At 31.4% G+C, this 57,671-nt stretch carries 46 protein-coding genes and 7 tRNA genes (2 of these 53 only partly in view); 31 read left to right on the top strand and 22 right to left on the bottom strand.

The genetic code is table 11. The features are described from left to right. The 7 genes from ACE193_RS12550 to ACE193_RS12520 all read right to left on the bottom strand — a co-directional run. Window positions 1–65, bottom strand: partial view of a hypothetical protein gene (locus tag ACE193_RS12550; protein ID WP_375558584.1) — the 5' portion only. The gene continues 346 nt to the left of window position 1, outside the view; the window shows 65 of its 411 coding nt (coding positions 1–65); the start codon lies at window positions 63–65; the stop codon falls past the left edge of the window. Window positions 66–107: 42 nt separating this feature from the next. Beyond that, window positions 108–1,196, bottom strand: coding sequence for an ISAs1 family transposase (locus tag ACE193_RS12545; protein ID WP_375558711.1), 1,089 nt, complete (start codon window positions 1,194–1,196; stop codon window positions 108–110). 63 nt (window positions 1,197–1,259) lie between these two features. Further along, entirely contained in the window at window positions 1,260–2,330 is a 1,071-nt protein-coding gene (locus ACE193_RS12540; RefSeq protein WP_375563331.1) for a hypothetical protein, read from the bottom strand. Window positions 2,331–2,435: 105 nt separating this feature from the next. After that, window positions 2,436–4,202: a von Willebrand factor type A domain-containing protein gene (locus ACE193_RS12535; protein WP_375563330.1), complete on the bottom strand. Its 1,767-nt coding sequence runs from the start codon at window positions 4,200–4,202 to the stop codon at window positions 2,436–2,438. Window positions 4,203–4,398: 196 nt separating this feature from the next. Further along, window positions 4,399–5,790, bottom strand: a complete 1,392-nt coding sequence (gene lpdA / locus ACE193_RS12530; protein WP_375563329.1) for a dihydrolipoyl dehydrogenase — start codon at window positions 5,788–5,790, stop codon at window positions 4,399–4,401. A 307-nt stretch (window positions 5,791–6,097) separates the two neighbouring features. Continuing rightward, window positions 6,098–6,742: a dethiobiotin synthase gene (gene bioD / locus ACE193_RS12525; RefSeq protein WP_375563328.1), complete on the bottom strand. Its 645-nt coding sequence runs from the start codon at window positions 6,740–6,742 to the stop codon at window positions 6,098–6,100. Window positions 6,743–6,864: 122 nt separating this feature from the next. After that, window positions 6,865–9,906, bottom strand: a complete 3,042-nt coding sequence (locus tag ACE193_RS12520) for a bifunctional acetate--CoA ligase family protein/GNAT family N-acetyltransferase (RefSeq protein ID WP_375563327.1) — start codon at window positions 9,904–9,906, stop codon at window positions 6,865–6,867. 431 nt (window positions 9,907–10,337) lie between these two features. On the opposite strand from ACE193_RS12520, the gene ACE193_RS12515 reads away from it, so the two are divergent. The 6 genes from ACE193_RS12515 to ACE193_RS12490 all read left to right on the top strand — a co-directional run bounded on the left by ACE193_RS12515 (window position 10,338) and on the right by ACE193_RS12490 (window position 14,334). Further along, window positions 10,338–10,817: a MarR family winged helix-turn-helix transcriptional regulator gene (locus tag ACE193_RS12515; protein ID WP_375563326.1), complete on the top strand. Its 480-nt coding sequence runs from the start codon at window positions 10,338–10,340 to the stop codon at window positions 10,815–10,817. 143 nt (window positions 10,818–10,960) lie between these two features. Further along, on the top strand, window positions 10,961–11,599 hold the full coding sequence (locus tag ACE193_RS12510; protein ID WP_375563325.1) for a hypothetical protein: 639 nt from the start codon (window positions 10,961–10,963) through the stop codon (window positions 11,597–11,599). Between the two features lie 75 nt (window positions 11,600–11,674). Further along, entirely contained in the window at window positions 11,675–12,109 is a 435-nt protein-coding gene (locus tag ACE193_RS12505) for a hypothetical protein (protein WP_375558687.1), read from the top strand. Window positions 12,110–12,129: 20 nt separating this feature from the next. After that, complete coding sequence (locus ACE193_RS12500) at window positions 12,130–12,714, top strand: IS630 family transposase (protein ID WP_375558686.1); 585 nt, start codon at window positions 12,130–12,132, stop codon at window positions 12,712–12,714. A 222-nt stretch (window positions 12,715–12,936) separates the two neighbouring features. Beyond that, a complete protein-coding gene (locus ACE193_RS12495; protein WP_375563324.1) occupies window positions 12,937–13,629 on the top strand; it encodes a GldM family protein in 693 nt (230 codons plus the stop codon). A 6-nt stretch (window positions 13,630–13,635) separates the two neighbouring features. After that, a complete protein-coding gene (locus ACE193_RS12490) occupies window positions 13,636–14,334 on the top strand; it encodes a hypothetical protein (RefSeq protein WP_375563323.1) in 699 nt (232 codons plus the stop codon). Window positions 14,335–14,537: 203 nt separating this feature from the next. On the opposite strand, the gene lysA is transcribed toward ACE193_RS12490, so the two are convergent. The 3 genes from lysA to ACE193_RS12475 form a co-directional block, all read right to left on the bottom strand. Further along, window positions 14,538–15,821, bottom strand: coding sequence for a diaminopimelate decarboxylase (gene lysA, locus ACE193_RS12485; RefSeq protein WP_375563322.1), 1,284 nt, complete (start codon window positions 15,819–15,821; stop codon window positions 14,538–14,540). Between the two features lie 247 nt (window positions 15,822–16,068). Continuing rightward, the gene (locus ACE193_RS12480; RefSeq protein WP_375563321.1) at window positions 16,069–17,823 is read right to left on the bottom strand and encodes a phospho-sugar mutase; all 1,755 of its coding nucleotides are present in this window, start codon (window positions 17,821–17,823) and stop codon (window positions 16,069–16,071) included. A 320-nt stretch (window positions 17,824–18,143) separates the two neighbouring features. After that, on the bottom strand, window positions 18,144–18,314 hold the full coding sequence (locus ACE193_RS12475) for a hypothetical protein (RefSeq protein WP_375563320.1): 171 nt from the start codon (window positions 18,312–18,314) through the stop codon (window positions 18,144–18,146). 262 nt (window positions 18,315–18,576) lie between these two features. On the opposite strand from ACE193_RS12475, the gene ACE193_RS12470 reads away from it, so the two are divergent. From ACE193_RS12470 to ACE193_RS12455, 4 genes are all read left to right on the top strand, one after another. Further along, window positions 18,577–19,113 carry a hypothetical protein gene (locus ACE193_RS12470; RefSeq protein ID WP_375563319.1) on the top strand — a complete coding sequence of 179 codons (537 nt, stop codon included), beginning with the start codon at window positions 18,577–18,579 and terminating at the stop codon, window positions 19,111–19,113. 90 nt (window positions 19,114–19,203) lie between these two features. Then, on the top strand, window positions 19,204–20,835 hold the full coding sequence (locus ACE193_RS12465; protein ID WP_375563318.1) for a NuoM family protein: 1,632 nt from the start codon (window positions 19,204–19,206) through the stop codon (window positions 20,833–20,835). A gap of 270 nt (window positions 20,836–21,105) precedes the next feature. Beyond that, the gene (locus ACE193_RS12460) at window positions 21,106–22,041 is read left to right on the top strand and encodes a type III pantothenate kinase (protein ID WP_375563317.1); all 936 of its coding nucleotides are present in this window, start codon (window positions 21,106–21,108) and stop codon (window positions 22,039–22,041) included. A 91-nt stretch (window positions 22,042–22,132) separates the two neighbouring features. Further along, entirely contained in the window at window positions 22,133–23,359 is a 1,227-nt protein-coding gene (locus ACE193_RS12455; protein ID WP_375563316.1) for a hypothetical protein, read from the top strand. Window positions 23,360–23,773: 414 nt separating this feature from the next. Here the strand turns inward: ACE193_RS12455 and htpG are convergent, their stop codons facing one another. Continuing rightward, on the bottom strand, window positions 23,774–25,606 hold the full coding sequence (htpG, locus tag ACE193_RS12450; protein ID WP_375563315.1) for a molecular chaperone HtpG: 1,833 nt from the start codon (window positions 25,604–25,606) through the stop codon (window positions 23,774–23,776). A gap of 534 nt (window positions 25,607–26,140) precedes the next feature. Between htpG and ACE193_RS12445 the strand changes: the two genes are divergently transcribed. Next, on the top strand, window positions 26,141–27,661 hold the full coding sequence (locus tag ACE193_RS12445; RefSeq protein WP_375563314.1) for a TIGR00341 family protein: 1,521 nt from the start codon (window positions 26,141–26,143) through the stop codon (window positions 27,659–27,661). 263 nt (window positions 27,662–27,924) lie between these two features. On the opposite strand, the gene phaC is transcribed toward ACE193_RS12445, so the two are convergent. Both phaC and ACE193_RS12435 read right to left on the bottom strand, forming a co-directional pair. Further along, window positions 27,925–29,016: a class III poly(R)-hydroxyalkanoic acid synthase subunit PhaC gene (gene phaC / locus ACE193_RS12440; RefSeq protein ID WP_375563313.1), complete on the bottom strand. Its 1,092-nt coding sequence runs from the start codon at window positions 29,014–29,016 to the stop codon at window positions 27,925–27,927. 231 nt (window positions 29,017–29,247) lie between these two features. Beyond that, the gene (locus ACE193_RS12435; protein ID WP_375563311.1) at window positions 29,248–30,735 is read right to left on the bottom strand and encodes a poly(R)-hydroxyalkanoic acid synthase subunit PhaE; all 1,488 of its coding nucleotides are present in this window, start codon (window positions 30,733–30,735) and stop codon (window positions 29,248–29,250) included. A 712-nt stretch (window positions 30,736–31,447) separates the two neighbouring features. Here ACE193_RS12435 and ACE193_RS12430 point away from each other — a divergent pair. From ACE193_RS12430 to ACE193_RS12415, 4 genes are all read left to right on the top strand, one after another. Next, window positions 31,448–33,499 (top strand): 7TM diverse intracellular signaling domain-containing protein, encoded by a 2,052-nt coding sequence (locus tag ACE193_RS12430; protein ID WP_375563310.1) that lies wholly within the window; start codon window positions 31,448–31,450, stop codon window positions 33,497–33,499. A 197-nt stretch (window positions 33,500–33,696) separates the two neighbouring features. After that, complete coding sequence (locus ACE193_RS12425; protein ID WP_375563309.1) at window positions 33,697–35,787, top strand: 7TM diverse intracellular signaling domain-containing protein; 2,091 nt, start codon at window positions 33,697–33,699, stop codon at window positions 35,785–35,787. 14 nt (window positions 35,788–35,801) lie between these two features. Further along, a complete protein-coding gene (locus ACE193_RS12420; RefSeq protein WP_375563308.1) occupies window positions 35,802–36,596 on the top strand; it encodes an SDR family oxidoreductase in 795 nt (264 codons plus the stop codon). Window positions 36,597–36,940: 344 nt separating this feature from the next. Next, window positions 36,941–37,336, top strand: coding sequence for an MmcQ/YjbR family DNA-binding protein (locus tag ACE193_RS12415; RefSeq protein WP_375563307.1), 396 nt, complete (start codon window positions 36,941–36,943; stop codon window positions 37,334–37,336). A gap of 15 nt (window positions 37,337–37,351) precedes the next feature. Here the strand turns inward: ACE193_RS12415 and ACE193_RS12410 are convergent, their stop codons facing one another. From ACE193_RS12410 to ACE193_RS12390, 5 genes are all read right to left on the bottom strand, one after another. Continuing rightward, window positions 37,352–38,449 carry a glycosyltransferase family 4 protein gene (locus tag ACE193_RS12410; protein WP_375563306.1) on the bottom strand — a complete coding sequence of 366 codons (1,098 nt, stop codon included), beginning with the start codon at window positions 38,447–38,449 and terminating at the stop codon, window positions 37,352–37,354. 98 nt (window positions 38,450–38,547) lie between these two features. Continuing rightward, window positions 38,548–39,051, bottom strand: coding sequence for a histidine phosphatase family protein (locus tag ACE193_RS12405; RefSeq protein WP_375563305.1), 504 nt, complete (start codon window positions 39,049–39,051; stop codon window positions 38,548–38,550). Window positions 39,052–39,370: 319 nt separating this feature from the next. Next, entirely contained in the window at window positions 39,371–40,081 is a 711-nt protein-coding gene (locus ACE193_RS12400; RefSeq protein WP_375563304.1) for an energy transducer TonB, read from the bottom strand. 30 nt (window positions 40,082–40,111) lie between these two features. Beyond that, window positions 40,112–40,654: an energy transducer TonB gene (locus ACE193_RS12395; RefSeq protein ID WP_375563303.1), complete on the bottom strand. Its 543-nt coding sequence runs from the start codon at window positions 40,652–40,654 to the stop codon at window positions 40,112–40,114. A 30-nt stretch (window positions 40,655–40,684) separates the two neighbouring features. Next, window positions 40,685–41,119: an energy transducer TonB gene (locus ACE193_RS12390; protein ID WP_375563302.1), complete on the bottom strand. Its 435-nt coding sequence runs from the start codon at window positions 41,117–41,119 to the stop codon at window positions 40,685–40,687. Window positions 41,120–41,434: 315 nt separating this feature from the next. Between ACE193_RS12390 and ACE193_RS12385 the strand changes: the two genes are divergently transcribed. The 8 genes from ACE193_RS12385 to ACE193_RS12350 all read left to right on the top strand — a co-directional run bounded on the left by ACE193_RS12385 (window position 41,435) and on the right by ACE193_RS12350 (window position 43,831). After that, window positions 41,435–41,508: transfer RNA gene (locus ACE193_RS12385), tRNA-Ile, on the top strand. Window positions 41,509–41,725: 217 nt separating this feature from the next. Next, window positions 41,726–41,797: transfer RNA gene (locus ACE193_RS12380), tRNA-Asn, on the top strand. Window positions 41,798–41,811: 14 nt separating this feature from the next. After that, window positions 41,812–41,883 (top strand) — tRNA-Gln (locus tag ACE193_RS12375). A gap of 5 nt (window positions 41,884–41,888) precedes the next feature. Then, window positions 41,889–41,959 (top strand) — tRNA-Trp (locus tag ACE193_RS12370). An 8-nt stretch (window positions 41,960–41,967) separates the two neighbouring features. Next, a tRNA-Phe gene (locus ACE193_RS12365) sits at window positions 41,968–42,041 on the top strand. A 6-nt stretch (window positions 42,042–42,047) separates the two neighbouring features. Further along, window positions 42,048–42,120, top strand: a tRNA-Pro gene (locus tag ACE193_RS12360). 5 nt (window positions 42,121–42,125) lie between these two features. Continuing rightward, window positions 42,126–42,199 (top strand) — tRNA-Leu (locus ACE193_RS12355). 510 nt (window positions 42,200–42,709) lie between these two features. Further along, window positions 42,710–43,831 carry a transposase gene (locus ACE193_RS12350; protein WP_375559008.1) on the top strand — a complete coding sequence of 374 codons (1,122 nt, stop codon included), beginning with the start codon at window positions 42,710–42,712 and terminating at the stop codon, window positions 43,829–43,831. An 84-nt stretch (window positions 43,832–43,915) separates the two neighbouring features. On the opposite strand, the gene ACE193_RS12345 is transcribed toward ACE193_RS12350, so the two are convergent. Continuing rightward, the gene (locus ACE193_RS12345) at window positions 43,916–44,134 is read right to left on the bottom strand and encodes a hypothetical protein (protein WP_375563300.1); all 219 of its coding nucleotides are present in this window, start codon (window positions 44,132–44,134) and stop codon (window positions 43,916–43,918) included. A gap of 110 nt (window positions 44,135–44,244) precedes the next feature. Continuing rightward, on the bottom strand, window positions 44,245–45,429 hold the full coding sequence (locus ACE193_RS12340) for a hypothetical protein (RefSeq protein ID WP_375563298.1): 1,185 nt from the start codon (window positions 45,427–45,429) through the stop codon (window positions 44,245–44,247). 179 nt (window positions 45,430–45,608) lie between these two features. On the opposite strand from ACE193_RS12340, the gene ACE193_RS12335 reads away from it, so the two are divergent. From ACE193_RS12335 to ACE193_RS12300, 8 genes are all read left to right on the top strand, one after another. Beyond that, entirely contained in the window at window positions 45,609–46,979 is a 1,371-nt protein-coding gene (locus tag ACE193_RS12335) for a hypothetical protein (RefSeq protein ID WP_375563296.1), read from the top strand. Between the two features lie 123 nt (window positions 46,980–47,102). After that, a complete protein-coding gene (locus tag ACE193_RS12330; RefSeq protein ID WP_014797654.1) occupies window positions 47,103–47,510 on the top strand; it encodes a hypothetical protein in 408 nt (135 codons plus the stop codon). Between the two features lie 81 nt (window positions 47,511–47,591). Further along, window positions 47,592–49,061 (top strand): hypothetical protein, encoded by a 1,470-nt coding sequence (locus ACE193_RS12325; protein ID WP_375563294.1) that lies wholly within the window; start codon window positions 47,592–47,594, stop codon window positions 49,059–49,061. A 63-nt stretch (window positions 49,062–49,124) separates the two neighbouring features. After that, the gene (locus ACE193_RS12320; protein ID WP_375563292.1) at window positions 49,125–52,952 is read left to right on the top strand and encodes a hypothetical protein; all 3,828 of its coding nucleotides are present in this window, start codon (window positions 49,125–49,127) and stop codon (window positions 52,950–52,952) included. A 119-nt stretch (window positions 52,953–53,071) separates the two neighbouring features. Next, window positions 53,072–54,796 (top strand): hypothetical protein, encoded by a 1,725-nt coding sequence (locus ACE193_RS12315; RefSeq protein ID WP_375563291.1) that lies wholly within the window; start codon window positions 53,072–53,074, stop codon window positions 54,794–54,796. A 116-nt stretch (window positions 54,797–54,912) separates the two neighbouring features. After that, entirely contained in the window at window positions 54,913–55,656 is a 744-nt protein-coding gene (locus tag ACE193_RS12310) for a hypothetical protein (protein ID WP_375563290.1), read from the top strand. Continuing rightward, window positions 55,656–56,177 carry a hypothetical protein gene (locus ACE193_RS12305; protein ID WP_375563289.1) on the top strand — a complete coding sequence of 174 codons (522 nt, stop codon included), beginning with the start codon at window positions 55,656–55,658 and terminating at the stop codon, window positions 56,175–56,177. The genes ACE193_RS12310 and ACE193_RS12305 overlap by 1 nt, the downstream gene beginning before the upstream one ends. Before the next feature lie 5 nt (window positions 56,178–56,182). Beyond that, window positions 56,183–56,620: a hypothetical protein gene (locus ACE193_RS12300; protein WP_375563288.1), complete on the top strand. Its 438-nt coding sequence runs from the start codon at window positions 56,183–56,185 to the stop codon at window positions 56,618–56,620. Here the strand turns inward: ACE193_RS12300 and coaE are convergent. Then, window positions 56,605–57,240 (bottom strand): dephospho-CoA kinase, encoded by a 636-nt coding sequence (gene coaE, locus ACE193_RS12295; protein ID WP_375563287.1) that lies wholly within the window; start codon window positions 57,238–57,240, stop codon window positions 56,605–56,607. The genes ACE193_RS12300 and coaE overlap by 16 nt on opposite strands. 190 nt (window positions 57,241–57,430) lie before the next feature. Further along, window positions 57,431–57,671, bottom strand: the 3' portion of a protein-coding gene (locus ACE193_RS12290; RefSeq protein ID WP_375563286.1) for a DUF3124 domain-containing protein. 419 nt of this gene lie beyond the right edge of the window; only the last 241 of its 660 coding nucleotides appear in the window; its start codon lies beyond the right edge, outside the window; its stop codon occupies window positions 57,431–57,433.

The raw sequence follows: 57,671 nt of genomic DNA, 5'->3' as shown, positions 1-57,671 counted from the left end.
ATATACGTTTGTCGCCTTTCCCACGCATAACTTCCATCTGATGCTCTCTCAAATCTATCATTCATAATATCCAAATGCGCTCGTAAGAAAACAGACTAAACGCACTATTAAATGAACATTTTGGTAAAAAGTTGTTCAGCATAGCTTGTATTCCAATTAATTTTATTCATCATTTTTTTAGTGCTAAGTTTAGTTTCATACATTTTAGCAGCATTTAGTATTATTTTTCTGACTAGTGCTAAATTATGAACTGAATTGTCTTTTCGGTTTCTTTTTTCGTCTTCTTTTAAAATAACGTCTAGTTGCCAATGTAATTTATTTTCTATTGCCCAATGCCCTCTAGCTAATTTATAGGCTTGTTTTGCACTCAAATTTTTAATACTTGAGATATAATAGCGTATATGTTCTCCTCGTAATGAGCTATTTGTAGTTAATTTTATTAAAGTTACTAAACCTAACCAATTAGCTAGATTTTCTATCCATTTACAGTTTGAACTTACCTCTACTTTATATTCTACTACTTGATTAGCACTTGCTGACCAATCTTGTGTCTCAAATATATCATCAGCCTTTTCTACTTTAAAAGTAAGCTCTGTTTGCTCTAAAAGATGTTTTTGGTTTCCTTTTAGGGCTAAAAAATAATCTCCTTCTTTCTCTATAATCTGTTGAGCAATCGCTTGTTGTGTTCCCATAGCATCTAAAGAAACAACATATCCTTTCAAATAAAGCATTCCTAAAAGAGCTGGAATAGCCGTAATTTCATTACTTTTTTCTTCTACTTGAACCTGTCCTAAACTCAAACCTAGTTCACTAGCAACAGCACTAACTAAATAAATCCCCGTTTTACTACCCCGAAGAGCTTTTCCATCCACACTAATTTGCTGATAAGGTAAACCTAAATCTTTAATGCAAGCTGAAATCCAATCCATAAAACAACTATTAAAAAAAGCACTATCTAAGTGTAAAAAAACTCTACGTATAGTATCATGGGAAGGAATTCCGTTAGGCAAACGTAGAAAATTTTGTAAAAATTCCTTTTTCTCAATACCAAAATCGGCTATTTCTTCATAACCATCTGCACCATGAAAAATAGCACATACACTTAAAAGCAAAATATCCTGCAAATTGTGCAAGTAATTTTTATTTTGCCTACGAAAATCAGGAACTTCTGATAAATAAGAGCTTAAACTGACCATAAAAGAGAAAAAATTAAAAGTGAGAACGAAAATTAACTCTTTTTTATTAATTTTATAGTGCGTTTAGTCTGGTAAGAAAATATCCCACTTGACAGTTTCGGCAGAAAGTTTGGCAATACTCAAAGCGTGATAACGAGGCGATAAATCTTGACTACAACCACCAATTACTCTACGACCTCGTTTCAATTCTAGTTCGGCTGCTTTAGAATGATATTTTCCTACATAATATTCAAAATCCTCATTCGAACCTCCCTCTTTTTTGGCTTCCTCAACAGCTTCTGTCAATAAATTATCAAATTTTGAATCTTTACTTCTTAGTTTTTTAATATTTTCTACTAATAAAGAAGACCAAATACTATCCATTTTATAAAAATCTTTATAATCTTCGTAGTCTTCATACTTTGGTTCGTTTGTTTCTTTAGCTATATATTCTAAAAACTCTTCTACCTTCGAATTGCCTGTATTATTATAACGAACGCCACTTTCATACGCTTTGTCATAAAAAATCTGCTCTGTTGTATCAACCATACAATCGGCATACTGAATCATTTTGGCATATTTTTCTTTGAGCGGAACTGCTCCATTAGTATTTACGATATAAAATGCAGAAATACTTTCTTTGTCATAATCCGTTTTTGAATAGTGTTTATAAATCCATTTTCTATTTTTTAGATTTTCGCCTTCATAATTCTCTAGTTCTTCTTCAAAAACAATACTATTGGTTCGTTCTTCTCCTAAGCCCATTGTAGCAAATTTGATTCTATCATTATCTTGATAATCTTTGTAGCTATATTTTACCAATAAACCCTCTTTTGCAGCATATTTTTTGATAAAATCGGAATACGAAATATTTGAATCCATATCTTGTTTCATTTTTTCAAAGTTTCCTCTCTCTACAGTTACAAAGTTTGCTTTTGCTTGATAATTACTCAAATATGTTTTATTCAAATCACAAATAGCATATTTCAAATTCAAAGAATCTACAATATATTTGAGTTGTGAAATGGTTTGGTCTGAATAAATGAGTTCTTCTTTTGAGTTTCCAAACTCAGAGTTTGGTTCGTCTTCAAAGCCTTGTGAAAAGCTAGAAGTAGTATAAAAGAACAGTAGGAAAACAAAAAGTAGCTTTTTCATAATCATTTTTTTTAAATTGAAATAAGTTATTTTGAACTCTAAAACGAGAGTTGTATAAAATTAGTACGTAAAAAAACAGAATGTATAACAGCAAAGGCTAAAAAATCACTTACTCATCAACATACAACTTTCTACCAAATTCAAAAATTCAGTTCTATAACCTTCTGTATCTTTTCCTTTTGCATTTTTTCCTAGTTCTATTATTTGCTGATACGAAGAATTTGATTTATATTCAGAATTTCTCAAAATCATTCCAAAACTTGCCACAGCAGCCGAAAAACGAAAATTATCCGAAGTTTTGGATAAAGCTATATTTTCATCTTTTAATGGACTTACAATCAATTTACTTTTGGTTTCATCAGGCTTTTTGTAGCGTAATTTTAAGTTCAAAAGCTCATCAGAAGAAGCCACAGCTGTATAATTTGTACTTATTTTAGAGTTATTTTGATAACGCAAATCATCTACCGAAGTCAAAAATTCACTTTTTACACCAACAGGAATAATTTCGTACAATGCTGTTACTGTATGTCCTGCGCCAAGTTCTCCAGCATCTTTTTTGTCATCATCAAAATCTTCTTTTTTGAGCATTCTGTTTTCATAACCGATAAGACGGTAAGCAGCTACTTTTGTAGGATTAAATTCAATTTGAATCTTGACATCTTTTGCAATCGTAAATAAAGTCGCTCTCATTTGCGTAACAAATACTTTTTTTGCCTCTTGAATATTATCGATGTAAAAATAATTTCCATTTCCTGCATTACTCAACTCTTCCATTTGATGGTCTTGATAATTTCCCATTCCAAAACCACAAACAGTCAAGAAAATATCATCATCTCGTTTTGTTTCGATAAGTTTTACAAGGTCGCCAGCCGAATTAACACCTACATTAAAATCTCCATCAGTACACAAAATCACTCTATTATTTCCATTTTTGATAAAATTTTCTTGTGCAATTTTGTAAGCTAACGTTATTCCTGCTCCTCCTGCCGTACTTCCACCTGCCGAAACATTTTCTAAAGCATTCAAGATTTTAGCTTTTTCTTTTACCGAAGTAGAAGGCAAAACCAAACCAGCAGCACCAGCATAAGCAACAATCGAAATACGGTCTTTTTCATTCATTTCTCCCAAAAGCATTTTCAAAGAAGAACGTAAAAGAGGAAGTTTGTTTGGGTCTTCCATCGAACCCGAAGCATCAATCAAAAAGACAAGATTAGAAGCCGATAAATTTTTGTAATCCAATTCTTTTCCTTGAATTCCGATATGAACTAATTTGTGTTTTGTATTCCAAGGCGCAACCGAAATTTCTGTATTTATAGAAAAAGGAAGATCGTTTTTTGGTTGTGGATAATCGTAATCAAAGTAATTTATAAACTCTTCAATACGAACTGAATTAGGGTTTGGGAGCTGTCCGGACTGAATAAAACGACGAGCAGTAGTATAAGAAGCATTATCAACATCAATCGAAAAAGTAGAAAGAGCTTGATTTTTGGGTTGAATAAATTTATTTTCTGCTAATTTTTGGTAGTTTTCGGTGTTGGTATTTTTTAATTCGTCTTTTCTAGGAGCTTCTATCGCTGTTACATCAGTTACAATATTGTCGATTTCTATTTCGACATCTTCTATTTTTAGTTCAATATTCTCATCTAATTCCATGTCATTTTCTACCTCTATTATTTCCTCTGGTGAGATAGGCGTGGGAATATTTGTAAGTGGAACATCAATCACTTCTTCATCTTTATCAGAAATAGCCAAAACAGTAGAATCAGTCATTAGATTACTGTTTGAAGCTGTTTTTTGATTAGAACAAGATGAAAAAAGACCTAAAAAGGCAGCTAGAAAAGCGAGAAGTAGAATTTGTTTTTGAGTTTTCATAATCAGTAGTTTTTGAGTGGTAGAAATAGAATTTTTAGAACTTCATTTTTCTAGTAGATGAAATTTCTAACGAGTTTCCATATTTCTACAATCTCATTTTTTTGAAAAAGACACAAAAAATATCAAAAGCATGAAAAAACCCTAAGGGTCTTCAGAGACTCTTAGGGTTTACTATATAGCACAGAAATTCAAATTTCTATATATGAATCACTTCTCCATACGCTGCTGCTGCTGCTTCCATCACAGCTTCTGACATGGTTGGGTGAGGATGGACAGATTTTACGATTTCCATTCCTGTTGTTTCTAATTTTCTTGCTACTACGGCTTCTGCAATCATTTCGGTTACATTTGCACCTATCATGTGTGCGCCTAACCATTCGCCATATTTTGCGTCAAAGATTACTTTTACAAAACCTTCTTTTGCACCTGCTGCACTTGCTTTTCCAGATGCAGAGAATGGAAATTTACCAACTTTGACTTCATAACCTGCTTCTTTTGCTTGTTCTTCTGTCATTCCAACTGATGCAATTTCAGGAATACAATATGTACATCCTGGTATATTTCCGTAGTTTAATGGCTCTGGATGATGTCCTGCCATTTTCTCTACACAAATAATTCCTTCTGCACTTGCTACGTGTGCAAGAGCAGGACCATGTACAATATCGCCAATCGCATAAACTCCATCAACCGAAGTTTTGTAGAAATCATCAACGATTACTTTTCCTTTTTCAGTCTTTACGCCTGTGCTTTCAAGACCAATTCCTTCTAAATTTGTAGCTACACCAACAGCCGAAAGAACTACATCACATTCGATGATTTCTTCGCCTTTTTTGGTTTTGACAGTTACTTTGCAACCTGTTCCAGATGTATCTACTTTTGTTACTTCTGAAGAAGTCATTACTTTTATTCCTTTTTTCTTGTATTGCCTTTCTAGTTCTTTTGAAACATCTTTATCTTCAACAGGAACAATTCTGTCCATAAATTCTACAACAGTTACTTCTGTTCCGATAGAATTATAAAGATAGGCAAACTCTACTCCGATAGCTCCAGAACCTACAACCACCATTTTTTTAGGTTGTTTTTCTAAAGACATGGCTTTACGATATTCGATTATTTTTTTGCCATCAATAGGAAGGTTTGGGAGTTCTCTTGCACGTCCACCTGTTGCAAGAATTATGTTTTTGGCTTCGTAAGTTTCTTTTTTGCCGTCTTCTTTGGTTACTTCTACTTTGCCTTTTCCAGCTAGTTTTCCGAAACCCATTATTTTTTCAATTTTATTCTTTTTGAATAAAAATTCAATTCCTTTGCTCATTCCACCAGCTACATTTCGGCTACGACCAATCATATCGCCAAAATTTACTTTCGAATCACCTACTTCAATGCCATATTCTTTTGCATGTTGAACATATTCGAATACTTGTGCTGACTTCAAAAGTGCTTTCGTAGGAATACAGCCCCAATTTAGACAGATTCCACCAAGAGATTCTTTTTCGATAACACCTACTTTCATTCCGAGTTGAGAAGCACGAATTGCAGCTACATAACCTCCAGGTCCTGAACCGATTACTAATAAATCATAAGTTGCCATAAATGTATTGATTGGATTAAGGTTTTTTAATGTTGAATATACTTCAAAGATAAGACTTGAAAAGCAATAAAAAAAAGCAATAAAAAAAAATTGCTAATCTTAACTAATTACTGGAAAGCAATTTATAAAGTCAGCAAAATATAATTGTATTTGGAGACGTAAAGTTTTGTCTTTGATTATATTACTTTTTTCTAAAAAGTAAAGATACCATAGGAACAATTACAAATTAAACATCACGAATGTAACACGCTGAATATCAACAATTTGTTGTTTTTAAATGAGTATGTTATTTAATTTCAATTCCCCATCATAAATTAAAAACAATTTGAGCAGCATATTTTTTTACAATCTCTTTTGTAATTTCATTTTCTTGTCTTATTCTCAACAGAACTTTAGAGTTTAGATTATGAATTATATAATCTTCAATAATTTGTTCTGATTCGGAATTTGATTCTCCATTAAAAATAATTCCTTTCAGATTTATATTTCGGTTTTTAATAGCTTCTAGGCTCAAAATAGAGTGATTTATGCTTCCCAAATACAGATTACAAACCAAAATAAGAGGCAAATTTAGTTTTTCAATTAAATCAATTACATAATCTGCTTTGCCATTTTGTCCGTAATTAATAGGAACAAACAAACCTCCTGCTCCTTCTACAATGAGATTTTTATCCTTACTTTCTTTTGGTAATTCAAAATCTGAAAGGTTTATTTCTACTTTATCAATCTTTGCAGCAGCATGTGGCGACATAGGTGCAGTTAGACAAAAACGTTCTTCTAAAAAAATACTTTTTTTATTTGAAATTAATTCTTTTACTTGGTCAGTATCTTTTGGCAAACCTGCTTGAATAGGTTTCCAATAATGAGCTTTTAGAGCTTCTACCAAAATAGCACTAATAAATGTTTTTCCACTATTAGTTCCGATAGCAGAAATGAAATATTGATGTTGCATAAATTTATTATGAAGTCGCTCATGGAACACAAGCAACGATAAAGATATTTAAAATTAGATTAATGATTACCAAAAAAACACCATGGATTATATCCTCGTAACAGATATAATGAGAACAAAAACTATTCTTCCTCGTCATCATACTTATCTTCCTCATTATCAAAAACATTCTGAATATAAAGAGAAGCCTTTACAGTTCCTTCATCAGCATTATAGTCCATTACAAAACCTAATTTTTTACATATTTTTCTCATAGCTTGATTTTCTGACAAAATATCGGCTGTCAATAATTCAATTCCTTCACTACGACAAACTTCTACGGCTCTTTTCAAAAGCTCAAATCCTAGTCCCTCACCTTGATAACCATCGACGATAGTCATTCCAAATTCGGCTTCTTTTGTTCCATGAACTTTTATTATTCGAATCGCTCCTATGATTTCGTTTCTTGTACCTGCTTCTTTTTCTTTTTCTATGATAAGGGTAATTTGTCTATCATAATCAGCAAAACAAATTCTTGAAAGGCGTTCGTGAGATGTTCTTTGGTCAAGACTAACAGCATGAAAGAATCTAAAATAAACACTTTGAGGAGAAAGCTTTTTATGAAATTGAGATAAAGCAGGCTCATCTTCTGGACGTATAGGACGAAACAAAACCTCTTGATTGCTTTTGGGAAGACTCCATTTACCTTCATATTCAGAAGGGTAAGGACGAATTGCCAAACGAATAAGTTGGTCATCTTTTACATCATTAGGTTGTAAAATCATGACAGCATCCAAAATAGAAACTCCATCTGTACGAGAAACAGAAATAGGATTGAGATAAATTTCTTTAATAAATGGCTGCTCAATAATCAACTGACTAAAACGAACCATGGATTGCTCTAAAAGCATCAAAGTAGGCTCATGCAAATCATCTGTATTGACTAAGTTTTTATAAATTGTCGTTTGTTCGATAGCTCGTCTTGCCAAAGTCGCATTAAGAGGAGGCAACGCAACAGCCCTATCTTGATAATATTGTAATGATTTTCCACCATTTCCAAAAAAGATAATCGAACCAAATTGTACATCCACTCTACTTCCCATCAGCATTTCGATAGAATCGTGGGTGTTCATTTCTTGAACTGTTACACCCAAAAACTCCTCTTTGCTCACTCTTTCTTCAATATTTTTCTTTATTTCTTGGTAGGCTTGTCTTACTGCTTGTTCGTCTTTTAAAAACAAACGAACTCCACCTACTTCGCTTTTATTGATAATAGAACGTGAATGAACCTTCAAAACAACAGGCTTGGCAATAGCTGCAGCTTGCTGCCATGCTTCATCTTCTGAAAGAGCCAAGCGAGTATCAATAATCGGCAAATTATAAGCTGCCAAAATGAGTTTTGCTTCCCATTCTGTCAAGATTGTACGGTTTTCTATTCTTGCTTTGGCTATAATTTCAGTGACTGCTGCTCTATTCGGAGGGTTCTTTTTCATTGAATCCGAAATACGAGGCGTTTGATAAATTCCTTTTAAGTTGTAGGCATACTTCCACAAATAATTGAAAATATGTGCTGCTGCATCAGGATATTGAAAGTTAGGAACACCTGCTTTTGAAAGTAATTTTCGCCCTTCTTTTGTGGTATCTCCTCCCATCCAACTGACTAGCAACGGTTTTTTCTTTAAAGAAGCAAAGCGCAATAAATTTTTTGCTGTTTCGGTAGATTTACTGACTGCTTGTGGTGCAAGAATTACCAAAAGACCATCTACATTTTTGTCTTCTAATAAAATTTCAGTTGCTTTTTCATAGAGTTCAGGTGTAGCAAACTGATGTAAATCTAATGGATTTTCATATTCCCAACTTTTGGGTAAAAATTCTGATAAAGATTCGATTGTTTTTTCTGAAAGAGTAGCTAATTGTCCTCCACCTTTCATAAGCATTGTTGTTGCAAGCTGTGCAGGAGCATTGGCATTAGTCAGAATAGCAAGATGTTTTCCTTTTGGACGTGGCTGTTTCGAAATTACTTCTACCATAAAAAATACCTCTGCCATTGTATCCACACGAAGCATTCCCGAACGACGAAAAGCAGCATTAAAAATCAAATCTTCATCTACTTCGAAACGAATTGGAGAAACAGCTTGACTAGAAGCATCATTTTCTAATTGTTGTCTTTTTCCTGTTTTGAGTACAATAATAGGCTTCGAATACGAAACTTCCTTAGCAGCCGATAAGAAAGAACGAGCATAATTGATTGTTTCCATATACAAAACAATCGCTTTTGTTCGTGGGTCGTCGCCAAGATAGTGGATTACATCCCCCCAACTTATATCAATCATTCCACCAATCGAAACAAAGGCACTAAAACCTACATTTTGGCTATTTCCCCAGTCCAAAACACCTTCTCCCATGGCTCCACTTTGAGAAATAAAACCAATACTTCCCTCTTTTGGTCGTTGGTTGGAAAAGGTAGCAAAAAGATTGAGGTGAGGACGGATAAAACCAATAGAATTTGTACCAATGACACGTACACCTGATTTTCTAGCTTCTAGCAGAATTTCAGCTTCAAACTCTTCACCTTTTTCACCTGTTTCTCTAAAACCTGTTGATAGAATAAGCGCATTTTTTACATTCGCTTCTCCACATTCTTGTATAATATCAGCAACTGTTTTGGCAGGTGTAATGATGATAGCTAAGTCGATAAACTCTTCTATATCTTTGATTTCATCATAACAAACTGAGCCATTGATTTCTTCATATTTTGGATTGACAGGAAATACTTCTCCTTTGTAATCTAAAAGTGTTAGGTTTTCGAACAGTCGTTTTCCTAAAGAACCTTCTTTTTTACTTGCCCCAATAACAGCAATGGTTTTGGGATGAAAAAGAGCTTCCATATTACTTTTATCGTAAGAAGGATGGAAATGATGTGCCGAAACGCCTTCGCCCCAAGAGCGAATGCCTTCCAAAACTCGTTCTAAAATACGTTGAAAAGAATGCTGCATGACAGTTTGTATTCCGATAGCTAATTGATTAGCTAGGTAATTATAATTTCTTTTTAAAGGGGGGAAAGACTCTTTTGTATTACAATTATTTTTATCAACATTATCTATTTTATTTTTTATAGGTAATTTTGATGATTTTGTTCGTTTTAGTCTTTCCGAATCTCTTTTACTCAAATATACAACAGGCATCTGTAAAAAATGTAATGTAAACAGATAAAATTTAATGAAAAATGTTGTTTGTGAGTGTTTTGTGTATTTTATAGGAGTGAACAAGAAATAAAGTTGCTGTAACTACTCTTGCCATTGCTTATGTTATTTTTAATCTCCATAGACTAAGAAAAAATGTATTTATGGTCTATTAAAAACAGCAAAAAAAGATTAAAAAATGACCATTAGTCAGATTAATTACTTTTTGAAGAGTAAATTAATAAAATTTTGTGGTCATTTTTTATTAGGCAATATAGTTACTTTTAAATTTTTTTTCACTAAAACTATATTTTTTTGAATTTTTTGATTGTATTTATAGCTTATACAGATAGAAACGTTATTTTTGCAAATAAGTTTTGTTTACCGTAAAAAAAACGTGTAAATTAATTATTAACAAATTACTACCAAAAAAAATGACTACAATTCAGAAAACAAACAATGAATCGATTGTATTAGCAATAATGGAACTTGCTGCACAAATGCTCAAAAAAGGTTCTAGCCTTACAAATATTATTGGTCTGACAACTCAACAATGGATGGTTCTTCTATATGTACAAGGTGATACAAATATTCCTTATGCTGAAGAGCGTATTCAAGAAGGTGGTATTTTAGCTTCTGATATTGCAGAGGCTTTGAACGTTTCTCGTCCTAATATTACAAATTTATTACAAATTTTGGCAGATAAAGGATTGATTACACAAGACAAAGACCCAAAAGATAAACGTAGAAAAGTATTAGTTTTGACACGCAAAGGAAGAGATGCGATTGCAAAAGTAGCTCCTTTGAGAGAGAATGCAAACAGACGTTTATTATATGATTTTAGTGAGGAAGAAAAGGAAGATTTGCTTTCTAAACTTATGCACTGCCTTGACCGTTTACATGGAAGAGCCTAGAAGTTATTTATTTTATTTTAATAAAACAGCTTTCTTTTCTTATTGTTTATCAACTAATTGGTATAGTTGTAGTTTACTGATACACTAGATTAGTTCTATAAATTATTTTTAGGAAATTGTATTTTTTATTGACACTTTAATTCATGAAGAAGCTATTTTATGTATCTATTTTTGTAGGAGTTTTGCAAATAATTGTAGGTACAACGGTTGTTGCACAAAATTTTTCGAAAGAATATTGGCACAAAGGCGAAGTATATTTATTTACAGAGGAAAGTATTAAAGGGAGTATTCGATATGATTTAGACCAAAATAATATTACTATTCGAACTACTGATAATAAATTACGTTCTTACAATGCTTCTCAAGTAGAACAGTTTTGGATTGAGGATGAATTGCAAAAACGAGTTCGTTATTTTTATGCTTTACCACAGGTTACCAAAGATGATTATAGAGTTCTTTATTTCTTCGAACTTTTGACAGAAGGAAAAATTACGCTTCTTTGTAGAGAAAATTTTGTTGTCAAACAAGCAGGTTATTATTCGCCTTATATGTGGGGAGGTTGGACAAATGGAGGTAGTTATGTTGTACAAGAAGATGATTATTTTCTATTAAATAATGAAGGCAATGTAGTTGATGTAGAAGAAGAACGAGAAGCAATAATGAATCTTTTTGGCAATAAAAAGGAAGTCATGGAGCTTTATTTAATAGACCACAATAACAAATTACGTAATAGAGAGGATTTATTGAAACTCATTCGTTATTATAATGAAGTTTATAAATAAGTTTTTAAGTAGTTATATGCTACAATTTTGTTAGATTTGATTTTTTATTTCAAAAAACACAATTTTATATTTCTGATGCGTTTTATAGCTCCCCTAAGTATTTTTCAAGAACAGGAACTTCGTCGTTATTTATCTAGTAGTGATGTAAAACTCTTACCAAGAGAACGTAAACGATTTAGTTCAATTTGTTTGAGTTCCAAACATAAGTTTACTATTAAGGAGCTTTCAGCACAATTTGATGTGAGTGAAAATAGTATAAAAAGTTGGTTTGATAGGTACGAATCAATGGGCTGTTTGGGGCTTTTAGATAAAAACATGGCTCATTCTCAAAGTAGTTTAGCTACTGAAAATGCAGAAATTATTTTAGAAGCTGTAAAACAAACACCTCAAAATTTAAAAAGAACCGTTGTTTTATTGAAAAAAGAACATCAAATTGAAACTAATCCTTCTATTCTAAAACGTTTTCTTAAAAAAAAAAGTGGAGTTGGAGACGAATACAAAAATCGCTAAAATCTCAACGAGATGAGTGGATGCACGACTTTTTTAAGAAAGAGCTTGACTGGTGGTTAAAAGAAGAAGAAAAGGGAGAGGTAGAAGTGTGGTTTAGTGATGAGAGTAGTTTTCATCTAAATCCTAATAGTATGTATGGTTGGCAAGAAAAGACTTTGGAGACGCTTAAAAAAGTATTTTTACCTGCCAACCGTGCTAGAGGAGCAAATATCTTAGGATTTATGCGAACTAATAATGAAAGCGAATTTTATGAATTCTATCAATCTATGGATGCAGATACGTTTATTGCTTGTGTAAATAATTTTATTGAAAAACGAGCAAAAGGGCAGAAAATACTCTTGATTTTAGATAGAGCGACCTCTCACAGCAATCATAAAGTAGATAAAGCAATAAAAAAGTGGAAAGAAAAAAATGTATTTATTCAATTCCTTCCTTCTTATTGTTCAGACTTAAATTATATTGAAATGTTGTGGAAACATATTAAGCATTATTGGTTAGATATAGCAGCTTGGACAAATGTGAAAACGCTCCAAAAGGCTGTTTTAGATATATTAGCTCAGTTTGGAAAAGAAAAAGAATATACTATAAATTTTGCACCCTCTTAATTAAAATAGCATTATTAATAAGAGAAAATCAAAAATAACAAAATTGTTATGAGCAACTACTTAAGACCAGCAAATGAATTCAGATACTCTTCATGGTGTTGTTGAAAAACTCATAGTTACCAAACTAAAAAGCACTTGCATTTGATTATGTAAGTGCTTTTTTGATATAAGAAAACCATAAATACTCCGTTCTAACCTAAAATTATCACGAAAATTAAGTCTATGAAAAAATTAGTTGTTCTCTTGCTTTTATTTCCTCTCAAAATAATTGCTCAAAACTTTACAAACAAAGTAGATGTACACATTCAGAGCAATCAAAAATTTCAAGCTCTTTATTTGAAATGTGGAAATGATATTAGTTTTTCATTGGCTAAAAGTATGAACTCTGATGAATTGACTTATAAAATAACAGGTGGGAAGTTATTGATAGAAAAGAATTTTGATAAAATAATTATTATCCCAAATAGCGCAAAGGTAACTTTAGATATTTTTTATAGAGGCAAATTTATTAAACAACAAATATTTGGTGTTCAGATGATTCCAAAACCTAAGATTAGAATTAGATATTTTCATAAAAGTTTGAAATCCTTTCCAAAGAAAATACTCATAGATGTTATTGCAGATACAGATTTTAAAGACCAACTTCCAGAAGATGCACGTTATAGAGTGAGCGATTTTAGTGTTACATTAGTCAGAAATAAAGAAGTTATTGTTAGCGATTTATTTACAGAAGAAATAACACCTACCGAAGAGGCAATAAGTCATTATACAAAAATGATACAAGCAGAACCCAATGAAAATTGGCGATTATTTGTAGAGGTAAAGAGAGTACAACGCATGAATTTTCAGAATCAAGTAGAAAATGTATCAGTAGGAATAGAAATTTTTAATCTACCTTTTGAATTAGAAAATTGATTTATTATGAACAAGTTAGCTTTATTTATTGTCTTATTTTTTACTCTAAGCTCAAAGGCTTTGTTTGCTCAAACATATAATGAATATTCTATTATTTTAGAAAAAGGGACATTAAATTATCTGTATAAAGGTTGTGAAAACAGAGTTGAGATAATTATTCCAGAAATAGAAGGCGATTATTTGGGTTTGTTGGTCGTTTCAGCACATGCAAAAGTCGAACAGAATAAAGAATTGCCATACATATTTTCTATTTCCCCAAAACTACACGCAGAAAAAGTAACGCTTGAACTTTATTTTTATGGCGATAAAATAGCCACAAAATATTTTAGATTAAAACCTTTTCCAATCCCTAAAGTAGTTTTGTTTTCTTATCGTAAAGATAAAATAGTAGAGAGTAGAATTAGTAGGCTTCCTTCTTATGTAGCAATCCAGTTTTCTTTAGGTAATTTTGAAAATGAGTTTCTAGCACATGAAAACAACTATAAGGCTGATTTTTTTGAAGTAAAATTATACAGAGCTGATAAAGTTATTTTTTCAAGCAAAATAAGAGAGTCTGTTTTTTCAACAGATACATCACTTCCATTTTGGCAATTACCAAAAACTGGAGATTATCTTACTGTAAAAGCCGTCGGAGTAAAACGAAAAGCTGCTGATGGAAAAATCCATAAAGTAAGACAACTAAAAAATCTAAAAATTGAGTTTTGAATACCTAGGGAACAATTACGAATTTAATACATTGAATAACAATGACTTATTATTTCGGAATGAGTAGTTTATTTAATTTCTATTCCTAGACTTGATTAGTATTTTATAAAAAAATGGTATTTAAGTAAGGACAACGTGTGCATTGTCCTTACTAGAATAAAAACTATTTTTTTGAGCCATTATTAAATGGCTTTTGGTTTGTGTTAAGAAACAACCTCTTTATTTTTTTTATCATTTGAAACAGAAATTTTTGAAAAGTCCATTTCAATTTGATTTCTAGTAATATCTTCAAATGTTTCTCTTTTGCGAATTAAATAATCTTTTCCTTCATATACCAAAACTTCAGCAGGACGAAAACGAGAATTGTAATTAGAAGACATCATAAACGAATACGCACCTGCATTCTGAAAAGCAAGAACATCATTTTCTCTTATATCAGAAAGTTTGCGATTTGCACCAAATGTATCTGTTTCACAAATATATCCAACAACATTATATACCCTTGGTACACCTGTCGGATTCGAAATATTAGTAATATGATGATAGGCTTCATAAAACATAGGACGAATAAGATGATTCATTCCCGAATTAAGACCAGCAAAAACAGCTGTAGGAGTAGTTTTGAGAACACTTACAGAAGCTAAAAATGTTCCTGACTCACTTACCAAATACTTTCCAGGTTCGAATACGAGAGTTAAATCTTTTCCATATTGTTTGCAAAATTCATTAAAACGCTCAGATACCTGTTCTCCTAATCTATCAATATCAGTTGTAATATCATTTTCTTTATAAGCAACTTTAAAACCACTTCCCATGTCGATATACTCTAAATCTGGAAACTCTTCTGCCGTTTCTAACAGAATATCTAATCCTCTCAAAAACACTTCTACATCAAGAATATCCGAACCTGTATGCATGTGAAGTCCTGTGATTTTCATTTTGTAGGCATCAACAATACGCATAACATGGCGCATCTGATAGAGTGAAATTCCAAACTTAGAATCAATATGTCCTACCGAAATTTTGGCATTTCCTCCAGCCATTAAATGAGGATTAATACGTACACAAACAGGAACTTTCCCTCCCCATTGATGCCCAAACTCTTCCAAAACCGAAATACTATCAATATTTACTTGTACTCCCAAATTTACAGCTTCGTTTATTTCACTCAAAGCTACTGAATTAGGTGTAAATAAAATATCAGAAGGCTCAAAACCTGCTAAAAGTCCGAGTCGAACTTCCTCAATAGAAACTGTATCAAGTCCTGCTCCCAAAGATTTAAAGAATTTCAAGACTGAAATATTCGTAAGGGCTTTACACGCATAATGTACTTTCATTTTGGTTTTCGAAAATGCTTTACATAGCTGTTTGTATTGTGTTTCCATTTTCTTTGCATCATAGACATACAAAGGAGTTTCATATTTTTCTGAAAGAGTGAGGGCAGAAACACCACCAATACGATATTCGTCTTGAGAAAATTCTAACATGATTCTAATAAAAGGTTAATTAATTACTTAAAAGCACTTGAAAACAAATGACTAAACAAACATAATAAAGTAAAAGTTCGATATCAATTTTGAAAACAGGTGCTTTTATGAAAAATTATATTTTAGAAATAAATAAATCAGTCCCAAAGGGCAGACCATCTACTAAGACTAAAATAACTACAAACGGTCTGCTCTACGAGACTGACCTATATAACAGTTAGTAAAAATGTCTAGTAGTATGAAAAGGTTATTTAATTCCCAAATCAGTAATCTGTTTTTGAATTTTTTCTTGAAGTTGTTTTTTTACTTTTTCATAATTTTCTGTTTTGTCTAAATCATCTTTTACAGAAAAATAGAATTTAATTTTGGGTTCTGTTCCTGACGGACGCATGCTTATTTTACTTCCATCTGCTGTATAGAAAGCCAGTACATTTGATTTTGGTAAATTAGCTTTCATTGGCTTGTGCGTTTCATTTTGCACATCTAGAATAGTTTGATTCTGATAATCATAGACAGATAATAAATTACTTCCTGCTAATTTTTTGGGAGGATTTTCTCTAAAAGTCTTCATCATTTCTTCTATCTGTGCTGCGCCTTGTTGTCCTTTTTTGGTAATAGAAACTAATTCTTCTAAATAAAAACCATATTCTTTATAGATTTCAATCAGCCATTCAAACAGTGAAAAACCTTTATCTTTTGCATACGCAGCCAAAAGTGCAATACTTGCACACGAAGCAACTCCATCTTTATCACGAACTTCATCGCCAATTAGATAACCATAACTTTCTTCTCCTCCTAAAATAAATTCTTCGTTAGGATTTTCTTGTTTTTTATGTTCGATAAGCGCAGCAATGTGTTTGAAACCAGTCAGCGTATCATAAATATTTACACCATATTTTTGCGTAATTTCTTTAATCAATTCTGTTGTAACGATGGTTTTGATGACCATTTGATTACCATTGAGTTTGTCTGCATTTTTCCACGCCTCCAAATTATAAGCCACCAACAAAGCAAGTGTTTGATTTCCGTTCAGTAATACAAAATCGCCTTCCTTATTCTTTACTGCAATTCCTACTCTATCAGCATCTGGGTCAGTTGCCATTACCACATCAGCATCTACTTCTTTTGCTTTTTTGAGAGCTAAAGTCATCGCTTCAGCTTCTTCTGGATTTGGATAAACTACTGTTGGAAAATTTCCATCTGCTAGAGCTTGTTCTTCTACTACATGGATATTTTCAAACCTCAATTTTCTCAACGCTTTTGGTACAAGTGTAATTCCTGTTCCGTGAATTGGTGTATAAACGATTGATAAATCTTTTTGACGTTCTACAATTTCCCTTGTTTTTTTATCAACTAAAGGTTCTAATATTTGGTACAAATATTCTTTATCAATTTCTACTCCTATGCTTTTTATTAAATCTGATTTTCCTTCAAATTTTATTTCATCTACACTTTTTATCGCCTGTACTTCTGTGATGATATTTTTGTCGTGAGGAGCAACTACTTGTCCTCCATCTTCCCAATAAGCTTTATAACCGTTATATTCCTTCGGGTTGTGTGAAGCTGTCAAGACAACACCACTTTGACAACCCAAATAACGAATAGCAAAAGAAAGCTCTGGAGTAGGACGAAGAGCTGTAAATAAAAATACTTTTATTCCATTTGCTGAAAAAACATCAGCTACAATTTTAGCAAATTCTGGGGAATTATTACGGCTATCGTAAGCAATAGCAACACTAATATCTCCTTCTTTTTTAGTTGGAAATGATTTTTTGAGGTAATTTGAAAGCCCTTGAGTGGCTGCACCGACTGTATAACGGTTCATTCGATTTGTGCCTACACCCATAAGTCCACGTAATCCACCTGTTCCAAATTCTAAATCTTTATAGAAAGCATCTGTAAGGTCTGTTTCAGATAGTTTTTTGATGATTTCTTTTGTTTCATTGTCATAATTTCCTTCTAACCAATGATTTACTTTTTGTTGAATTGTTGATTCTAGCATAAAATAGAGTTCTATGTTGTTGGTGTTGCTACGCTAAAACACCAACAACAGCGAGATTTGTTTAAATGTCATTTATTAATAATCTCAAAAATACGTAAATGAATTTTGATTTTAATAATTGTCAGAGTTTTATCATCAGAAATATATTTTATCTCTCAAAAAGCTATTTGTATAATTTCAGTCATAAAAAAACATCTGTCATGTTTTTTAAATACACACTTCTATTTTGTAGATGTATACTACATTTTATAAAAAAAAGTCATAAAATTCTAAATGTTAGATTTTTATGACTTTTTATTTAGAAACTAATCAATATATTTCTATCCACGACAACAATAATCACGACCAGTTGTAGTTGAATGGCAATGTCCCATGCCTTGTGATGAACAAAACTCAGCTGTAGGCTCTTTAACTACTCTAGGCTTACGTGTTCCACCTGAAATGTTACTTGCTTCTTTTGTTGAAATACGAAATTTTTTAAATTCTTTCATATGTTAAATTGGGGTTAAATAGTGATTAAAAATCAAATCTATATTATTTTTTACATAAAATCAATTTTTTAACAAAAAAATATCTTTGGATATTTATGTTTTAAGAATTTTTGTGTTTTTATTAAAAAAACTAACTTTGTTGTTTTTAGTTGCTTAATTGAATTTATGTATAACAGACTTCCTAGTCTGTTTGAAACCATTTTTTTTAACAGACTAGGAAGTCTGTTATACCTAATAACTTGATTTTATTTTTTTATTCTATATGAAAAATTTATTTTTTACTCTTTCTGTTTTTTGTCTTTTTGTAGCTTCTACTTTTTTATCCAGTTGTGTTTCTTTTACTTCCTATGATGATTTAGAGCGTTTGGCTTTTGCTGATTTAAGTGGTTATGAATACCAGAATAAAGATTACAAACCTACCAATGACACTACTCGTTTTATGTATTTTACAGATAAAGAGAGTTTTGAAAAATCATTTGGAAGCATAAAACATGAAATTAATTTTTCTGAACAAATTGTGGTTGCTGTTGTGAAGTATGAAAAAAATCCTACTCAAATCACTACTCAACACATCACTTACGAACAAAAAGAAATTATTTGGCTCTATGAAGATGAAGATGCTGATATAAAAGCTACTGCTCCATTTGTAGGAATGGCTTTGATTGAAAAAAAGAGTTTTGACCAAGTAGTTTTTGTGGAAAATGGAAAAACGGTTTACATAATCACTACGCCAGAGGCACAAGAAAGACAAAAAAAGAAACTAGAAGAAACCTTCGACAGAAAAGAACAAGAAAAATAGTAAATTTGTCTTTTATGTAGCCGACAGTTTCCAACTGTCGGAGGTATATTTTTACAACAGTTGGAAACTGTTGGCTACTTTTGATTTTTAATGGAAAATTTCATTCTCTCTCTTATTTTTTGGTTTCCACTTTTTGGAAGTATTCTTTGTTTGATTCCTTTTGGAGAAAACAAAACTCATTTTTACAAATGGATTGGAATAGGTGTTCTTTCTATCGAACTTATTTTGGTAGGAGTAATGCTTTATTTTGCAAAAATGAATTTAGATTCATCTTTATTAGATACTCAAAATTTACTCTTATCTGAAAAACTGAATTGGTGGCACATCAATTTGGGTAAATTTGGAATTTTGCATGCTGACTATTTTTTGGGAGTAGATTCTAAAAACGTACTCTTGATTGCTCTTGCTGTACTTGTTTTGTGGATTGGTAGTTTGGTTTCTGCTTTTTCTAAAACGGTTTTGATTCGTCCTCGCTTATATTTTTTCTTATATTTATTGCTTTCTTGGGCAGTTATGGGAAGTTTTTTGTCGCTTGATTTTTTGCTTTTTTTTATTTGTTTTGAATTTATGCTGCTTCCTATGTATTTTTTGATAGGAATTTGGGGAGGGCAACAGAAAGAATATGCAGCCATAAAGTTTTTTATTTATACGCTGATTGGTTCGGTTTTGATTCTGATTGCTGGAATAATCATCGTAAATTCTGGAATAGACATCACAAAGACAGCCTTAGAATTAGGAATTACGAATGAAGAAGTTATTACAAAACTCAAAAATTCTACCTTACTAACTGAAAGCTCTACTCAAATTGTGCATTCTTTTGATATGCTTGCTTTTAAAGATACCAATTATTTTTTACCTCAATCTGCTCTTTTTTCCTATGAAGGAAATACCACTCGTATAATTGTTTTCTTTTTACTTTTGGTAGGTTTTGCCATAAAATTACCTGTTGCACCTTTGCATACGTGGCTTCCAATTGCACATGTAGAAGCCTCAACGCCAATTTCAATGGTTTTGGCTGGTGTGCTTTTGAAAGTGGGTGGATATGGACTTGTGCGATTACCTTTTTCGGTTTTCACAGATGTAGCAATAGATTTTTCGGTTTGGATTGCTGCGTGGGGAATTTTTTCGATGGTCTATGGTTCGTTTTTAGCACTTGGACAGACACACCTCAAACGCATGATTGCTTATTCTTCGGTTTCACACATGGGTTTTGTGCTTTTGGGTTTGGCGAGTATAAATGCAGAGGGAACAAATGGGGCAATGTATCAAATGCTTAGTCATGGACTTATTTCACCTTTGCTTTTCTTGTTGGTGGGTGTTCTTTATGAGCAAACTCACGATTTGACAATTACTTCGTACAGTGGAATTTTCCATAAAATGCCTCGTTATACGGCTTTTGTAGGAATTACTTTTTTTGCAGGTTTGGGACTGCCTACTTTTTCTAGTTTTGTAGCCGAACTGACTGTTTTTTTAGGTGCTTTTTCATCAGAATATATTCCGATTTGGTTATCTATTTTGGCTGCCTCAACACTTATTTTTACAGCTAGTTATTTTCTTTGGACATTCAAAAGAATGTTTTTAGGTAATTTTTCGCTTCATCAAAATTTGAAAAAGACAGAACTAAAAGACATTGCTACTTTTTACAAACTCATTGCTTTTATTCTTATTTTTTTTAGTGTTTTGTTGGGGATTTTGCCGAATTTGGTTTTTGGGTGGTTTTAAAACTATCATCCCTTATCATAAAATGATTATTTTCATAGGAATATGTTTTATATAACCCTCTCGTTTATGTCAAAGCACATTTAATTGTCAGTATAAAATACAGCAACATTTAGAGTTTGCTAATATACAGAAGGCACATCAAGTTATTTTTTTAGAAAAAGCGTGATTTATCATTTTAATTTCCTTTATATTTTCTATTTCGCTACAAAAAAGCGAAATTTGCGACCTTATTTGATTTACAAATGAGGTTTTTTTATACAAAACGATTTTATGTTTCTTTTAGCAATAGATTTTGGAAACACAACACTTAAAGCTGCACTCTTCGAAAATGAAGTGCTTTTAAAAGTGCGTTATTCCCTTTCTATTATTCATTTAGATAATTGGATAGATGAAATTAGAAATTCTAAACAGTTAGAAGGAATTATTATAAGTTCTGTTAGAAAAAATGAAGAGACGGAGTTTTCTTTTATAGAAAGTTTGAAAAAAAAAATAGTTTCTAGCACTAGAAATAATTTTGATAACTCTAAATTAATCATAAAATCAAATTCAGAATCGAAAAAATTTGCAACAGATAGTAAAGGAAGTAGCGTAGTAGTTGTATTAGATGAAACTACACCTTTGCCTATTCAAAATAATTACTTGACACCCAAAACGCTAGGAAAAGACCGTTTGGCTGCTGTAATTGGTGCTTATTTTTTAGAAAAAGAAACTATAAAACAACCTACTTTAGTAATTGATGCAGGAACTTGTATTACCTTTGATTTTATTAATACAAAATCTAAAATAAAGGGAGTTTATGAAGGAGGAAGTATTTCATTAGGTTTGCAAATGCGTTTTAAGGCTCTAAATCATTTTACAGCAAAACTACCTTTGTTTGAACCAAATGAAACCTTACCTACACCTATTGGCGCATCTACACAAGAAGCGATGCAAAGTGGTGTTCAGTTTGGACTTATTTCTGAAATAAAGGGAATTATTGATTTTTATCAGCATCAAATTACTCTAAATAATAAAGGAACAAATACAAAATTGAACATTGTCGTCTGTGGTGGCGATGCTCAGATTTTAAAAAAATGGTGGGAAGAATACGTAATTAATTTTACAACTAACTCACATATATATCCAAAATGGACTATCGAACCAAATTTGGTTTTGATAGGATTACAACGAATTTTCCAGTTTATAAAAAATAATGAAGACAACTAATTTATATCTCCGTTTTATATCAAAATTATCTACTTCAAGTTTAGTAATAATTTTCATCTTATTTAACTGTTTTTTTATCTCTTCTTTTAGTTTGGCTCAAACAGCAAACAATCCTTTTTCAAGAATTGGATTAGGTGATATTTCTTCTCAACGAGCAATTTCCAATCTTGGAATGGGTGGAATGGGAGTAAGTCTTCCAACAGTAAAATACTCTAACCTTCAAAACCCTGCTCTTTTGAGTTATCACAAACTTACCGTTTTTGAAGCTGCAGGAGTGGGAGAATATAAAGATTTAAAAACCAATACAATTCAAACAAACGACTTTGGAGGAAATTTGGGTTATTTATCTCTTATCTTTCCAGTTTATAAAAATATGGCTATCAATGTTGGTTTTCAACCTTTTTCTTCTGTAAAATACAATGCAGTAAGTTATGAACTTTTAGAAAATACTCCTACTTTCATAAAATATGATTATGCAGGAACAGGAGGAGTTTCACAAGTTTTTCTAAGTACAGGGCATAAAATTATTCAAAATCTTTCAGTAGGCGCACAAATCAATTATAATTTTGGTGCAGTCAGCAATACTTCTACTTCTACACTAGATGATTTTAGAACTAGCTTTGTGGCTCAACTTAACGACCGTTATAATTATGGTGATTTTACGTATCGTTTGGGTTTGCATTATTTTGTTTCGGTTTTTGATAATTCACAAATTAATATTGGTGTAAGTTATGATGGTGCTGCTGATTTTAATGCAACACATTTTAGAGCTTTTGAGCGCAAAACTTTTGGAGATATTGTTGTTGATGGAGATACACTTTTTTCAGAACGAAAAGAATCAATTAAAATTCCAGATGCTTTTACTTTTGGTATTAGTTTGCAACGTGGTTATTTACAGGCTGCTTCAGGTACACAAAATACAGCTTATAGCATTGGTTTAGATTATAGTATGCAAGATTGGAGCATTTCAAATGGTTCTAATATTCTAAGTGGTAATCGTTTGCAGAATAGTTATAAAATCAGTGTAGGTGGAGAAATTACGCCTAATGTTCGTAATTCAAATTATTTAGCCAGAACGACATACCGAGCAGGTTTTTCTTATTCTCAAACTCCATTAGTTGTCAATGATGAATCCATAGAAGATATGAGTTTGAGTATTGGTTTTTCGCTTCCTGTCAAAAATAATTTCTCTTCTCTCAATATGTATGGTGCAATCGGTCAGCGTGGAAGCCTAAATACTATCAAAGAACAATATGTAAAATTTGGTTTAGGAGTTTCAATTAGTGATAGATGGTTTGTTCGTTCTAGGTTTGATTAATTTTTATTTTTTGTAAGACTTTTGAACCTCCTTATTCATTTTTATATGTGATTAAGGAGGTTTTTTGCATAAAAAAACTAGGGCAAACGCACGAAAATAAAATATGTAGTTTTATACTCTTTTTGAGCTATTTTTTTAGTTTTATAATTCAAGCGAGGACGCTTGAATTAGACAAAAACTGGTTTAAGTGTCCTCGCTTGAACCAGTTTTAAAAAAATAAAATTTCGTGTGTTTACCCTATAAAAAAACACTAAACTTTAAAAGTCTAGTGTTTAATTTATATAATTCAAATGTGTATTTTGTCTAAGAAAACAAGCTGTTTTTATTTGACAAAACAATGAATCAATTAGCTATTCATCTTTATTTAAGAGCAATAGAATTCATAGCTGTAATTTTGAATGCCCAAATCTCCAATTACTTCATAAAATTCAAGCTACGCTCTACAAAACTAGAAAGAGCTTTTCCTTCTAATAAGTTTTGAGAAAGTAAAGATAAATCATAAGCCTGTTGAGCAATTTGTTTTTGTGTTTCTTCGTCTTTTGTATCTAAAATTTTCTGTACTAACGAATGATTTGCATTAACGATAACATTGTATTGGTCAGGCAGATTCATTCCGTACATTCCTCCTCCTCCAGACATTGCCATTTCTTTCATACGACGCATAAACTCTGAAAGTGTAAGTGTTACAGGCATCTCATCTGTTGGCATTGGCTGAACCTCTACGGTATGATTTGCAGAAACAATTTTCTCAAAAATCTCTTTTACTTTTGTTTGGTCTGCTTCTGACAAAACAGCTTCCAAAACCTCATCTTTTGCAATGATTTTGTCTGCCGTATCAGAGTCAATTCTACGAATAGAAATATTTTCTAGCTTACCTTCAAGCCTTTGAATCAAATGCGAATCGATAATCGAATCCATTACCAACACATCATAACCACGCTTTTGAGCAGAAGTAATAAAGGTATGTTGTTTTTGTACATCGGCTGCGTATAACCACACTTTTTTACCATCTTTGTCAGTTTGATTGGTTGCTATTTTTTCGTTGTACTCGTCAAATGTAAATGTTTTTCCATCTACATTTTTTACTAATGCAAATTTCTCAGCTTTTTCTAAGAATTTTTCATCTGTAATCATTCCGAATTTTACGAAAAGACCTATATCGTCCCATTTGCTTGCGTAACCTTCTCTATCATTTTTGAAAAGCTCTTGTAATTTATCAGCTACTTTTTTAGTGATATAACTACTGATACGTTTTACATTTCCATCTGCTTGTAAATAACTTCTAGAAACATTCAAAGGAATATCTGGAGAATCAATTACACCATGTAAAAGTGTCAAAAACTCAGGAACAATTTCTTTTACTTCGTCAGTAATAAATACTTGACGGCTATAAAGTTGAATTTTATCCTTTGAAGCTGTAAGTTCTTGTTTTACTTTAGGGAAATACAAAATTCCTGTCAGCTCAAATGGATAATCTACATTCAAATGAATCCAAAATAGTGGGTCTTCTCCCATTGGATACAATTTTTTATAGAATGCTAAATAATCTTCATCTTTGAGTTCAGAAGGTTGTTTTGTCCAAAGTGGGTCTGTATCGTTTATTTGTTCGCCTTCAAACTCAATCGGAATAGGTAAAAACTTAGCGTATTTATCCAAAATTCCTTTCAAACGGAAATTATCCAAAAACTCCTCTGAATCTTCTGCAATATGAAGGATAATATCTGTTCCTCGTTCTGCTTTTGTAGTTTTTTCTAATTCAAACGAAGTCGAACCTTCACATTCCCAATGCGCTGCTTCATCTTCTTTTGCAGAAAAAGCACGAGAAATAATTTCTACTTTTGTAGAAACCATAAAAGCAGAATAAAAACCTAAGCCAAAATGTCCGATTATTTGCTTATTATTTGGAGCATCTTTATATTTTTCGACAAACTCTGTCGCTCCCGAAAAAGCGATTTGATTGATATATTTTTTGATATCTTCGGCAGTCATACCGATTCCGTTATCACTAACTGTAATCGTTTTGGCTTCTTTATTAAAGGAAACTTTTACTTTCAAATCTCCTACTGGGCTAGTTGCTTCTTTATCAAAATCAACCGAAGAAGATAAGTGTTTTAGCTTTTGAGTAGCATCTACTGCATTGGCTACAAGTTCTCTTAAAAATATTTCGTGGTCAGAATAGAGAAACTTCTTGATGATTGGAAAAATATTTTCCGTATTTACTGATAAATTACCTTGTTCTACGCTCATAATTCTAGTATAATTTTATTGTTGATTTGTTGTTGGTATCAATGCTTCATAAAATAGCAACAACGGCTTTATTTTATTTTTTGAAAAGAATTAAATTACTAATTCTCTTTTGTAATGAGAGATTAGCTAGTTTTATTCCAATCGATTTTTTGAGTTTTTTGATGATTAAAATCGGAAATTTTGTCAGTATAAATGATTCTGTTGTATATTTAGAACACAGATTTCACAAATAATCACAGATTTGAATACATTAAATGTTACTTTAACGAAATAGAAGATATGGGAAAATTATTACACCAAACGTCTTATTTTTACAAATGACAGAAAACAACACTTGAAAAATCTATAAATCTAGTTCTATAATTAATGGATAATTCAAAAAATCTGTGTTCCATTGTACCTAATGTATATAAAAAAAATAGTAGTTGCGATAATGATAAAAAGCACTTAAATTTCGGTTCTTAATTAGAAAACAGTATTTTAGTAACGCAAAAAGTAATTACAGGGTAACAATTATCTATCAAACTATAAGTTATGAATGAAGGATTAAATTCTGATACTGAAAATTCAGAAAATATAAATCATGATTATCCAGAATGGCAGCATGGTATTCGTGATTCTTGGGGGTTTATCAAAGATTTTTTCTTTCGTCTGACTCACTTAGCTTCTGACACTGATTTTGTTGGTACAGTAAAAAATATCAAGTCAGGTGTTGTTTTGGAAGGCTCTAATCTTTGGGTTCTGATTTGTTCCGTTATGATTGCCTCCATTGGCTTAGATTTGGACTCGGCTGCTGTTATTATTGGTGCGATGCTTATCTCTCCTTTGATGTCTCCTATTTTGGGGATTGGATTGGGAGCTGCCATTAATGATAGAGAAACACTTATAAAATCGGTCAGAAATTTTTTGAGTGCCATTATTCTGACTTTGGTTACGAGTGTTATTTACTTCAAAATTACTCCTCTAGGACTTCTGACAGACCAAATGCTTTCTCGTACAGAACCTAATTTATTAGATGTTTTGGTTGCTTTTTTTGGTGGTTTGGCTGGTATTATTGCAGGTTCTCGCACCGAAAAGACCAATGCCATTCCAGGGGTAGCGATTGCGACAGCTTTAATGCCTCCTCTTTGTACGGCAGGATTTGGACTTGCAACAGGAAAATGGGATGTTTTTGCAGGTGCATTTTATTTATTTTTCATTAATGCCGTTTTTATAAGTCTTTCTACGTATATGATTGTGCGTTTTTTGAAGTTTCCGTATGTAGAAGTTTTGAATCCTGTTTTGGCAAGACGTGCAAGAATTACGGCTTATATTGTTCTGACACTTTTACTTGTTCCTAGTGTAATGTTTTTGTTCAAAAAATTAACTGAAAATTTCCGTAATCAGCGTATTGCTACTTTTATTACTGAAAATATAAACCCCAATTATGATTTGAATTCGGTACAATGGAAGATAAAATTAGACTCTACCAATATTTATAGGCTACGTGTAATTAGTTTTGGTGCTGGAAGTTATATCAATTATGATTCTTTACTCAACTTAGAAAAAAACTTTAATAATGATGTAAAAGACTCATGGCAACTGACAGGTTTTGATAGTAATGATAGTGTACATATTGAACTAGTACAATCCGAAGAACCTGCAGACTCTGAAACTCGTGTAGAGCGTACTGTTATGAATAATGCAAAGCGTTATATTGAGATAAAATTTAGAGAAGAAATGGGAACATATAAGCAAAAAGACGAAATTATTACAGGAAAAGACAAAGAAATTGAAGATTTAAAACAAGAGCTTTTGTATGCAAGAGGTGATACTTTACCTTTCGAAACCATAAAAAATGAACTCAAAGCTATCTATCCCGAACTCAAAGAAATTGGTGTAGCAAGAGTACGACAAACTGATTTTGAACATGATTCGTTAGCATTTATGTTATTGGTAAAATGGGAAGGTGAACCTGCAAGAAATAAATATATACGCAAAAAATACGAAGACCGTTTGAAAAACTTTATTAATGTAAAACTCAAAGACAAGAAAATTGGAATTATTAATTATTAATTTCTATTCTCAAAAATGCAGAAGAATAGGGTGATTCATTCTGTATTTTTTTTCAATAAAAATGATTGTTACTGGGAGCAGAGTGAACAAGTATTATTATCAAACAACTTCTATCTATTAGAAACTAAAAAAGCATTTATTCCAAAAACTAGAATAAATGCTTTTCTTTAAAAAAAAACTGTCTTTGAGGCTCTCCTATTACTGAGAGCTTTGTATAACCTTTCCGTTGTTGGTGTCCCAACCAACGACATAATTATCTAAAATTAATCACGTTCTTTCAACCATTCTGAAACCTTTGGAGCAAGTTCTTTTTGAGAACGTCCACCTACAAAAACGCCTATGTGTCCACCTGGGAATTCGTATAAAGTCTTGTCTTTTGAGCCTACATTTTCATTCAAAGGTTTAGTTGCCGAAGGTGGAACTAAATGATCTTCAGAAGCATAAATAGTCAAAATTGGATTTTTTATATCACTTAAATTTACTGTTTTCTTTCCTAGCGTAAATTCTCCTTTTATGAGTTTATTGTCTTGATATAAGTCTTTGATAAACTTACGGTAACATTCACCTGCTTGAGAAGGACTATCGCCTACCCATTGTTCCATACGCAAGAAATTCATCATTTTACCTTTGTCTTCCATCATATTAGTAATGGTAGCCATTTTCTTGAATTTACTTAACGGTTTCAACATATCAAAACCCATATTCAAAAATTCTCCTGGTACAAGACCGTCATTTCCATCAACTACTTTATCAACATCTAAATCTCTTGACCATTTGAATAAAAGACCATCATCCGTATTGAAATCAAAAGGAGCAACAAGGGTAATCAAATTTTTGATTTTGTCTTGATTAAGAGCTGTATAAATTGTAGAAAATGTTCCCCCTTGACAAACACCAAGCAAGTTTATTTTATCAACACCATGTTCTTTTCGCACAAAATTGACACATGAATTGATATAGCCATTGATATAATCTTCCATTGTCAAATATCTATCAACACGAGTAGGATACCCCCAATCGATTAAATAAATATCAACACCACTGTCTAGTAAATTTCTGATAAAACTACGGTCAGATTGCAAATCCATCATATCAAAACGATTGACGAGTGCATAAGCAATCAATAAAGGCGTTTTGAGTTTGCGTTTTGAGGAAGAATAACGATATAATTTTACTTTATCTTCTTCCCAAACAAGCTCTTTTTGAGCTGTTGCGACATCAATTTCTTCTACTTCATTGAGCATTTGATAGCCTTTTACGAGCTTTTCAGTTTGCTCAGTAATTTCTTTTGTAAAAGATTCAAATACGTTGGTTTGCGTATTCTCGTGCTTTTTTTCTTTATTCTGAGTTGCCATAATAAAATTTAGTTTGTGTGTGTTTGTAGCACGCCCTTTAGGGTGTGAGTATTTTTGTGTAGAGATAAATATACAATTAAAAAATCTTTTTTTATCAAAAACCCCAACTTCACTATGAAGTCAGGGTTTTTATTGAAGGAAATGTTAGATTTCACTAAATACAGTTTTACTTAAAAAACGGTATTCACATTCTGAATAACTACTCAAACTCAGAATGATTTAGATTCAAAATTACTTGCTTGTAGCTTTCTTAGTAGTAGTTTTGGCACTTGTTGCCTTTGCTGCTGTTGGTTTAGCTTCTGCTTTTGTTTCTGATGTTTTTGCAGTTGTAGTATCTGCATTATTTTCTAGCTCACGGATGCGAGCTTTCAATGCGTGTACTTGTTTTGCAAGTTCATCAATTTCAGAATTCAAAACGACAGGGTAAGGAGAAAGAACTTGTTCCATTCCTTTATTGAAGCTCGTTTTCAAATCTAATTGAAGAGCCAAAACTTCACCTTGTAATTTAGAGAATTCATCGCCTTTGAAAATATCAATCATATTTCCTTCTAAGTGATTGAGCCAGTTCATGTAGAACTCATTGTATGTATTTACATTTCCGTCTTTTGCTGCTTCAAACATTTTAGTCATAAACTCTTCAGAGCTTTCTTTTACTGTTTTACCAATAATAGCATTCATATCAGCCATTTTAGTTTGGTAATCGAATAAAACAGCCTGCATTTGAGAGAAAAGTTTGATTGACTCTTTTTCTTTGCTTGGTGGCATTAATTTATAAAACGGAGCATACATTTTTTCCATACGCTCATATATTTCTTTACCAAACTGAGGGTTCATCATGTTCATGTCTTGCATGTTCATGTTTTCCATCATTTTAGACATGTCAAAGTTTTTCATGTCTGTTGGCATCATAGAAGAGAATTTTTCGATCATTTCTTTGTAAGGAGCGAACATTGGGTTGTTTGTCATCGTGTTACGATATTGTTCAACCATTTTGTTCATTTGTTCACTCATTTGTCCGAAATTGGCAAAGCCAAATTGAGAAGGGTTTTGAGCAAACATTCCTTTTGCCATTTCTTGCAATTTGTCCATGTTCATCATTTTGAAATACTCTTGTACATCAAAATTTTTGTTTTCAGTCATTTGCATAAATGGTTTCCACATTTCGTAGGCATCGAAATATGTTTTTGCTCCTTTAGTCATGTTTTCAAAAGCCTCTTGCATAGGTTGCATTGCTTTGAAAGCAGGGTTAGAAGTCATCATTTTTTTGCTCTCATTCATCATCTCGGTAGTAGAATCTAACCAAGTTTTGTAAGAGCTAGTCATCATTTCTTGCACTTTAGTTGCATTTTCTTGAATGTTCATAGGGTTTTGACCATTTGTATTAGTCATCTGAACCATTTGCATCTGACGGTCAGCCATTTCACTCATTGTGTCCATCCACTTTTTAGAAAGTGATGATTGTTGTTCCATCAGTTGAGTTACTTGTTCTGGCATAGTGTCAGAAGAAATTGTTTTTCCTTTTTCTACTGCTTCAGAAATGATACTTTTTTGGTTGTCATACCAATTTTTATACATGTCCGTAGCTTGCTCCATTACTTTGCCTTCTTTGGCAGCTTCTTGGAGCTGACGAGTAGAACCTACCCAGTTTTCCACGATTTTGTTTTGAGTAGTTGCCCAAAAATCTAACATTTCCTTCGTAGAATCCATTACGTTTGCCATAGTATATTTAAAAATTTAATTGGTAAAAAATAAGCACAATTCAAATGTACGAGGTATTTTTGAGACTACAAAATTCTGTATGCAAGCAGCTAAACCTCTCATTTTTAACGAAATAACTGGTTAATTTTGCAAAAAAGTCAATAAAAAAAAGAATATTTGGAAATACATCAATAAATCAACACAAAACAGCAGTATTATTGCGAAAAATATAATTTAAAAAAGTTGCACTATAATCCAAAACTCTGTAAATCAGTAAATTATAATTTAAAAAAAATGGTTTTTTATGCCAAAAACCTCTAATCATATCTTAAAAAGTGAAACTATTGTCTTTCTGTTACAGATAGATTAATTTTTATTTAACTCTAAAAAAAGCAATAAAAAATAAGTGAGTTAATAGGTAAATTTATAAAAATTGATTGGTGTAATTTTTTAAAGAAATTATTAAATATCCTAATCTACTATTATTCTTGTTCTATCGAACAATTAAAATTATACATTGTAGATAAAATATTTTTTCATTAAATTGTGCTTTATAACTCTACTACACCTTACTATTATTACACTATTGAAAGAATTATACTTCAACATATTTTTTCTGATACCTTTTAGTAAAAATAAATACAGAATGAATATTTCTTACAAAAAATGTTTTTTCTTCTGTTTTTTTTATTTGCTTTTTTTTTGTGGATTTGCACAATCTGTCTCTCCTATTTTGTTAGATAGCTCTGAGTATGGATATGCTATTACCAGCAAGTTGGGGTTATTTGAAGAAAAAGCAAGTGATAAACATACTATACAAACTATTCAAAACGTAGATTTTGTTGTTGAAGGTAAAGAAATTATAAATTTGAATAATGGAGTACATACCTTGTGGTTAAAAATACCTATTCAAAATAATTCTCAACGGACTCAATGGTATATAGAAGCTGGAAGTGGGCTAGTAAATATCCAAGCCTTCATTCCTACTACTGAAAACCCTACTAATTACAAACAAATTAATTTAGGACATTCTTTACCGTATGAAAGTAGAATTTTCAAAACAGATAGGTTTTTAATTCCTGTTGAAATTCCACCTAATAGGTTTACTACTATTTACATTCGTTTAGAAAGTGATTATTTTCAAGCTCCTTTTCATATTGCTCCTCTCAAATATTACTTTGAAAGAGATCACAAAGTAGATTTAGCTGAAGGATTATACTATGGTTTTGTATTAGTCATGTTTTTATACAATCTATTTGTTTACTTTACCCTCAAAGAACGAGGTTATCTTTATTATGTGGGGTATCTATTTTTCTTTGGATTGGCAATGGCTCAAGTCAGAGGACATGGATTTGAGTTTATATGGTCTAAATATTATTGGTTGAATCAATATGTTCCTATTCTGCATTCTTTAAGTGGTGTTTTTGCAAGTTTATTTTTAATAGACTTTCTTCATACCAAACGATACTCTTTATTTTTTCATCGCACTTTACAAGTAGTAATTTCTATATTTTCTATAGCAATAATAATAGGAATTTTAGGCTATAAATCAACAGCTTCTCTTATCAATCAAACCACAGTAGGGTTATCCGTATTTAATGCACTATTTGCAGCCATTTTTATCTATTATAAAGGATATAATCCTGCTAAATATATTATAGTAGCATGGTCAGCTTATTTAATTGGAGTTTTTTTATTTGTATTGGCAGGAGCAGGAATTATCCCTTACACTACTATTACTTCTGGGGGGATTTTATTTGGTTCAGCAATAGAAATGGTTTTACTTTCAGTAGCATTAGCTGCAAAAATAGATTTTTATAAAAAGGAAAAAGAACAAGTACAAAAGCAAATGTTTGAAGAGTCTGAAAAACATAGAGCATTTGTAGAAACACAAAATAAAAGATTAGAAGAACGAGTAGTAGAGCGTACAGAAGAATTAAATGTTGTTAATGAAGAGTTGTCTGTCAATCTTGAACGTTTGCATGAACAGAATATCGTTATTGAGAAAAAAAATCAAGATATTACAGCGAGTATAACATATGCAAAACGAATACAAAATGCAATGCTTCCTCGTTTAGAAGAAATAGAAAGTGTTTTTCCTAATTCATTTGTGTTTTTTGAACCTAGAGATATTGTTTCAGGAGATTTTTATTATTTCAAACAAATTAATAAAAAAGTAATACTAGGAGCTATTGATTGTACAGGTCATGGAGTTCCAGGAGCTTTTATGTCTTTGATTGGAAATGATTTATTAAATGAAATCATAGAAAACAAAACAGTGACTCAAGCATCTCATATTTTAGACAAATTAGATGAAGGAATCACAAAAGTGTTGCGTCAAACAGATACTCAAGTACGTGATGGAATGGATGCTGCTTTTTGTGTTTATGACATAGAAACTCAAATTATGGAATATGCAGGAGCAAGAAATCCTCTTATTTATATCGAAGATGATGAGTTGAAAATCATAAAAGCAGACAGAAAATCTATTGGAGGAAATTTCATCAAAAATCAACTCAATAAAAAATATTTTACTAATCATGTTTTGAATACAAATGAAACGGCTAGTTTTTACTTATTTACTGATGGTTTCCAAGACCAGTTTGGGGGAAAAGAGGATAAAAAATTTACTACTAAGAGATTTAGAAATGTATTATTAGAAGTAGCAAAACTACCTTTCTCACATCAACAAGAATTTTTAAAAAATACACTCAAAAACTGGATGGGTTATACCAACCGACAGATTGATGATATTTTAGTGTTTGGATTTAAAGTAGGAAAATAATAAAAGTGAAGTTTTGAGCTAAAGTGCTTTTGTATATTTTTTTTAGTAAATTAGCTGTCTGCAAACTCTCTCTTACTACTACTTACAATATCATATAATTGAAAAATATTTATTCTAAATACAATATAAACTTTGTTTTAAACAAAAAAACAAATTATTCTATTTTAGTATTTATACTAACAACTTTTTTTATATGTTTGCTTAACTCTGCTTTTTCTCAAGATATTTCTGTTATAGCCTTAGATAATGAAACAAAATCATACTCAATAGCCAACAGAATTGGTATTTTTAAAGAAAATCCAGATAAAAAAGAAAATATAGAAACTATACAAAATGTATATTTTGAAAGAGAGATAAATAAATTTATTAATCTTAATGGAAAAAATCAAAAAATTTGGCTCAAAATACCTCTACAAAATAAAACAGATTTAGACAAATGGTATCTTGAAATAGGAAGTGGAAGAGCCAAAATAAATGTTTTCATACCACAATCTGACAATACATATAAAAAAATAGAACTTGGATATAACAAGTCTTTCAAAGAAAGAATCCTCCAAACTGACCGTATTTTAATTCCCCTTCAACTAGAAAAAGAAGAATCACAAACCCTATTTATAAGTATTGAGAGTCATTATTTTCAAGCTCCTATTCATGTTGCACCTTGGGAATACTATTTTGAGAGAGACCATAAAGTAGATTTAGCTGAAGGAATGTATTATGGTTTTATTTTGGTTATGTTTCTTTATAATCTCTTTCTCTACTTTACACTAAAAGAAAAAGGATATTTATACTATATCATTTACCTACTTACTTTAGGCTTAGGTATTGCTCAGTTGAGAGGACACAGTTTTGAATTTTTGTGGGGAAATTATCCTTGGATAAATGACTATGACCCTATTATTTATTCTGTATCGAGTATTTTTGCGAATTTATTTTTTATAGATTTTCTTCATACAAAACGTAATGCTATAGTATTTCATCGCATATTACAAGGATTGATAGTCTGCTTTATTTTTATAATTTTTGTTGTCCTTTTCGGTTATAAAGCATTGGGTTCTTCTATGAATCAAGCTGCTCTTGGATTTTCGTGTCTTAATGGTCTTTTGGTAGCTATTTTTATCTATTATAAAGGATATAAGCCTGCTCAATATATGATTGTAGCTTGGTCATTTTATCTAATAGGATTATTTATTTTTATACTAGCAGGAGCAGGAGTAATTGACTATAACGATTTTACTTCTAGTGGTCTTTTGATTGGTTCTGCAATAGAAGTAGTTGTTCTTTCTGTGGCTTTAGCTGCCAAAATAGATTTCTATAAAAAGAATCAAGCAAAAATGCAAACAGAACTACTTGAATCATCTGAAAAACATAGAGTATTTGTAGAGACACAAAATAAACGATTAGAAGACCGAGTTGTCGAACGCACAGAAGAATTAAATGTAGTCAATGAAGAGCTTTCAGTAAACCTTGAACGATTACACGAGCAAAATATAGTCATTGAGAAGAAAAATCATGACATTACAGCAAGTATCAACTATGCAAAACGTATTCAGCAAGCCATGCTACCCAGTTTGGACGAAATTACAAGTATTTTGCCTCATTCATTTGTATTTTTTGAACCTAGAGATATTGTTTCTGGCGACTTTTATTATTTTCAGCAAGTCAATAATAAAATAGTTATTGGAGCAATCGATTGTACAGGTCATGGTGTTCCAGGGGCATTTATGTCTTTGATTGGCAATGATTTACTAAACGAAATAGTAGAATCAAAATCAGTCACTAAGGCTGCTCATATTTTAGATAGATTAGATGAAGGAATTACAAAAGTGCTTCGCCAAACAGATACACGAATTCGTGATGGAATGGATGCTGCTTTCTGTGTTTATGATTTAGAAACCCATGAAATGGAGTATGCAGGAGCAAGAAACCCTCTTATTTATATCGAAAATGGAGAACTAAAAACTATAAAGGCAGACCGACAGTCTGTTGGAGGAAATCTTATTAAGAATGAACATAACAAAAAAACATTTACTAATCATACATTAAATTTTACACAAAAAACAAGCTTTTATTTGTTTACAGATGGTTTTCAAGACCAATTTGGAGGAAATAATGATAAAAAATTTACAATTAAGCGTTTTAGAGAAGTTCTTTTACAAGCCTCAAAACTACCTTTTTCAGAACAAAAAGATTTTTTAAAAAACACACTCAAAAATTGGATGGGTTATACCAATAAACAAATTGATGATATTTTAGTATTTGGATTTGAAATAGACAAAACAAAATAAAAATAATACACAAAATGCTCTTAGACCTAACAGAAAAAATAGCTTTAGTAGCAGGAAGTACACAAGGAATTGGATTTGCAACAGCTCAGCTTTTTGCTCAAAGTGGCGCAACAGTAATTCTTTTGGCAAGAAATGAAGATAAACTAAGGAATATAGTTTCAGAACTTCCAACACCAAAAAACCAAAAACATGGCTATTTAGTAGCTGATTTTTCTTCTCCCAAAACTCTGCAAGATGCCCTAAGTGAGGCTCAAAAAGCAGGAAATTTTGAAGGAGCGCATATTTTGGTTAATAATACAGGAGGTCCTCCTCCAAACAAAGCACACGAAGCCTCTTTACAATCTTTTAGAGATGCTTTTGAGCAACATCTTATCTGTAATCAAATATTAGTACAAGCTCTTTTTCCTTTTATGAAAAAAGAAGAATTTGGAAGAATTATAAATGTGATTTCAACAAGTGTAAAACAGCCTATTGAAAACTTGGGTGTTTCGAATACAATACGTGCAGCCGTTGCAAACTGGGCAAAAACACTTTCTTTTGAAGTAGCTCAATATGGAATTACAGTAAATAATGTCTTACCAGGAACTACTTCTACATCAAGACTAGATGCAATTATTCAAAACAAAGCTAAAAATAATAATATCTCTGAAGAACAAGCTGCACATCAAATGAAGCAGTCTATTCCTGCACAACGTTTTGCAGAAGCTGATGAGGTTGCTAGTGCAATTTTGTTTTTAGCATCAGATAAAGCAAGTTATATAAATGGAATTAATCTTCCTGTGGATGGTGGAAGAACCAAAAACCTATAAAAATAATAAACTCAGAGAGTTTCTAAAATTTAATTTTCAAGACTCTTTAATTTCTTAAACAAAAAAAGGCTGTTCCCAAGTGGGAACAGCTTTTTGCTTCCTCTTTCTGCTTAATTGTCTAGTCTTTAATATATTTTTTTAAAAAAATAGCTATATCTTAGAATGGGTTGTACAATAGAATCGTTAGAATTTGTTAGCCTTACAATCAATATCAATAGTTATACTATCAAATTTAGTATAAATACTATTGTTTTACAAACTTTGTTTTATTTTTTTTCAAAAAAAACAAAGTTTTTCAGACACACTAAAAAAAACAAAATTTTTTCATTAAAAATCAATATACTATGGATATAGAATCATTTAGAGATTTTTGTCTTTCTTTTCCTGTTGTTACAGAAGGGTTGCCATTTGGAGAAGATACTTTAGTGTTTAAAGTAGAAGGAAAAATGTTTGCACTCATCAATCTCAAAAAACCTGATAGTTTTAATGTCAAGTGTGACCCAGAAAAAGCTGTAGAATTACGAGAAAAATATGACTGTATAAAAGCAGGTTATCACATGAATAAAAAACATTGGAATACAATCTATTTTGGAGGAATATATTCTGAATTTGAAACCTTACTTACAGAAAAACAACTCAAACATTGGATTCGTCATTCTTATGAACTTGTGATTAGCAAACTTCCAAAGAAGGTTAGAGCAGAGCTACAGAATGAATTAAAAAAAATGACCTCAGAATAGTAGAGAATGATAGATTTAAGTAAACATTCTCAAAAAATTCTCTGTATTTGATTGTACAGAATACTCATTTTGAATAGTTTGAAGAGCTAAAGCTCCCATTTTTTGTCTTTTTTGTGAGTTTTCTAAAAGAAAGGATAAATACTGTTTCCATTCATTTTCTGTATCTGCCAAAAAACCATTTTCATTTTGATTGATAATTTTTTTATTAACACCAATAGGAGAAATTACAGCAGGAACTCCCAAAGCCATGTATTGTAAGGCTTTAAAACCACATTTCCCTTCTGCCCATGCATCAGCCGTAAGTGGCATCACTCCAATATCTAATTCTGATAAATCCTTTATTTCAGTTGCTTTATTCCATTTTACAAACTCAAAACTCTTCAAATCATATTCTGTGTCCAAATTTGGATTTTGATTGCAAATAACACGAAAAACAAAATCATAGTGGAGTTCTAATTCCTTCAAAATAGGAATAATTATGTTTAAATAAATCAATGTAGAATGTGAGCCTGTCCAACCAATAATCGGCTTTTTGTTGGAGTTATGTTGATGTAAAATAGTATGTTTTTTTTCCAAATCAATCGTTGTTGGATTTAAAACAGCTTTTGTCGTAGAATTTGAAAACTCATTTGCATGCCGTTGTAAATATTCATTTCCTGTACTTATTTTATATGACCATTTACAAATTTTCTTGACTTTATTAGGAGATTTAAAAAAAGCTACTAATTTATTTTGAGAGGAAGTAGCAGGAATCCATATTGCATCATCAAAATCATAAATAATTTTTCTATAAAAAATCTTTGCCAAAATCCATTCTACATACGGAAAACCAATAGGTGTAGCTTCACGATATACAAAAACAAAATCTACATTTCTAGTCTTCCAAATATGCCAGAATCGTCTTAAAAACCCTTTCAAAACACCTAATACCTTTTTAAAAGTATGTCCTTTTTTATAAAGAATTTTATTGGTTTCTTCATCTAAAAAAGACAATAGTTCATAGTCAAAATTATTTTTTTTAAGAATATCCAAATACTGTTCGTAACGAAATCGCTGACCAGGAGCAATGTCGTGAGGATAAGGAACAAGAAATTTGATTGTCTTTTTTTTCATTGATTTTGGAATGCCATTTTAACAGAGTTCATAGAGAATGAACTATAAGTCAGTATAGCTATTTTTTTTGATACAGAAATTATATTCGTAATTAACTTTTAGCTTACTTTATACTTTTTAGGATATTCAAAAAAGCGAACTCTTCCCGAATGCCTTACTATATCACTCCACGAATCTACATCAAAGTCTAAACAATAAACTCCACTTGTAGGCATTTCTTGTACAGGTTCTTCTGCCAAAAAATCTACTAGATTACTAAAATCAGGATTATGTCCAACTAAAACAACCTTATTTTTGGTATCAAAAAGTGTATTAATAATTCTCATGTGAAAAGGAACACCTGTAAAATAAAGATCATCAGTCAAATGAATCTGGCTTTCCATAAAACCATAAATATCAAAAAAAATCTTTTGTGCTGTCTTTTTTGCTCGTTTGGCAGAACTAGACAATACCAAATCTGGAACAATATTTTTTTCAAACAATATTTTACCCATCAGAGGTGCATCATTTTTTCCTCTTGTATTCAATGGTCGTTCACGGTCTGGTAAGGTTTCATCTTTCCACGATGATTTGGCATGTCTGATAAGTATAAGAGTTTTCATCAATTCTATTTTTTCGAAGTAAAATTTTCACAAAGATAAGAGTTTTTTGAATGAAGATTTGTATAACAAACTTTTGATAAGACAAACTCACAAATTTTTATGGGTTCATTTAAAACAAATCAATCTAGTTATTAGCTTTGCAAACTGATATTACTCTGATAAATAAAGTTTATTTTTGACCTATTAGAGATATATTAAAAATTTTGTGTTTGTTCCTATGTCAATGCAACATCGTATATTTTTTGGTAAAGTACGAAGACCATTTGAAAAAATTATCAGTGCAAAACTCAAAGACAAGCAGACTGGAATTATTGATTCTTTATTCCGAAAAATGAAGAAAAATAGGAAAGTTCATTCTATACAACACCTTCTCTCCTTTATGAATGGCAGGCTTCCAAGTATAATTCTCATTTATAAACTCTAAGGTTTTCAAAAATCCTGCATTATTTTTTTCAGAGAAATTACTTTCTAGCATTTTGAAATCAGTCATTTTTCCTGTTGTATCTATTACAAATTCTATAATAACTCTTGTTCCTACTTCAGTTAGATTTTCTGCTAGTTTTAGCTTTTCACTTACAATCTTGTAAAAATTATCTTGCCCACCTTCGAAAATAGGTGAGTTTTCAACTATTGTATAAATTTTAGTTTCTTCTTTAAAAACAATAGGCAAACTCATTCTAGTTTTTACTTTTTGTCCTCTAAATAAACGAGGTTTCCAACTATAATTTTCAGACATCCATTTCATCAATCTCAAAACTTCATTATCACTTTTTTCAGAAATACCTTTTACAACCTTAAATTCTGATGTCCTTCCTGTTGTATCTACCAAAAACTGAATAAAAACCCTACCTACTTTATCATCAACAGAACGCAAATTTTCACCTACAATCTTATAAAAACTATCCATTCCTCCTTCAAAAGTTGCAGAATTTTCTATCTCATGAAAATAATAATCTCCATACGTTGTTTGAGCAGAAACAGAAAATCCACAAAACAAACTAAGAAAAATAGCTACACAAATAATTTTCATGGAATAGATAGTTTAAGGAATGGAATAGTTTTATCGTTTATAAACTTTGTCTGAATTTGGCTTTACTTTTTCTTCTCTTTTAAAAACGATAGGAATCCACATTCTGACTTTCACTTTTTTATCTCGCTGTTTGGCAGGTTTCCACATATAATTTTCACTTATCCAATTTATTATTCGTAGAGCTTCTTTGTCATTTTCTTCTGATAGACTTTTTACAATTTTTATTTCTGCAACTTTTATTTCTGTCATTTTTCCTGTTGTATCTATTACAAACTCTATAAAAACTTTTCCTGCTTTCATTGTTGCCGAAAAACGCATTTGATTATTGACAATTTTATAGAAATTTTCCAGCCCACCTTCAAAAGTAGCAGGTTGTTCTCCTCCACATCCAAAAATTACCTCTTCTTGCTCTACTTCTTTTTTAATTTCAACAGCAGGAATTTTAATTGAATTAAGAAAAGACAAATCAATTTCTATGTTTTGTAAAGAATCATTTAGTTCTATTGGATTTTGTCCAAAAACAGAAAATCCACAAAACAAACTAAGAAAAATACCTACATAAATAATTTTCATGGAATAGATAGTTTAAGGAATGGAATAGTTTTATCGTCTATAAACTTTTTCTGAATTTGGCTTTACTTTTTCTCTTTTAAAAACGATAGGAATATTCATTCTGACTTTCACTTTTTCACCTCGCTGTTCAGCAGGTTTCCACATATAATATTCATTTATCAAATTCATTATTCGTAAAGCCTCTTTGTCATTTTCTTCTGATAGCCCTTTTACAACTTTCATATCTGTTACTTGCCCAGTTTTCTCTACTACAAACTGAATAAAAACTCGTCCTTCTTTCATTGTTTCTGAAAAACGCATTTGATTATTGATAATTTCATAGAAATAGTCCATTCCACCTTCAAAAGTCGCAGATTGTTCTACAATAAGAATACAATCATATTTTTTTTCCTCATTTTGAACTTGCCCAAACAAAGAGAAATTGTAACTAAAAAAAATCAAAACCAAAAAAGTAAACCGTTTCATAAAATGGAAAGAATAAGTTTAAAAGAAATAAAATTTATACTTTTTACAATTCAGAGAAGCTAAGAAAGTAACACTCTAGGTTTCGTAATTTTTTAAGTTTTACTTAGTTATTGTTATTCCCTATCTCAGTAAAGTTTAGAAAGCAAAAAAGAATTAGAAAGTAGAAACTTAAACCGTCAAGACACCTTTGAGACTTCAGACAGATTTCGACAACATATAAATAATTTTGCTCCATTACGTAGTAAGGTGTTTTGTTATTTTTTTAATCTCTAAGGAACTATAAAAATTGAATGGGAGTTTGTAATAGCATAACATAAGATTATAGCTCAATTGGTCAGAGCGTCTGTCTGATGCACAGAAGGTCGTAGGTTCGAATCCTACTAATCTTACAATCTGCTCCATTAGTGTAATTGGCTATCACATGTCTCTTTCTAAGACATAAAAAGAGTTCGAATCTCTTATGGAGTACTAAAAAGGGAATTTTGTAGATACGGTAATCTGCACTAGACTGAAAATCTGAAGTTGTGAAACTTTCTAAGTTTGAAATAAGTATTCAGCGAAGCTAATCCTAGCATTCCCACAACAAAAAAGGAAAATAAAGCAAAAGAGAGTGTAGCTCAGTGGTAGAGCAATTGACTGTTAATCAATTGGTCGTAGGTTCGAAACCTACCATTCTCGCAAAAGACAACTATTGCCTTGTGGTGTAATTGGCAACACATCAGATTTTGAGTCTGATTTTTCAAGTTCGAATCTTGACGAGGTAACAACTACGTTCTTATCATAGTGGTAATGTATCGGTCTCCAAAACCGACAACAGAGGTTCGATTCCTCTAGGACGTGCAAAAAATGGAAGAGTAACTCAGCTTGGTAGAGTGACAGACTGAAAATCTGTTGGGCATTGGTTCGAATCCAATCTTTTCCACAACATATAGTGGTATATTAATTGGTAAATAGCTTGCTTTGGAAGTAAGAAAATGTAGGTTCGAGTCCTACTCACTATACAACTAGCGATATGACGGAACTGGCATACGTATTAGTTTTAGAAACTAAGTTTTAAGGGTTCGAATCCCTTTATCGCTACAAAACAACGTTATAGATAGCTTTAAGGCTATTTTTGTGTATTTGTCGCCAAAAAATAGCCAATTAGTAATATTACTCAACTCGTTTGCATTTGTTATACTCTTAGATTATTACAAAAAATTAGGAATGATAAAAAGCGAAAAAGAAAAATTCCCTTATAAGCCTGCAGTTTGTAAATGCTAAAAAACCGTATGTAGAACTTCATACGTGGGACAATGAAAAGAAAAAGTTAGTTAGGAATAGAACCTACAAAAATGCTAGTGAAGAACTAGCAAAACAGATAAACGAAGATTTTGAAGAAGATAATTATCATGTTCCTTCAAACCTTGAAAAACTTACCAAAGAAAAAGAAGCTAAAAAACAAAATGAAACGGCTGTCAATGCCTTTCAATTTACTTTTGAGAACGCAAAACCACGATTCGAAAAAGGTCTATAAGTAGTTATGGATATAGTACTGGACATGAGTTAAATTTTTGACAAAAAAAGGACAGAAAGAGTTAATTTAGAAGTGTGAAAACCAAAAAACTCTATTCCGTCCTGCTGAACAAATATACAAAGGAATTTTCAGATATTCCTATCCATTATGTTCACGCTACTTTGTTGCTTATTAGCTGTATTCTGATAAAAGAAACTGTTAATCTAAACAAATTAAAAAATCAAGTAGGTATTTTTTTAAATTCTCCTACTGTTCAAATTGATTCTCATTATAAACGGCTTACTCGTTATTTTTTGGATGTCTATGTTCAAAAAACACTATGGAAGCTGATTCTAGTTTTTAGTATAGGCTCTTTTTTGAATAGAAAAGACATAAAAAAAGAAATTTTCTATCTAGCTATGGATGGTAGTGTTTGGCAATTAGGGGAATATACCTATCATGTTTTGGTCTTAAGTGTTATTTATAGAAAAATGGCTATTCCTATTTTTTGGATCAATTTAGAACGAAAAGGTAGTTCTACTGTTGCTCATCGTAAAAGTTTATTAGCATCGGCTTTATTGTTATATCCTTTTTTAAAAAGATTTACAATTTTAGCTGATAGAGAGTATAAAGGTAGAGTTTGGTTTAGGTATTTAGAAGAACAAGGATATACTTACATTATTCGTCTTTGTAAGGGAGATTATCAATTAGAAGTTAAAAAATACCACAGCTTACTTAAAAAAGCTAAATCAGGCAAACTAGTAAGCCAAGAATTTGAAACTGACTTTGCAAAAAAACTAAAAATAGTGATTTCTTATAATGCTCAAGCAGCAAAAGAAAGTGAAAAGTTTGTCATTTTATTAACCAACAAATATCGTTTAACAAAGGAGAAAATTAGTGCTATCTATTATCTCAGATGGAAAATAGAGTGTTTATTTAGACATTTGAAAACAAATGGATTTCATTTAGAGGAGTTAGGAATGGTAAACCCAAGAAAAATTCGTGTTCTAATGGCATTAGTAATTGCATCTTTTTTACTCTGTATCTTAGAAGGAGTAAAAACAAAACAAAGAGTAAAAAAAGACAATGAATCCTTTTACGAGTCTGTTTTTAGAATCGGATATGGAAAAGTAGTATTTTATGCTACTTCTATAGACAAAATATTAAAAATAATAACCCAATTAGTGCAAAAATCTAAAACTCAAAATACAACCTAAATTAACACATGTCCAGTACTGTAAGTTATGGAAGTCATATAAAGGCACTTTGTGAGTTCTTAGAAGAAAATTATAAAGGTCTTACTATTCGTAATTTACAACAATCTCATATAATTGACTTGCTTGTTTTTTATCCAAATGAAGCCATAAACTTTCTAGTTCATCTTGATTAGAAAAATGATTATTTATACTCCTTAATTTCTTAACGATTTCTGCTAAATTTTTATCACTACTTTTATTTTTTCCACTCGTATCAAATAGATTAGGAATATTAAAATCTGGTATTTTATAGGCTGTCTGCATAATTTTGTTTTTCCTATTTAAACGGTTTTTTGGGGAAGTTGGTTTTTCGGAAATGAAAAAACCTTTATTTCTCTTTTATTTGAGGGAAATAACGGTTTTTTAAAATTTATTTACTTTTTGTATAGAGTTTTTTCTGTAATTGATATTATCTTATCTTCTTTCACCTCTTCTTTATTAGCTATATTTTCAAAAACATATTCATCTTCGTATTTAGGCTTTACATCTATTTTTATTTCTCCTTCTTTATCGAAATCACGAGCTAATAGTTTCCATTTTATAATAATTTGTTTAGTACAATGTTCTGGTTGTAGGTATAAATCAAAGGTAATTTTATCTTTCTGCACTAAATAATTGTTACTAGAACTATGGATTATCTTATTATCTTTAATATTACAATCACTTGTTTCAAAAACAGTAGCATTTTTGTGTTGCATTTCTTGTATTGAATCATAAAATTTGTATTCAATAGCATTAAATACTTTTACCTCTTCATTTGAAACTCTTGCTTCAAATTTCCAATTCTCTATCGTTGCATTTCCACTGTTCTTTAATGAAATTAAAACCTTGCATAAAGCTCCACTATAACTAGGAGGAGAATTGTAAAAAGTAGGATATGATACAGGTTTATCATTTTGTATTTCTTGAAGATAATTAGGTAGAAGATTAGAAAACCCTAATTGAAGTTTTTTGAGACTTTCTTGTTTTTTTTTACATAATATAGGTTCTTCTTCATGTACTTTTATTTTCCTAATATATTGAGGGTATATAGAATTCTCTTGAAGAGAGACTTCAATATCATGTCCTGTTTTTTTATCAATTATATAAGAAGAGAAGTATTTCTCTAGTATGCTCTGTTTATTCTCACAATACTCATTAAGAGTATCCCAACCCCAGTATTCAAGTGCAAATTTATAATTTCTTTCTTCTTGAATTTTTATTAAATATTCTTGAATTTCTGCATCATTTCTAAAAGTAGAAGTAAATATTAGTCTTGTAACAGAGAATTTAAGTTCCTTTAATCTTTTGAGTGTATCTTCGATATCTTTTATAAGAGCTTTTCTTATAACTTTATCACTTTTACCGATGTCCTTCAATTTACACTGTATCACTATTTTAGTTTGAGGAGAAAAAATATCAATTCCTCTTTGATTTTGTCCTTTTACTCCAAAAAGTTGATGATTTATATTATTTTCACTTTTAGAATATGAGTTGGTGTTTTCTATCACATTAAATAAATCACGCACAAAGAATTCAAAGTCTTTCTCGTCTTTTATGCAAGGCAGTTGCTTGTACATATATTTTTTGGTTTAAAATTGTTGTTTTACTCATATAACAATTTTTTCTAGTAAAAAAGTTTCAAATATGATTTTTACATAAGTTTTCCCTCTTCCACACTTTCCTATCTAAAAAAAAAATTACATATTGCATACGATTCTACTTCTGTTTACAAACAAAAAATAAAATAAAGAAATCTATGTCTAAAGTAAAATATGATTGGTTATTGGGAATATTCGTTTTGTGTTTTTCTTTGTATTCTTGTGGTGGAGCATGTCCGAATGACGATGTAGATTATGATAATGTAAGTGATGTAATAGATAATTGTGTTTCTAGTGAGCCTGTCGAAAATTCGGATTTGATAGACCCTTGTACAGGTTGCAAAAGAGATACGCTCAAAATTACGTCTAGTAAAATTGACAACTTAAATGTCTATTTAGAGATTTCTGGAAGTATGAAAGGCTATATGCCGAAGCAAACAGGTAGAAGTACAGGTTTTCAGAAAGAAATGGCAAGTCTTTTTTCGTGGTTTGTAACGAGTGTAGAATCAAAATCTAAAAACTTTTACGGCATAAAAGACGACCAAACGACATTAGAATTTGAATCAAAAGATGATGTAGCCTCAAAAATATCAAGAGCAGATTTTGATTTTGGAAAAACGACAACCCTTCCCGATTTAGTAGAAAAAATTATCAAAAAGAACAATCAAGAAGATGTTAGTATTATCGTTTCTGACTTTTTATATTCTCCTCCCAATGTTCTGAATTTGGAAGGAACACTCAATGTCAGACTAAGAGAAATGTTTTTGAAACGTCCAGAAATGGCTCTTTCTGTCTATGCTTTCAAATCAGATTATTCAGGGAAATTTTATACAGTAAGTAATCAAGTTGTTGAAAACTGCTGTTCTGATAAACGTCCGTATTATGTTTGGGTGTTGGGAAAACAGTCTTTAGTAGAACAGATTGATAAACTGATTAGTGAAAAAGTAAAGTTTTCGGAAGAGCTGCATATTGGCAAAAAATATGAAACAGTTCAAGGGGAAATATTAGCACAATCAGGCAGAAATCCAGAGTCATTGTGGCAACGAAAATCAAATTGTACAAGCATTATTGCAGAAGCAAAATATATTTCGGAAGAAGAAAAGCTAACTTATACGATTGGACTGAATTTGAGCGAGTTACCCAAACAACATCAAGATTTAGAATACTTGAAAGCGAATTTATTAGTTCGTTCGCCAAACTCAAAGAGTAACATAAACAAAGTTTATACGTATAAAGAGTTTGAGCCAAAAGTGGCAAAAGAAGATGTTGTTCTTGCCAAAAAATATACGCATTTTGTAGAAATAGAAACTTACTCAGTAGATATTCCTTGTAAAGCAAGTCTAAATTTAGAACTCAAAAATAGCTTGCCGACTTGGATAAACGATTGGAATACAGAATCTGATGAAACAGATGCAGAGCGAAATGAAAGAACGGTACTTCTCAAAAGAGTTATATCAGGAATTCAGGAAGCACACGATAATGAAACGTTGTTTTCTTATCCGTATATTATTACTGCAAGCACTTTATAAAAAAATATTCTAGCGCAAGATTCTATCTTGTGCTTATCACTTCGCAAGCATATGCTTGCAGAAAAAGAGCGTCCAAGCAGATGCTTGAACGAGAAAAAAATAACAACCAACTACCTAGATTTTATGAGAGATTTTTTAATGTTTATTTATGAGAAGTTTTTGAGAAGTGTCGCTCAAATTCCGTCCAATACAGTTGCTACTTGGCGAAACGATGTTTTTCCTCTTACGCTTTGGCTTCTTTTGGCAATTACTATTGTGATGGCACTTCTTTTCTATTTCTTTTATAATAGATTATATTCTTCTTACAATAGTTTTGGGAGTTGGTTCAGAACGTTTTTACTCAATGGTTTTCTTACTGGAGTAGTTGCTTTTATTATTGCTTATTCAGCTTTTTCTAAGGCTTTCAAACCTGTCTTGACGCTTTCACTTTGGTATGCTGTCATCAATTTATTGTATGGTTTTCTTTTGTTTTTTGTGCTTTCTATGATTTTTAAATGGTTTTCTACCAATGGACGAAAAACGCCTTTTTAAGATTTTCAAACTTATATCCAAACCTATAAGGTTTTCAGAAACCTTATAGGTTTAATGTTAAAAACAAAAAACACAAAGAAAATGAGCAGCAAAAACAATCTTTTTATATTCGGAATTGGTGGAACAGGAACACGAGTAGTCAAATCTTTGATTATGCTTCTTTCGGCAGGCGTAAAAATAAACGCTGAAAAAGTAATTCCTATTCTGATTGACCCACACGAAACAAGTGATGAGTACAGAAAAGTAAAAATGATGTTGGAACAATATGAAAAAAACTTCCAACACGCCAAAACAACAAATTCTTCGTTTTTTTCTACCGAAATATTGCCTTTAGGAAAACTGCATAGCGAAACTATAAACGATACCGAAAAAATAGATAATTCTTTTGGTCTTAATTTTAGTAAATATGCTAAAAATACCTTTGAGGAATTTATTGGTTACAATAAAGATATGTCTAATCAAGACCAGAGTTTTGTGTCGATGTTCTTTTCTGAAAAAGACCGAAAAAGTGAAATGGCTGTCGGTTTTAGAGGAAATCCAAGTATGGGAAGTGTGATTTTGAACAAACTAGAAGATTCGGAAGAGTTTAAGTTTTTCAAACGTGTTTTTAATACAGGCGATAAGATTTTTTTAGTCAGTTCTATTTTTGGAGGAACAGGCGCATCTGGTTTTCCATTGCTTCTCAAAAATCTACAAAGTGCTGGAGATAATATTCAGAAGGCTGTAAAAGGTGCTGTTAGTGTAATGCCTTATTTTAAGCTCAATGAAAATAAAGATAGTTTCATTGATTCCAACTCTTTTATTACCAAAACAAAGGCTGCCTTATCCTTTTATGAAAATCAATTAAAGGGAATTGATGAACTGTATTATATTGCAGATAGTCAGCTTGCCATGCACAACAACGATGAAAAAACACAAGAAAATGCAGCACATTTAGTAGAAATGATGGCAGCCATGGGAATAATTAATTTCTCATCTATGCAAAAAGGATATGATACAAATGTAGCTTCTACATATAGAGATAGTCATTTTCATGAGTGTTCTGTTGAGCTAGATAATAAAGAACTTTCTTTATATAATCTGGATGAAGAAACACTCCGAATTATTCATAAGCCGATTATTAAGTTTTTATTTCTCACTTATGTTTATAATAATTTGGGTAGAAGTGCAGATTCTCAACCTTGGTTTAAAGAAACATTAGGAAGTGAACACGAAGATGGTTTTAAGAAAGGAAATGGAGAATTCGAACCGTTAGTAAAATTTTTGATAGATTATAATGCGTGGCTTAGAGAATTAGGCGTAAAAGAACGAAAATTTCTTCCTTTTAATGTAGATACAGATATGAACGAGTGGGTAGTTGACCATGGAAAAATTGTCAAGAAAAGTTTTGCTACCAAATTATTTAATACTCGTCTTTCTGATGATAGAATAAATGTAATTATGAATGATGAAGTAAGAAACCTAAAAACTGACCAAAAAGGATTTGAAAAGATGTTGGAATTGATGGATAGAGCAACTGATTCTATTTATACAAAATATTTTAAAATATAATTTCAACTAAACCTATAAGGTTTTCAGAAACCTTATAGGTTTGAGCATAAAAAAACACTCATTATGGCACAACCTCAAAACAACAGTCGTCATTTACTCACATTACGCAAAGAAAGAAGTACCGACAAAAAAGGCTGGCATACTACCGAAATTTATAATTCTTCACGTATAGAAGAAATAGACGACCCCAATGGCTCAAAAGTAGCCATTCCACCAAGTTCGATTCCTACGCCTTTTGCACAAATGCACCTTTACGATATTGCTTTCAAAATGGTAAATCGTTTGGGACATGAAGGAAGTACAATTTATCATCAACTGGTTTCGGAATGTCTTGATGCCATAGATTTAATTTATAATCTTAGAGAACATTTACAGGCTGATAAAGACGGACATTTTTCGCTTGTAGAATGGAATTTGGATGAAAGAATAAAAGCTCTTAAAAATTCTGATAATGATGGACATAGACTTTTAGGAAAAACAATAGAACTTTTTACTGGTGAACTTTCTCCTTTTGGAAAGAATAATCAAGGAGAACGCAAAACGCCTAGTTTTTATATTCTAACTTACGATTCTACGCCAATTATTGCTACTTCCCCTCTTACTTTTGCTTTCGTTTCGAAGACAGCCGAAGAAGAAGAAAAGCATTTTTTAGACTTAATTAGTCCTATCAAAACGTTAGATGGCAGAGCGATGTTTACAGGTTTGAAGCCTTTGCATCAGCGTCCGATGGAGTTTCAGATGTATGTGCATCGTCTTTTCTATTTGCATAAAGGACTTCTTAATCAAATGGATAACGTACATGAATATATGCGTATCCAGCGAGAAAAATTCCATAACACAAAAGGAGATGAGATAAAAGATATTTATGACGAAAACTCTAAAATGGGAGCTTTCGAAATGGATTATAAAGACGTTGTAATCAATGGAAAAACGCCACGTATAGAAAGAGTTGCATGGAAAAGTTGTGCGCCAATTATTACAGATGGCGATTTGGATAGTAGTTATTTGATAAAACCAAGCCTTTCGAAGGAAAAAACAGCTCGTTTGGAAATTGGAGAAGGAAGCAATGTAAAAAAAGTATTGCCTTTAGTTTTGCAAGAAGGTTTTGATAATCCAAACTTTAGTTATTTCAAAGGAAAAGAATGGAACAACAAAACAAAAGTAGAATTTTCATTACCCAAAAATAATTGGGCTGATAGGAATTTGCCACAAATAGGTTATAATTATCCGTATTTGGTAACGACAGATTTGTTAGCCGAAGATTTGATTAGAATGCCTTATCTTATCAATCCTGATACTTTTGTTGTTCCTGAAAACCATATTCACGCTCATAGTGTAGATTTTCTTTTGCCTGTAACCGATTTGTATTTCAAGTTTTTTGATGAAGAAACACTCATTGAAAATTTAGCGATTGAGGAAGTAGAATCCGAACAAGGAAATATAAAAGTAACATTAAAAGTGCCGATAAAAGGAAGTCCGAACAGCTCAGGTGCTTTTCTTACCTTTACTCGCTTTTACGATTATGGAAACCCAAGAAATGCTAATAATGGAAAAATAATCAATTTGGTAGATGATGGAAAAGATGACACAATGGACGATATTCCGTCGCCTTTCTCTATCAGTATTTATCCTTTTGTGCGTACTGGCGATGCTGAGTATGACACAATGTATAAAATAATGTTGCTTTCTTCACAGCTTGATAATGTTGAAGAATATGATTTGTTGGCTTATAATGAAGAAAATGCAATTTCTACAAGTGATAGTGCGATTGAAAAAATAAGTAGATTCGAACGAAAAGTAGAAGGTTCTCATTTATCTGTTTATTCTGTTTCAGGAACTTGTTTTGATGCCTTAGAAATAATTACTCCATATCAAGGCAAAACAGGCGAAAAAGCAAGAGGTTGGATTGTGCCACGTTGGAAAAAACCACCACACAGAGGAACAAATCCAAAACCATTTACAGTAGCTGTAGATTTTGGAACAACAAATACATTTGTAGCCTTTACAGATGATGATGCGATGGCAGCAGGAAAAATAAAAACCTATCCATTTTTTATTGGAGAAGAAGACATGCAAGCTGTTACGCTCAACAAACCAACAGCAGACAAAAAACATGTGATGTTGGAAAGATACAGTTTTGATGATAATGCAATTGGACTTGCAACGACATTTTTTCAAGACAGAATGTTTATGCCAAATTTGATTGGAAATCCTCCTGCACAAGAAGCATTGTATCAAAACTGGCGAAACTCTTTTCCTATCCGAACAGCTCTTATTCATTCCAACGATGTAAAATTCGATGTTTTGCTTAATTCATCTATTGGGTTTTTGTATGAAAAAGACAATTTAGATATAGCAAGACACGGACAAGAAGTAACGACAAATTTAAAATGGTCTGCCGAAAACTCAAAATTAGTAGAAGTATTTATCGAACAGATACTTTACATGATTCGCAACAAAGTAATTTTGAATGGTGGCGATTTATCAAGAACTCGTTTAGTTTGGTTTAAGCCATTGAGTTTACCAAAAACATTGACAGATAAATTGACCAAAGTTTGGAACGAAAACAGTAGAAAAATTTTAGGTAAAAATGTTACAATTCGTTTGGTAAATGAGTCAGAAGCTCCTTATTTTTATTATCGTGCAACTGGAAAAATAGACAAAAGTAGTTCTGTCGTTTCGATAGATATTGGTGGAGGTTCTACTGATATTGCACTCGTTTCGAATGGTGGAAAAAAACGTTTGGCAACTTCTGCATTTTTTGGAGCAAATACACTTTGGGAAGGAAGAGACAGCAAAGATTCCAATCAAACAACAGAGGGAGGAATTGTAGCAAAATATCGCCCTTGGTTTAAAGAGCGAATTTCTCTTACCAAAAAAGGAATTAGTCAGGCAGCAGGTTCACGTATAGAAATGATTTTTAATGAAATAATGGATAGTGGACGCTTTGATTCTGGCGATAAATCTAGTTTTATGTTTTCAGCAGACCACATCAATTTTGCCGAAAAATTGAGTGAAGACAAAGATATGTTATTGCTTTTCTTGCTACATTATTCGGCTTGTATTTATCACGCTGTTCAGCTTTTGGCAGTTAGTGGAATGCCTTATCCAAAAGATTTTTGTTTTAGTGGAACAGGTTCAAAATACTTAAATCTTTTAGACCATAGCGAAGACAAAAACGGATTACAGAAGTTTACCGAAATTTTTGCTCAAAAAACCTACGAAAAATATAAAGAACTAGGAATTGATGCAAAACCACAAACAGAAAATAGTTTTGATGTAGAAGAAGAGGAAGAAAATGTATTTGCAGGTTTTGGAGAATTAGAAGGAGGTCTTCCATCTTCAGATTCAGAAGAAACAGGCGAAATAGGAGGAAATATCAATCTTCACATGACCAAAGAACCAAAAGAAGCTACTTGTTTTGGTGGAATTCATAGTTTTTCAGATTCCTACAAAGATTTAGGTTTAGGACAAAATATCAATACCGTATTTTTGGGAGAAATAGATGCCACAGCAGACGAATTATTACCTCAAAAAAATCTAACGTATGAGGAGTTAATAGACGAAAATGGCAGACCAACCAAAGAGGGAAATCAGATGGCAATTAGAGTAAGTAAAAATTTAGATCAGTTTTTAGAACTCTTCTTAGATATGAACAAAAATCCTCAAACTCGTTTTGAAGATTTTAATATTGAAACCAATTTGACAGCTTTCGAACAAGGTTTTAAAGCCATCAAATCAAAAGAACTTGCCAAAGGAATGATTTATGAACGCAGTAATGCTTCTGGTGGTTATACGCCTGTTCGTGAGTCGTTTTTCTTTTATCCTTTGCGTATCATTATTAGAGATTTGGCTCTTGCAATGGCGAAAAATAAAACGGTAAATATGTAATTGATAGTTCTCGTTCAAGCATATGCTTGGACGCTTTTTTTCTGCAAGCATATGCTTGCGAAATTATAAGCACAAGATAGAATCTTGCGCTAGTTATCTTTATAAAAACAAAAACTTCCATGAAATCCTTTTACATTTTTTTATCTCTAGTTGGCATACTCCTTTTGAGTAACAATACTGCATTTGCTCAAAACCAAGAATCAAACGAAAAAGTAGTTCATAAGGCTATCGATAAGATGAATTATGAATTTGCTATTGCTGTTTTGAAGAGAATTAATGAGGTAGATAATACTGTAAAATTTGTAGAAAATAAAGAGGTAAAAGATACTACTTTTAGTAAAGTGACAAAGCTAAAACCAACTATTCAAGCAAAATCTTTGGATAGAATATTTAGTAAAGAAAAAATGAGTGATGGCGTAGCAGGTTATATTTATGATATTGATTTTATCAAATTAAGTTCAAAAAGCTATCCTACTGATGATTTGTCTTCTACGATTACTTCTTTAGATAAAATCGTAAATAAAGTAATAGCCAGAACAAATGATTTTGGAGATAAACAAAGTAAATTCAAACTTACACCAAAACAACTTAGTGATTTAAAATTAAGATTAGCTAAAATTAAAAATTCTGCTGTAAGTAGTCTTAATTCAAATGAAAAAACGGAGTTACCAAAAGAAAAAACAGAAATAAAAATAGATTCTACCAAACAAGATTCTACAACTAAAACAGAAGAACCAACTCAAATAGATTCATCAGAGATTATTTATTACAAAATTAATCAAGATGAAGAAAAACAGCTTACTGGAATAAACGAAACAACAGAAGGCGAAAAACCTACTTATAAATTTGGCTTGGATATAAAAAAGAGTGATTCTATTCAAATTCGTGTAAAAGGAAATGCTGCTTTAGATACTGCTTTTTTAGTAGCAAATGCAAATAATTCCCTTATCTTAGAAGGAGAAAAGAACCGTTATATCATTGATTTGAATATTGCAACAACACAAGAAGACGATTATATGATGTGGATTATATTTGGTGTAATAGCCGTTTCAGTTATTGCTTTTGTGATGTATAAACAATCTCAAAAAGATAAGCCAACTACTCCAAAACAGCCTCAAAAAGATATTGTAAAAAAAGACCCTTTGAGTAGAGATAATGTTGTAGTTAATACAGCTTCTTCAACAAATCAAAAAACAGAAAACGGAGATGATACAAAAAGACAAACAATACTTGCTCAAAATCAAATAGATAATCAAATCAACGAAGAAAAAAGCCGATTGACAGCCATTCTGACTAATTCTAATCTATCTGATGAGCAAAAACTCAAGGAAGCAAAAAGCGAAAATATAGCTTTAGAGGTAGCTAATCATGCAGAAATACAAGAATTGATGAGAGTGATAGGGGAATTATCAACTAAAACTAAAGTCGAAAATACAGAAAAAGAGTCAATAAAAGACCAAGAAAATACAACCACTCAAAAAGTAGAAACTCCACCTAAAAATACAATCACTCAACAAAAACCTTTATATGTTTCTTTGTCAGATATTGGAGAGAATGGAATAAGTTCAGAACGTACAAAAGGCATGAGTAACAGTATTTTTGTAATTCGTCCATATAGTGAGGGAGAAAACGAAGCAAAAAAAGCAGATTTAATGCTCCATTCAGATATAAAAGATATGGCTTTTGAGTCTATTTTTCGTTCTATTGAAAAGCTAGACCACATTATCGAACATTCTACATTTAGTGAGAGTGCCAAAAAAATAACGCAAGAAGAAAAAGGAGAACTGATAAAAGAAGATAACGTGTGGAAAGTGAAAAAGCGTTTGAAGGTTAAGTTTTCATAATCTATTTCTAATTTTGGTAAAATAGTTTTTCATACAAAATTTTGGTTTTATTAATTGAACAGGGTTTTAACCCTGTTTTTATAATAATTCTAACTCAATCAAAAAAGATAAATCTCATGGACGATAACGAAATCGCAAAATTTAAAGAACAATTACGCCTTCGTAAACTGGGTGTAGCGATGTACGAACTACAAACTACTTTAGGACAAAAAATAAGTGCAGAAGAAAAAATACAGAGAGCAAATAACTATTATAAAACACTTGATAATGGAATAAAGTACGAAGGAGCTATTCTGAATTTGATGTATAGAATTACAGGACAGAAAATAGAACCCAAAGAATATACACCACCAGTAAATCAACAACCTGTGCCGATTAGAAAAAATCAAGCTATTATCAATCAACAAGTACAAACTAATCAAGTAAAAAATACAGCAAGTCCACAAACTCAAAACATATCTAAACCGAATCTATCACAGCCAGTACAAGAGAAAAAAACTATTCAGATAGTTACATTTCCAATCAAAACGTATCTTTCAATAAGAGATATTGAAGAGCAAGACGACCAAAAACTTTTAAAACAAGGCAGAGATAAAGCTGTCAGTAATAGTATTTTTGTCATTAATCAGATTTCTAGTACCGAAGCAACTTTAGAAACGTATAAGGAAATGAAGACAAATTTTTTCAACTCTTTTTATCGTTCTCTATCTGGTTTTGTTTTTGCCTTTGAAGTCATTGGTTCTCCATCTTTTGAAGACAATGCTGTCGAAACAGTAGAAAAAGGAAAGCTAATCAAAGAAGGACAATATTGGAAAATAGAACAAAAAGCCAAAATACAATTTAAGAAAGAAGAAGAGTAATGTTTGATAGACCAGAAGAAAGAACACCCAGAAATACAGGAAGAATTGATAACAGAACAGAAAATCCAGTTTTAGAAGGTTCTAAAAATAAGACTTTATATGTCATAATTGGAGTTTTAGGAATTATTTTGTTGATAGGAGGAGGAATATTTATTTTTAATTTGGGTAAAAAATCTACATCAAAACCATATTCTAATTCAGAATCTGAAATAATACTTGCAGAAAATACAGCTACTTCTTCAACAAAAATTGAATCAATTCCTTTTCAAGAACTGGTGGGAGAATATACAGGAAGCATCAATAATAAAATAATTACAGTCAAGATTTTTTCGGAGGGAACAAAAAAAAGATATACTTATTCAGAAAACAAACGACTTTCCTATATGCTTTCTCACTTTGAGGCTACTAACGAAATGAGTTTTCATAAACCCAAAGAAGGTTTGGCAGAATTTAGAGCTTTCAAAGAAGGAAATACAATTATTTTGCGCTCTCCAAAAGTTGAATTACGAAAAATAAAATAACTCAAATGCCTATAATAAGAAGTAAACGCCAAGCTGGTGAAACCATTGAAGAATTTTATGCCAAGGAAGATGTGGGGATGGCTTTTGTAATGACAGGAAAGGTCATGTTAAAATTGATAGAGTTTGTAAATAAAAACTTTATTGAAACGAAATTATCTGTTTTTACATCTCACTATAAGATGTGTATTCAAGCTAAAGACTCTAAAAATTTGGATGAAGTTATCACTATTAATGCTTCTCCACCTTCAGATGTATATTACTTTAGTTACAAACTACCTTCAGAGAAAAGTCCTTGGGAAAATGCGTGGATTACTGGCAAAGCAGAAAGTGTAGAAGAAGGTCTAATTTTTTTAATAAAATCAATGATTGGTACAGAGAAATGGAAAAGTAATAAGGAACTGAAAAGTCTAGCTAAAAAGTATAATATCTATGATAAGGATTGAAACTGTTCATGAAGCTCCAAAACCTGCTTAATCAAAGGATGAGAAGCATCATTATAAATCACAAAATCGGCACGCTTTAGTTTTTCACTTTCGGGAAGTTGTTTGGAAATAATAGCTTTTACTTGTTCTTCGGTTCGGTGGGAATCCCTTTGTAAAACTCGTTTTATGCGCTCCTCCAACGGTGAATGAACTACAATAATAGCATCCAAAACTTTATACGAATCTGACTCAAACATTAGAGCTGCTTCTTTCAATAAATACGGACTTTTGTCTTTATGTTCATTGTACCAACTCTCATAATCTCTTCCTACGGCTGGATGCACAATAGAATTGAGAATTTCTACTTTCGAATTATCTGTTTGATTTGAAAAAACTGTTTTTACTAAAAAATCTCTATTAATTTCATTTTCGCTTAAATAAACTTCTTCTCCAAAGGCTTTTTTGAGTTCTCTTTTTAAGATATTATCAGTTACCATTACCATTTTTGCACGAGTATCTGCATCGTAAACAGCTATTCCTAGTGTTTCGAAGATTTTACAAACTGTACTTTTTCCTGTTCCTATTCCTCCAGTTATTCCTAATTGAAGGATTTTATTTTTTTTGATGATTTGCTTTTTCATAATGAGAAATGCTAAGACTGATTAGCGAGTGATTTTTATGATTCATAAGATTAAATGCAAGATAATACAATTACGAAATTGAATTTTTTATAAAGAGAGAAGTGTAATGTATGGAATTAACCAAACTTGTTTGCATTGGTATTTATCCTGTAATCATCATATAAATCATTTACCAATTAGTTAGGGTATTTTACTTACTATATTCTTTCAAAGTTTTTGAAGTAGCTGTAAAAGAAAGTCCCCAGTTAGATTCTGTACTAATCATAATGGTTTCTACCATTGGCGAGACAATCGGTTTGCTGCTTCTCCATTCCAAAATAAAATTTGCTCCTACGCCTCCTCTATCGTCATAAAGTGCAATGACGTGGTTTTTAGTTTCCAAGCTATTCACTTTTATAGGTAATTCAGAGGCTTTTATTTCTTTCAAAATA

This window comes from Bernardetia aquimarina, from assembly GCF_042180575.1.
In the GTDB taxonomy this organism is placed as follows: Bacteria; Bacteroidota; Bacteroidia; order Cytophagales; family Bernardetiaceae; genus Bernardetia.
Note: the sequence above shows the minus strand (reverse complement) of the source record. Positions and strands in the feature narration are given on the sequence as shown.

What these genes read in the sequence shown, in the direction of transcription:
- ACE193_RS12410 (WP_375563306.1), bottom strand. Translation starts at nt 38,449, where the DNA reads ATGAAAAAAAAGACAATCAAATTTCTTGTTCCTTATCCTCACGACATT.
- ACE193_RS12535 (WP_375563330.1), bottom strand. Translation starts at nt 4,202, where the DNA reads ATGAAAACTCAAAAACAAATTCTACTTCTCGCTTTTCTAGCTGCCTTT.
- ACE193_RS12495 (WP_375563324.1), top strand. Translation starts at nt 12,937, where the DNA reads ATGAAAAAATTAGTTGTTCTCTTGCTTTTATTTCCTCTCAAAATAATT.
- ACE193_RS12490 (WP_375563323.1), top strand. Translation starts at nt 13,636, where the DNA reads ATGAACAAGTTAGCTTTATTTATTGTCTTATTTTTTACTCTAAGCTCA.
- lpdA (WP_375563329.1), bottom strand. Translation starts at nt 5,790, where the DNA reads ATGGCAACTTATGATTTATTAGTAATCGGTTCAGGACCTGGAGGTTAT.
- ACE193_RS12315 (WP_375563291.1), top strand. Translation starts at nt 53,072, where the DNA reads ATGAAATCCTTTTACATTTTTTTATCTCTAGTTGGCATACTCCTTTTG.
- ACE193_RS12300 (WP_375563288.1), top strand. Translation starts at nt 56,183, where the DNA reads ATGCCTATAATAAGAAGTAAACGCCAAGCTGGTGAAACCATTGAAGAA.
- ACE193_RS12475 (WP_375563320.1), bottom strand. Translation starts at nt 18,314, where the DNA reads ATGAAAGAATTTAAAAAATTTCGTATTTCAACAAAAGAAGCAAGTAAC.
- ACE193_RS12465 (WP_375563318.1), top strand. Translation starts at nt 19,204, where the DNA reads ATGGAAAATTTCATTCTCTCTCTTATTTTTTGGTTTCCACTTTTTGGA.
- ACE193_RS12500 (WP_375558686.1), top strand. Translation starts at nt 12,130, where the DNA reads ATGCACGACTTTTTTAAGAAAGAGCTTGACTGGTGGTTAAAAGAAGAA.
- ACE193_RS12515 (WP_375563326.1), top strand. Translation starts at nt 10,338, where the DNA reads ATGACTACAATTCAGAAAACAAACAATGAATCGATTGTATTAGCAATA.
- phaC (WP_375563313.1), bottom strand. Translation starts at nt 29,016, where the DNA reads ATGGCAACTCAGAATAAAGAAAAAAAGCACGAGAATACGCAAACCAAC.
- ACE193_RS12545 (WP_375558711.1), bottom strand. Translation starts at nt 1,196, where the DNA reads ATGGTCAGTTTAAGCTCTTATTTATCAGAAGTTCCTGATTTTCGTAGG.
- ACE193_RS12310 (WP_375563290.1), top strand. Translation starts at nt 54,913, where the DNA reads ATGGACGATAACGAAATCGCAAAATTTAAAGAACAATTACGCCTTCGT.
- ACE193_RS12405 (WP_375563305.1), bottom strand. Translation starts at nt 39,051, where the DNA reads ATGAAAACTCTTATACTTATCAGACATGCCAAATCATCGTGGAAAGAT.
- ACE193_RS12435 (WP_375563311.1), bottom strand. Translation starts at nt 30,735, where the DNA reads ATGGCAAACGTAATGGATTCTACGAAGGAAATGTTAGATTTTTGGGCA.
- ACE193_RS12395 (WP_375563303.1), bottom strand. Translation starts at nt 40,654, where the DNA reads ATGAAAATTATTTATGTAGGTATTTTTCTTAGTTTGTTTTGTGGATTT.
- ACE193_RS12520 (WP_375563327.1), bottom strand. Translation starts at nt 9,906, where the DNA reads ATGCCTGTTGTATATTTGAGTAAAAGAGATTCGGAAAGACTAAAACGA.
- ACE193_RS12510 (WP_375563325.1), top strand. Translation starts at nt 10,961, where the DNA reads ATGAAGAAGCTATTTTATGTATCTATTTTTGTAGGAGTTTTGCAAATA.
- ACE193_RS12335 (WP_375563296.1), top strand. Translation starts at nt 45,609, where the DNA reads ATGTCTAAAGTAAAATATGATTGGTTATTGGGAATATTCGTTTTGTGT.
- ACE193_RS12445 (WP_375563314.1), top strand. Translation starts at nt 26,141, where the DNA reads ATGAATGAAGGATTAAATTCTGATACTGAAAATTCAGAAAATATAAAT.
- ACE193_RS12325 (WP_375563294.1), top strand. Translation starts at nt 47,592, where the DNA reads ATGAGCAGCAAAAACAATCTTTTTATATTCGGAATTGGTGGAACAGGA.
- ACE193_RS12540 (WP_375563331.1), bottom strand. Translation starts at nt 2,330, where the DNA reads ATGAAAAAGCTACTTTTTGTTTTCCTACTGTTCTTTTATACTACTTCT.
- coaE (WP_375563287.1), bottom strand. Translation starts at nt 57,240, where the DNA reads ATGAAAAAGCAAATCATCAAAAAAAATAAAATCCTTCAATTAGGAATA.
- ACE193_RS12340 (WP_375563298.1), bottom strand. Translation starts at nt 45,429, where the DNA reads ATGTACAAGCAACTGCCTTGCATAAAAGACGAGAAAGACTTTGAATTC.
- ACE193_RS12305 (WP_375563289.1), top strand. Translation starts at nt 55,656, where the DNA reads ATGTTTGATAGACCAGAAGAAAGAACACCCAGAAATACAGGAAGAATT.
- ACE193_RS12480 (WP_375563321.1), bottom strand. Translation starts at nt 17,823, where the DNA reads ATGCTAGAATCAACAATTCAACAAAAAGTAAATCATTGGTTAGAAGGA.
- lysA (WP_375563322.1), bottom strand. Translation starts at nt 15,821, where the DNA reads ATGTTAGAATTTTCTCAAGACGAATATCGTATTGGTGGTGTTTCTGCC.
- ACE193_RS12390 (WP_375563302.1), bottom strand. Translation starts at nt 41,119, where the DNA reads ATGAAACGGTTTACTTTTTTGGTTTTGATTTTTTTTAGTTACAATTTC.
- bioD (WP_375563328.1), bottom strand. Translation starts at nt 6,742, where the DNA reads ATGCAACATCAATATTTCATTTCTGCTATCGGAACTAATAGTGGAAAA.
- ACE193_RS12400 (WP_375563304.1), bottom strand. Translation starts at nt 40,081, where the DNA reads ATGAAAATTATTTGTGTAGCTATTTTTCTTAGTTTGTTTTGTGGATTT.
- ACE193_RS12420 (WP_375563308.1), top strand. Translation starts at nt 35,802, where the DNA reads ATGCTCTTAGACCTAACAGAAAAAATAGCTTTAGTAGCAGGAAGTACA.
- ACE193_RS12505 (WP_375558687.1), top strand. Translation starts at nt 11,675, where the DNA reads ATGCGTTTTATAGCTCCCCTAAGTATTTTTCAAGAACAGGAACTTCGT.
- htpG (WP_375563315.1), bottom strand. Translation starts at nt 25,606, where the DNA reads ATGAGCGTAGAACAAGGTAATTTATCAGTAAATACGGAAAATATTTTT.
- ACE193_RS12330 (WP_014797654.1), top strand. Translation starts at nt 47,103, where the DNA reads ATGAGAGATTTTTTAATGTTTATTTATGAGAAGTTTTTGAGAAGTGTC.
- ACE193_RS12470 (WP_375563319.1), top strand. Translation starts at nt 18,577, where the DNA reads ATGAAAAATTTATTTTTTACTCTTTCTGTTTTTTGTCTTTTTGTAGCT.
- ACE193_RS12415 (WP_375563307.1), top strand. Translation starts at nt 36,941, where the DNA reads ATGGATATAGAATCATTTAGAGATTTTTGTCTTTCTTTTCCTGTTGTT.
- ACE193_RS12345 (WP_375563300.1), bottom strand. Translation starts at nt 44,134, where the DNA reads ATGCAGACAGCCTATAAAATACCAGATTTTAATATTCCTAATCTATTT.
- ACE193_RS12320 (WP_375563292.1), top strand. Translation starts at nt 49,125, where the DNA reads ATGGCACAACCTCAAAACAACAGTCGTCATTTACTCACATTACGCAAA.
- ACE193_RS12460 (WP_375563317.1), top strand. Translation starts at nt 21,106, where the DNA reads ATGTTTCTTTTAGCAATAGATTTTGGAAACACAACACTTAAAGCTGCA.